The following is a 55,712-nucleotide window of genomic DNA, read 5'->3' as shown; positions in this document are numbered from 1 at the left end:
TCGAAGTCACCGCCGGGGGTGCGCATCGTGACGGTCAGCGGCCGGCCGTTGACCCGGATCTCCATCGGCTCCTCGGCGGCCAGCTTGTCCGGCCGTCGCGAGACGACGCCGTCGCGTACCCGCAGCACGGGCCGTCCCACTGTCACTCGTCCCATGTCAGCTCCTGTCGTGCGAGGTCGGGTCGTGCGGGGTCCTGGTGGGGGTGCCTCGCCGCGTGTACGGCGGCACCGATGAGCAGTATGAAACCGATCAGGGCCAGGCCCCCGAGCAGTTCAGGATAGGACGCGGACCTGGCCATGACCGCCAGCAGCAGCGGGGCGAGGAAGCCGCTGTGGGCCACACCCTGGAACAGCGCCGAGACCGTCGGCAGGGCGCCCGCCGGGGCCAGCCGGCCGATCTCGGCGAGCCCCGACTCCAGGGTCAGGCCGTAGCCGGCACCGAGGAAGACGGCCGCGGCCAGGACCAGCAGCGGCGAGACCTCCTCGATCGCCAGGGCACCGAGCAGGAGCCCGACGACCACGGTGCCCATGGCAACGAGGGTCGCGCGGGCGCTTCCGGGTCGGTCGATCCGGGCTGCCAGCGGCTGCACCGCCAGCCCGACCAGCAGCGTGACCGCCGCGACCAGGCCGCTGAACAGCGGCGCCTGGTCGCGGACGCGGTCGAGGACGAACGGCGGGAGCACGACGTAGGAGACGGTGACGGCCGCGAAGATCGCCGGGCTGGCCGGCAGCACGATCCCCACGAACCGTGGGTGGGTGATGGCCGACCAGCGATCGCCGGCGGGCGCCGTGGGCGATGACCCGGGGATGGCGCACATCTCCGGGATGCGGGCGGTGAGCGCGAGCACCAGCAGCGCGAAGCCGCTGTGCACCAGGCACGCCATCACCGACGGCGCCGGGAGCCAGGCGGCGAGCGTGCCCGCGAGGAGCGGCCCGAGGGCGAAGCCGGCGCCGGTGGCGTACACCGCGAACCGGGCGCCGCGGTCGGTGCCGGGCGAGAGCGAGCGCAGCCACGCGGCTCCGGCCGAGACGATCAGGCCCGCCGCGACCCCGGTCACCAACCGGCTCGTGAAGACGGCCTCGGCCGAGACCTCCGCCAGTGCCAGGAGGAGGCTTCCGGCGGCGGTGAGGGCCAGGGCGATGCGTACGACCCGGCGGTGGCCGAACCGGTCGGCGGTCCGGCAGCCGAGGAGCAGGGCCGGGACCAGGCCGGCCAGGTAGGTGGTGAACACCAGGACGACCGACATCGTCGACCAGCCCGCCTCGAGCCGATAGACCACCGAGAGCGGCGTGAACTGGTTGGCGCCCCAGCCCGCCGCCACCAGGGCCGCGGCGACCAGGACGCGGTGCGACCCGGCCAGGTTCTGCGGCGTCATCCGGGTCTCCTGCCGTCCTGCGCCTCCTGTCGATACCAGTCCGGCAGCTCGTCGGGTCGCAGCTCGGTGGCGTCGCCCGGGCGGCTCAAGGTCAGCACCGCCCGCTGGATCTCGGGATGCTCCTCGAGCGCGTCGGAGATGGCGGAGAGCCGCGTCGCGACCTGTGACTCCGGTGCGTCGCCGACCAGATCGATGGCGGCGACGAGGTAGATCCGGTCGGCGCCGACCCATTCGGTACGCAGGTAGCTCACGCTCTGCACGTCCGGATGGTCTCGCAGCCCCCGCAGGACACGGTTGCGGGCCAGCGGGGTGATCTCCTCACCGGTCAGGAAGTCCATGTTGCGACTGATCAGGAAGAGCGCGACCACGCCGAGAAGGATCCCGACGAGGATCGAGCCGACCGCGTCCCAGACCGCGTCGCCGGTCAGCTGGTGCAGGCCGAGGCCGGCCGCGGCGATGAGGATGCCGACGATCGCGGCCAGATCCTCGGCGAAGACGGCCCGCAGCATCGGGTTGGAGGTCAGGCGTACGTAGCGCAGCGGGTGCACCCGCCGGGTCCGGGCGCCGGCCCGGGTCTCGCGCCAGGCCTGTAGGAACGACGTGCCCTCCAGGACGAGGGAGATCGCCAGCACGACGTAGGCCCAGCGGTAGTCGGTGGCCTCCTCCCCCGTCTCCCCGAGCGACTGGATGCCGTGCCAGACCGAGACCGCGGCGCCGACGGTGAAGAGCCCGAACGCGGCGAACATCGACCAGACGTACGCCACCCGCCCGTAGCCCAGCGGATGCCGCTCGTCCGGCGCGACCCCGGCACGGCGCGCCCCGACGAGGAGGAAGACCTCGTTGCCGGTGTCGGCCCAGGAGTGCGCCGCCTCGGCGGCCATGGAGGCCGAGCCGGTCAGCGCGGCGGCCACCGTCTTCGCGACGGCGATGAGCAGGTTCGCGCTGAACGCGATGATCAGCGTCAGCGCGCTCTCGTTGCGGCTCGCGGCAGGCTCCGTCACGACCGGGGGACGCAACCTCTGCCGGCCGGCTCCTGGGACCGTGCCCGGACACCGGCGTCGCAGCAGAAGCCCCGGCCGCTGCGCTTCAGGCACAGCAGGCCGACGCACCGACCGTCCGCGACCACCGCGAGCCGCCGGACGCCGACACCGGTCATCCAGGTCCACGTCGACCACAGGTCCGCACCGGGTTCGACGGTCCGGCCCGACAGCGTCCCGAGGGCGCTCGCCGGTTCGTCCTCACGCGCCCCGACGAGATCGGCGCGCTCGACGACGGCGAGCAACCGGTCGCCGTCGCAGAGCAGCGCGGCGTGGACGTGGTCGTCGAGGAAGAGCTCGCGTACGTCGCGACCGGTCGCGGTTGCCGGGAGCAGCTTCGGCAGCCGGACCATGGCCTCGGCCACGGTCACCTCGCCCGGCGCGTACGCCAGCCGACCGCCGCCGAACTCGACCACGTCCGCGTCGCGGGAGGTCGACTCCTCGATCTGGGTGAAGGTCACCTGTCCTCGTCTCGTGCTCGCCGGGGAACCTGACGTGCACCACGGTACGCTGCGCGGGCCGCTTCGGCCGCTGCTGACCAGAGTCGGTGTCCGGTCCCACATCGACCGCTGTGGCGGGGGACGACGACAGGTAGCCTGCAGGCGTGAGTCGGACGAGTTCACACACGCCCCTCCCGTCGACCGCCGGCGTCCGGCTGGCCGGCTCGCTGCTGACCGGAGCCCTGGCAACAGCGGCCGGCGTACTCCTCGTCGACGCCCAGATCGGCACGCTTGTCGGGGTCGCTGCCGTCCACGCGGTGTTCGTCGCGTCCGGGTGGTTCGCGCTGTGGCCCCTGGACGCCGTCACGACCCGGGCCAACACCCGCCGCGAGGACTTCCGGCCGGCGGCCGAGGAGCTCGTCGTGGTCGCGATCTCGCTGTACGGGCTGCTCGGGATCGTGATGCTGCTGGTCGTCGGCGACTCGGCCCAGGGTCGCCTCGCCGCGGCGATCGCGCTCGTCGGCGTCTTCCTGGCCTGGGCCAGCCTGCACCTGATGTACGCCGCGCGCTATGCGCACCTCTACTACGCGGCCAGCGACGGCGGCATCGACTTCAACTCCGACGAGGCGCCGGCCTACCGCGACTTCTTCTACTTCAGCTACAACCTCGGGATGACCTACCAGGTCTCCGACACCTCGGTGACCAGCTCCGGGATCCGCGCGGTCGTGCTGAGGCACACCCTGCTCTCCTACATCTTCGGTGCGGTGGTGCTGGCGAGCACGATCAACCTGGTGGCCGGGATCGCAGCGGGCTGACGCCCGGCGGCTTCCGGGCGTGGGTCGCCCACAGCTCGGTCGCCGAGGCCACCCGCAGCGCGTAGGCGGCGGCCGCCAGCTCGGCGACGTCCATCGGCTCGGTCAGGGACCGACCGGTCAGCTCCTGGATCCGGCGCAGCCGGTTGCGCACCGTGTTGGGGTGGCAGTAGAGCAGCGTGGCGGCACGCTCGGCGGAGCCGGACTGCTCCAGATACATGTCGAGGGTCTCGAGCAGCAGCTCCCGGTCCTCGGCGGGCTGGCGCAGCACCTCCCCCAGCACGGTCTCCGCGAGCCGGCGGCCCTCGGCCGGCTCGTAGACGACCAGCGCGGCGAGCGGGCTGTGGTCGAAGGACCGCAGCCCGGCCTGCCCGGGCTCGAGGCCGGCCAGCGCCGCCCGCGCCAGCCGCAGGGCTCGAGGAGTCTCCGGCAGCGAGGCGTAGGGTGGGCTCACCCCGGTGCGGGCACCGGCGAAGCCGCGCAGCGTCTCCAGGACCTCCTCCTGGCGCTCCTGGGGGAAGGAGACGATGCCGAGCTGCTGCGCCGGGGTCAGCCGCCAGCCGGAGACGAAGCCTTTCTCGGCGAGGCGCTGCTCGACGTTGACCAGGCTCTCCTTGGCGAGCCCGTGGGTCTCGGCGGCGACCACGATCAGCAGCGCGTCGGCCGGGAAGCCCAGCAGTGCCGCGGCCTCCCAGGGACCCGACTCGGGGCCGGGGCGCCCGGTGAGGACCGCCTCGACGACCGCCGAGCGGCGCCGCTGCTCGGCGAGCATGAGCTCCGCCGTGGCCGCCCGGTAGGCCTCGGTCAGGACGACGGCGTGCTCGTCGGTGAAGCGCCAGATGACGCCGGCAGTGGCGATCAGCGCGTCGGTCAGCGCCGGCTGTCGGGTCTGCTGCACGTGCTCGACCAGCGCGTCCCAGAGCGCGGCGAAGCAGATCCGGTAGGCGCGCAGCACCTCCGGGAGGGGCACCCCCTGCTGCGCCCGGCGCCGGCCGGTGCGCTCGGAGGCCTCCAGGTCGAGCTGGGCGTGCGGGTCGCCGATCGCGGCGACCACCGACCGGAGGTTGTGGGCGAAGGACTGTCGCAGCTCGTCGAGGGAGACCAGCCCGTTGCCCTGGTCGCGGTAGTAGGTCGCGATCCGCTCGGCGACCTGGGCGCACGCCTCGTCGGCGAGCCGGGCGAGGTTCTTCTCCGCCCAAGCCGCGAGCCGGAGCCGTCCGTCCTGTCGTGTCACACGCCCTCCTTCGTCGATCCGGTGACCATCCTGTCATCAGCGGGTGCCATCAGTTGGGCCGTCGACTCGGCACGGCATCGCCGAGCCACGTACGATCTGCCTACCTACGACTGGTGCCGGAGGTTCCGTGAACGAAATCCAGCTCAGCGACCTGAGTCTGGGACGCCATATCGCCCAGGGCTCACAAGGCCGCATCATCGAGCTGGCCGACCACCCCGGGACGGTCGCGAAGCTCTACCGCACGCGGGAGCTGGGTCTCGTGGACGGCCGGGCCCTGGCGGAGCTGGTGCGCATTCGCGGGTTCGTCGTGAGCGAGGGTCTGCAGGTGGACCACTTCGCCGCCTGGCCGCACACGGTCGTGCTCGACGGACTGCGTACGGCGGGCTTCCTGATGCAGCGGGTCCACGAGCCGTTCCTGGCCGGGTTCGGGCCGACCACGGCGCTGGCCGAGCTGGGTCTGCTCGTGAACACGGGCGACGTACCGAGTCCCGGGGTCTATGAGCGGGTGCTGCTGATGCGCGCCCTGGCCGCGGTGATGGACGCCCTGCACCGGCAGGGGCTCGTGCTCGGCGACCTCTCGCCACGCAACATCGCCTGGTCGGTCTCGCCGGTCCCGCGGGTGATGCTGCTCGACTGCGACGGGATCCGTCCGGCGGGCGAGGACGGCGTGCTTCCGCCCGCCGACACCCGTGGCTGGGAGGACCCGAGCAACATCGGCCGGCCGCCGACCGCCGACAGCGACCGGTTCAAGCTGGCCCTGACGATCGCCCGGGTGCTCACCGGCGACCGCAACGCCGCCCCCGGCCACAGGCCCGACCTGACCTTCGCCGGCGAGGCCGGCATCCTGGTCGGCCCGCTGACCCGGCTGATGGACCAGGCCGCCGGTCCGCCCGGGCTCCGCCCGACCGCGTCGCAGTGGGCCACCGTCCTGGACGTACGCACCCCCTGGGCCGGGGCTGCTCCGCCGATGCCGCCGCAGATGCCTGCGCAGATGCCGCCACCGGTGCCCCCGGCGATGCGCTCGCGCGGGCCGTCGCCCAGCGGGGAGATCCTGCGGCCCTTCCGCCGTCAGTCGCGCTGAGCACTCGGGCTCAGGTCGCCGACCAGCCGGACCACCGCTTCACCTCGATGACGATGACCGGCCCGGCCGGCGGCCGCTCGCGATAGTCGGCGTACTTGGCGACCAGCGGAGCGAGGTCGTGGGTCGCGTGCACCCGCGCGACGCCGTCCGCTCGGGCCCACCACAGCTGCGACCAGTCGTCGTCGTAGGCGTCGACCAGCAGCGACACCGCCGGGTTGGCCGCGATGTCGTCGAGCCGGCGCAGCCGGGTGGTCGACTTGGGCTTGTGGTCGACCGCGGTGAGGATCTCCTCCCCTGCCAGGGCGAACACGATCGGTACGATCCTCGGCGCACCGTCGGCCGAGACCGTCGCCAGCCGCGCTACGCGGGTCTCCGCGAACCGTTCCCTGGCCCACTGCTCGTCGTGTCGCACCGGTCGAGCCTATCCACGCCGAGGCGGACGAGCCGGAGCCCGGCGGCTACCGTGTCCGCATGCGCTCCGACCTCCTCCCCCGTGCTGCCCGCTGAGGCCGAGCGGCTGCTCACTGTCGACCTGGTCGAGTGGCTGGCCGACCTGGTCGATCCGTCGCTGCTCCGCCGGGAGTCGCCGAAGGCGCAGCTGCAGGGGCTGCGCAGCGCGGTCGTCCACCGGGTCGGGGTCGACGAGGCCTCCGCGCTGCTGCACTTCCGCGACGGGCTCGAGCACAACCCGCTGCCCCTGCGCGACCAGGACGGGCTGCGGCTGGTCCTCGTCACCAGCCGCGGCGAGGATCTGGCCGTCGACGACGTCGAGTTCGCCGACTGGAGCCGCGACGACGACTGTCAACGGTGCCGCACCGCGCTGGAGAGCTGGGTGCCGCCGGCCTTCGACCGGGCCGCACGGATCACCTCCGTCGGCGGTCTCCACATCGCCTACGACCATGCTGATCGCGCCGGCATGGAGCCTCAGCAGCTGCTGGCGCGGCTCCGGCCGGCCGTCGCAGAGGCGAATGCGTCGCTCGGCTCCTGGGACGCCTCCACCGTCGGCGTCTACTGGTATCCCGCCACCGAGACCTGGGCGTACGTCATCCCGCTCGCGCTGGATCCCGACCGCGAGCCTGTGGCGGGCGTGCTCACCCGCCACCCGGACGGCTACCACCTCGTCACGATCCTGACGCGGCGTACGGCCTTCTGGAACGTCGCCAGTGTCGGCCGCGTTCCCCCGTCCTGGCTCGACGGCTCCCCTATCGACGGCTCCCCTATCGACAGCTCCCCCGCCGACAGCTCCCCGATCGCCGGCCCGCCGACCGCGCTGTGAGGCGGACCGACCGAAGGGTGCGCTCCACCGGCGCGAACGAATTTTCATTCGCCCCATCGGAGTGAATGAAAATTCATTCGCGCATCGAGGCCGGATGAAAATTCGTTCACCCGCAGGACTCGAACGAAAATTCATTCGACCCGTGGAGCCGAACGAATTTTCGTTCGCCGCGGAGGATCAGTCCTCCGGGTCGTAGCCCAGGTTCGGCGAGAGCCAGCGCTCGGCCTCGGCCATCGTCCAGCCCTTGCGCCGGGCGTAGTCGGCGACCTGGTCCTGACCGAGGCGGCCCACGACGAAGTACTGCGAGTCAGGGTGCCCGTAGTAGATCCCGGAGACCGACGCCCCCGGCCACATCGCCATCGACTCGGTGAGCTCGATGCCGGTGTTCTTCTCGACGTCGAGCAGCGACCAGATGGTCTGCTTCTCGGTGTGGTCGGGACAGGCCGGGTAGCCCGGAGCGGGGCGGATGCCGGCGTACTTCTCCGCGATCAGGTCCTCGTTGGGCAGCTTGCCGTCGCCGCCCTCGTCGGCGGCGTAGCCCCAGAACTCGGTGCGGACGCGCTGGTGGAGCCGCTCCGCGAACGCCTCGGCAAGCCGGTCGGCAAGCGCCTCCAGCATGATCGCCGAGTAGTCGTCGAGGTCGTCCTTGAACGCCTTGACCCGCTCGGGCAGACCGATGCCGGCGGTCACCGCGAAGGCGCCGACGTGGTCGCTGCCCTCGCCGACGGGCGCGACGTAGTCGGCCAGCGACTTGTTGGCGACGCCCTCCCGGTGCTGGCCCTGCTGCCGCAGCTGGAACAGCGTGGCTCGCTCCTCGGTGCGGGAGTCGTCGGTGTAGACGACCACGTCCTCACCGGTCGAGTTGGCCGGGAAGAGGCCGTAGACGCCGCGCGCCTCGAGCCAGTTCTCCTCGATGATCTTGTCGAGCATCTCCTGCGCGTCGTCGAAGAGCTTGCGCGCGGCCTCGCCGGTGGCGGGGTTGTTGAGGATGTCGGGGAAGCGTCCCTTCATCTCCCAGGCGTTGAAGAACGGCTGCCAGTCGATGTAGTCGCGCAGCTCGGCGATCGGGTATTCCAGAAGCGTGTGCACACCCGGCTGCGACGGCGCCACCGGCAGCGTCGAGAAGTCGACCTCCGGCTTGTTGGCCTTCGCCTGGACGTACGTCAGGGAGGCCCGCTCGCTCCGCTCGGCATGCCGCGCGCGCAGCGAGTCGTAGTCGACCTTGACCTCGGCCATCAGCTTCTCGCGCCGGCCGGCGTCGAGGAGGGCGGCCGCGGTGGGCACCGAGCGCGAGGCGTCCTTGACCCAGACGACCGGCCCGTCGTAGGCCTTGTCGATCTTGACCGCGGTGTGGGCACGCGAGGTGGTCGCGCCGCCGATGAGGAGCGGCAGGTCGAGCCCGACGCGCTGCATCTCGGTGGCGAAGCCGACCATCTCGTCCAGCGACGGGGTGATCAGGCCGGAGAGGCCGATGATGTCGGCGTCGTGCTCCTTGGCGGCGTCGAGGATCTTCTGCGCCGGCACCATCACGCCGAGGTCGATCACCTCGTAGTTGTTGCACTGCAGCACCACGCCGACGATGTTCTTGCCGATGTCGTGGACGTCGCCCTTGACCGTGGCCATCACGATCGTGCCGTTCTTGGTCTCGGCGTCACCGGGTCGCTTCTCGGCCTCGATGAACGGGATCAGGTAGGCGACCGCCTTCTTCATCACCCGGGCGCTCTTGACCACCTGCGGCAGGAACATCTTGCCGGCGCCGAACAGGTCGCCGACGACGTTCATGCCGTCCATCAGCGGGCCCTCGATGACCTCGATCGGACGGCCGCCGCGCGCCGAGATCTCGGCGCGGAGCTCCTCGGTGTCGGCCTCGACGTAGGCGTCCAGGCCCTTCACCAGGGCGTGGGTGATCCGCTCGCCGACCGGCATCTCGCGCCAGGCCTCGGCCTTGGCCTCCGCCTCGGGTGAGTCCTTGTTGTACTTCGAGGCGATCTCCAGCAGCCGCTCGGCGGCGTCGGCACGCCGGTTGAGCACGACGTCCTCGATCCGGTCCCGCAGCTCGGGGTCGACCTCGGAGTAGGGCACCAGCGCACCCGCGTTGACGATGCCCATGTCCAGGCCCGCCTCGATCGCGTGGTAGAGGAAGACCGCGTGGATCGCCTCGCGCACGGGGTTGTTGCCGCGGAAGGAGAAGCTCACGTTCGAGATGCCGCCGGAGACCTTCGCGCCCGGGAGGTTCTGCTTGATCCAGCGGACCGCCTCGATGAAGTCGACACCGTAGGTCGCGTGCTCCTCGATCCCGGTCGCGACCGCGAACACGTTGGGGTCGAAGATGATGTCCTCGGGGTCGAAACCGACCTCGTCGACGAGGATCCGGTAGGCCCGCTCGCAGACCGCGATCCGGCGCTCGTAGGAGTCGGCCTGGCCGTCCTCGTCGAAGGCCATCACGACGGCGGCCGCGCCGTAGCGCTTGCACAGCTCGGCGTGCTCGACGAAGGACTCGACGCCCTCCTTGAGCGAGATCGAGTTGACGATCGGCTTGCCCTGGACGAGCTTCAGACCGGCCTCGATGACCTCCCACTTGGAGGAGTCGATCATGATCGGCACCCTGGAGATGTCGGGCTCGGAGGCGATCAGCGTCAGGAACCGCGTCATCGCCGCGACCCCGTCGATCATGCCCTCGTCCATGTTGACGTCGATGACCTGGGCGCCGTTCTCGACCTGCTGGGCGGCCACCGAGAGAGCGGTGTCGTAGTCGCCGGCCTTGATCAGGTTGCGGAACTTGGCCGACCCGGTGATGTTGGTCCGCTCACCCACGTTGACGAAGAGGCTCTCCTCCGTCACGGAGAACGGCTCCAGACCGGAGAGCCGCAGCGCGGGCTCGACCTCGGGAACATCGCGGGGGGCGACCGCTTCGACCTGCTTGGCGATCTCGGCGATGTGGGCCGGGGTGGTGCCGCAGCAGCCGCCGACCAGGTTCACGAACCCGGCGGTGGCGAACTCGTGGATGTGGCCGGCCGTGTCGGAGGGACCCTCGTCGTACTCACCGAAGGCGTTCGGCAGCCCGGCGTTCGGGTAGCAGGAGACGAACGCGTCCGCCACCCGGGCGAGCTCGGCGATGTAGGGGCGCATCTCCTGGGCGCCGAGCGCGCAGTTGAGGCCGACGAGGAGCGGCTCGGCGTGGCGTACGGAATCCCAGAACGCCTCGGTGACCTGCCCGGACAGTGTGCGGCCGCTGGCGTCGGTGATCGTCCCGGAGATGACGACCGGCCAGCGGCGTCCGTACTCCTCGAAGACCTGCTGCACGCCGAAGATCGCGGCCTTGGCGTTGAGGGTGTCGAAGATGGTCTCGATGAAGATCAGGTCCGAGCCGCCCTCGAGGAGCGCGCGGGTCGCCTCGGCGTAGGCGTCGCGGAGCTGCTCGTAGGTGACGTTACGGGCGCCGGGGTCGTTCACGTCCGGGCTGATCGAGGCCGTACGCGACGTGGGGCCGAGCGCGCCGGCGACGTAGCGCGGCTTGTCGGAGGTGGAGTAGGCGTCCGCGGCGGCGCGGGCCAGGCGGGTGGCCTCGTAGTTGATCTCGTAGGCGAGGTCGACCATGTCGTAGTCGATCAGCGAGACCGCGTTGGCGTTGAACGTGTTGGTCTCGATGATGTCGGCGCCGGCCTCGAGGTATTCGCGGTGGATCCCCTCGATGATCTGCGGCTGGGTCAGGTTGAGCAGGTCGTTGTTGCCGATCAGGTCGACGTGCCAGTCCTTGAACCGCTCGCCCCGGTAGCCGGCCTCGTCGGGGCGGTCACGTTGGATCGCAGTGCCCATCGCACCGTCGAGCACCATGATCCGCTCCTTCAGGGTGGCGGTCAGGGTCTCGGTGACATCAGGGCGCAGACTCACTCTTGTTTCCTCTCCCGGGCGGGCACGGTGGTGTGCACGGCTTTGCCTGAAACACGCTACGGCGTAGGTGTGCGGGCCATGCCATTTCATTCCGAATCCTGACACTGGCAGTCCACCAGGTGGGAATTCATAAGGTGTACGCAGGATGAACGACACCGTCTCTCTGGTCCCGGTGACTAGGGTGGAGGTGTGATCGAGATCGAAGAGACCCGCGACCTGGTCGATCCTGTGGTGATCGCCGCGTTCGAGGGATGGAACGACGCGGCCGATGCCGCCTCCGGCACGGTTGACCATCTGATGGACGTCTGGCACGCGCGCGTCGTGGCCGAGATCGATCCCGAGGACTTCTACGACTACCAGGTGAACCGGCCGGTGACCGGCACCGACGAGAACGGCTTCCGCACGATCACCTGGCCCACCACCCAGGTCGCCGTCTGCTCCCCGCCCGACCTGGACCGCGACATCATCCTGGTGCGCGGCATCGAGCCCAACATGCGCTGGAAGCAGTTCGTGAGCGAGATCCTGGAGTGCGTCGACGACCTCGGCGGCCAGCTCGTGGTGACCCTGGGCGCGCTGCTCGCCGACGCGCCGCACACCCGTCCCATCCCGGTCTCCGGCACCGCCACCGAGCCCGACCTGGTCGACCGGCTCAAGCTCGACTCGCCGTCCTACGAGGGACCGACCGGCATCGTCGGCGTGATCCAGGAGGCCTGCGTCCAGAGCGACATCCCCGCGGTCTCCTACTGGGCCGCGGTCCCCCACTACGTCGCCGCCCCGCCCTGCCCCAAGGCCACCCTCGCGATCATCAACAAGCTCGAGGACCTGCTGCAGTGCTCGATCCCCCTCGGCGACCTCCCCGAGGACTCCCGAGCCTGGGAGCGCGGCGTCAACGACCTCGCCGAGGAGGACGAGGACGTCTCCGACTACGTACGCTCCCTGGAGGAGGCCCGCGACACCGCCGACCTCCCCGAGGCCTCCGGCGACGCGATCGCCCGGGAGTTCGAGCGCTACCTCAAGCGGCGCTCCGACGACTCCTGACCGCCGAAGCGTCGCCTACGTCGGCCGAGACGTCACGACCGTGACGTCTCGGCCGACGTATCTGACGTCTCGGCTCAGAGCTTGATGCCCAGCGCCGCGTCGACGAGCTTGGCGATGGTCTCGCCGGCGAGCGCGTCGGAGGTCTCCGCGAGACCACCCTCGCCGAGGGTCGCGGCGACCCAGGCGTCGACGGCCTGGACGGCACGCGGGGCGTCGAGGTCGTCGGCGAGGGCGCCCAGGACGGTCTCGACGACCGGCGCCGCGGGGGCGCCGCGGCCGAGGGCGACGGCCTTGCGCCACTCGGCGATCTGATCGACGGCGTCGAAGAGCTTGGCGTCGGTCCACTCCCAGTCGTCGCGGTAGTGGTGGCCCAGGAGCACCAGCCGGATCGCCATCGGGTCGATCTCGGAGTTGCGCAGGGCGGAGACGAAGACGAGGTTGCCGCGCGACTTGGACATCTTGTGGCCGTCGTAGGCCACCATCCCGCCGTGGGTGTAGATCTCGGCGAACTCCTTGCCCGCGGAGCGGGCGTGGGAGCCGGACATCTCGTGGTGCGGGAAGACCAGGTCGGAGCCGCCGGCCTGGACGGTGAACCCGGAGCCGAGGTGCTCGAGCGCGATCGCGGTGCACTCGATGTGCCAGCCGGGGCGGCCCGGGCCGTAGGGCGAGGGCCAGGCCGGCTCGCCGGGGCGCTCGGCGCGCCACAGCAGCGGGTCGAGGGGGTCCTTCTTGCCGGGCCGCTCGGGGTCACCGCCGCGCTCGCCGAAGAGCTCGAGCATCTCCTCACGAGACATCCGCGACTCCTCACCGAAGGCGTCGTCGACGGCGACCGAGGCGTAGACGTCCTCGTCGACCTTGTAGATTGCGCCGGCCTCCTCGAGCTCGGCGATCAGCGAGAGCACCAGCGGGATCGACTCGACGGCGCCGACGTAGTGCTGCGGCGGGACGACCCGCAGCGCCTCCATGTCCTGCCGGAAGAGCTCGGTCTCCCGCTCGGCGAGCGCCTCCCACTCGATCCCGACCTTGTCGGCACGCTCGAGCAGCGGGTCGTCGACGTCGGTGACGTTCTGGGTGTAGCCGACCTCGTAGCCGGCGTTGAGCCACGCCCGGTGGAGCAGGTCGAAGGCGACGTAGGTGTTGGCGTGACCCATGTGGGTCGCGTCGTAGGGCGTGATGCCACAGACGTACAGCGAACGGCGGCCCTGACCCTCGGTCGGGACGACGGCGTCCCGCTGATGGTCATAGACCTGCACCTCGGGCCCTTTGACGGACAGTTCTGGGACTTCGGGTGCAGACCATGCGCGCATGGGTGCAGCCTACTTGGCGAGGCCCACGTGTCTCAGAAAGGCGGCCACGGGATGACATGTCGGTCGTATCCCGGCCGCGGGAAGGACCCTTCGGCGAGCAGTACCTCGCACCGGTGACCGAGCGCGTCGACCTCCCGCCCCGTCAGGTACGCAGCCAGCCCCCGCCCCAGCGCACCGGAGAGCCCCGCACGGATCGTCCGGATACCGGCGAGCTCCTCGTCGGAGAAGCCCAGCCCGTGCCATCCCCACAGGATGGTGCGCAGCTTCGGCTCCTCGTGGAAGGTCAGCCCGTGGTCGCAGCCGTAGCGGTGCCCACCGGGGAGCGGCAGGACGTGACCGCCCTTGCGGTCGGCGTTGTTGGTGATCGCGTCGAAAACGGCCATCCGCCGCAGCTCGGGCGTGTCCTCGTGGACGAGGGTCACCACCCGGTCGCGCTCGTCGTAGCCGTCGAAGACCTTCAGGTAGCCGGGCGGCACCTCGCCCTCGGGCACGATCGTGACCGGCTCGACGCTCTCGTCGGCGTCGACCCAGCGCTGGATCATCCCGGGGCCGTGCGGCCCGTCGCCGAGCCAGGTCTCGGGGACCACCGACCAGCCCAGCGCCTCGGAGACCAGGTAGGAGGCGACCTCGCGATGCGCGAGGTTGCCGTCGGGGAAGTCCCACAGCGGCCGCTCCCCCGCGATCGGCTTGTAGACCACCTCGGACTCGCCGAGCGTGGCCAGGAAGGTCGCGTTGGAGGCTGTCGTCAGCCGTCCGACGAGCTCCAGAGCCCCGTCGCTCTCGGGGGCGCTGTGCTCCATCTCCGGGGCAGGCTCCACCGGATCAGACCGGGTCGCGCCGCTTGAACCCGTTCGCCCGGACGCACAGGTGCCCCTCGGGGTCGATCGGGTTGCCGCAGAACGGGCAGTTCGGACGTCCGGCGCCCAGCACCGCCTCGGCCCGCTTGACGAAGGCGCGGGCGTTGCGCGGGGCGATCCGGACCAGGAGCACCTCGTCGGGCTCCGGGTCGTCCAGCTCGATGGCCGCCACGGCGTCCTCGTCGACCAGCTGGCCGGTCTCGTCGACCTCGGCGATGATCTCGGTCTCGCTGATCGGGAAGACCTCGAGGACGACCTTGTCCTCGTCGGGATCCCAGGCCAGCGTCATCGTGCCCGCGCGGAACTCCTCCTCGATCGGCTGCTCCAGCGGGCCGTTGTCGTCGAGGTCGTAGGGAGCGATCGCAGGCACCACGGCGGGCGCCGACTTCATCACCTCGTCGAGGAGCTCGTCGAGCCGCTCGGCGAGCACGGTGACCTGCTGCTTCTCCAGGGCGACCGAGACGACCCGGGCTCCCTCACGCGCCTGGAGGAAGAACGTACGCGCCCCGGGCTCGCCGACGGTGCCGACGACGAATCGTTCGGGCGGGTCGAAGGCGTGCATCACAGGCATGCACAAACCTTATCCAGCAGAGTCCAAACCGTCGCCGGGACCCGCGCCACCGCCCACCACCGCGTCGTCGTTGCGGCGGCGCGACGGCTTGCGTCCCTTCTTGGCCGCCGGCTTCGGGGCCAGCCACGACAGGTCGCCGGCGTGGGTGTTGGTGGCCAGGACGGAGGGCCGGCCCTCGCCGTAGCGCACCACGGAGATCGAGGCCGGGTCGACGTGCAGCCGCTGGAAGAGGTCCAGGTGCATGCCGAGCGCGTCGGCCAGGATCGACTTGATCAGGTCTCCGTGGCTCACGCACAGCCAGACCGCCGAGTCCCCGTGGGCCGCGGTGACGGCGGCGTCGTGGCGGCGTACGGCCTCCACTGCCCGGGCCTGCATCGCGGGCATCGACTCCCCGCCGGGGAAGGTGACCGCCGAGGGCTGGGTCTGCACCGTCTTCCACAGCTTGCGGCGCGCCAGCGTGGTGATCTTCTCCCCCTGCCACTCGCCGTAGTCGCACTCGGAGACGCCGTCCTCCACGACGACGGCGGGCTGCTCGGCGCGCCCCTCCAGGATCACCGACAGCGTCTGCTGGCAGCGCTCCATCGGGCTGGTGACCGCCAGCGCGAGCGGAACGGGCGCGATCCGCTCGGCCGCCTTGGCGGCTTGCTCCAGGCCGCGCTCGTCCAGCCTCACGCCGGGAAGCCGTCCGGCCAGGGTGCCGGATGCGTTCGCCGTCGTACGGCCGTGTCTCACCAGGATCATCGTCGCCACGGTTGGCGACCCTATCCATCCCGCCGAAGCATGCCCACAGTGCCGGGCCCCATGCCTTAACCTGACAGCGTGATCGTCGACAGCGCTCTCTACCGCGCCGGTGAGCGTGACAAGACCGACTGCGCGCCCCACGACTACGCCACGCTGCGCAGCGGCGTGAAGGACGCGGGCGACTTCGTCTGGCTCGGGCTCTACCAGCCCAGCCAGTACGAGCTCGACGAGGTCGCCCAGGCCTTCGGCCTGCACCCGCTCGCCGTCGAGGACGCGCTCACCGCCCACCAGCGACCCAAGCTGGAGCGCTACGAGGGCGGGATGTTCCTGGTCGTCAAGACGCTCTGGTACGTCGATGCCGAGGACGCCGTCGAGACCGGTGAGGTCGCCTTCTTCATCGGCACCGACTACGTGATCACGGTCCGCCACGGTCGCGGCTCCCGGCTCGCGCCGGCGCGTGAGCTGCTGGAGACCAGCGACGAGCAGCTCCTCACCGAGGGCTCCTACTCCGCCGTCTACGCCGTGGTCGACTACATCGTCGACGGCTACGTCGACGTCGCCACCGAGCTCACCAAGGACGTCGACGAGGTCGAGACCTCCGTCTTCTCCGACGAGCGCACCCACGACTCCGCGCGGATCTACCGCCTGCGTCGCGAGCTCGCCGAGGTACGCCGCGCGGTGATGCCGCTGCGGGAGCCGGTGCGCCGCTTCGCCAACGGCGAGGGTGACATCGACCCCGACCTGCGCCCCTACTTCCGCGACGTCCTCGACCACCTCTCCTCCATCGTGGAGTCGATCGAGAACCTCGAGACGCTGCTCTCCTCCGCCTTCGAGGCCCACCTCGCCCAGCTCTCGCTGCAGCAGAACGACGACATGCGCAAGATCTCCGCGGGCGCGGCGATGATCGTCGTACCGACCCTCATCGCCGGGATCTACGGGATGAACTTCACCCACATGCCCGAGCTGTCCTGGACCTTCGGCTATCCGTTCGCGCTGCTGCTCATGGTCGCCGTCATGGCCGGGCTGTGGGTCTTCTTCCGGAAGTCGGGCTGGTTCTAGTCGAGCTGCTCGACCGGGCGGGCGTCGAGGTGCTCCTTGTCGCACCACAGCGACAGGTCGTCGGCGAACTCCGAATCGGCCTCGCCACCTTGTGCATCGAGCTGCTCGCCCTGGTACCACTCGGTGAGCTCCGCGGCGTCCTCGAACCCGGCCGGCATCCGCGGACCCCGGTAGCGGACCGCCACGACCTCGTCCTCGCGCAGCGAGATCATCCAGGCCCAGCCCACGTCGTCAGCCGTGGCGGGCTGCCAGGCGAAGACCAGCGGACCCCGCTGTCCCTTCGTGGTCACGCAGTGCGCGCGCAGCGCGGGCGCCGCGCAGGGTTCCCTGGTCATCCAGTCGGGCGTAGCCGGCGCGGCGAGGACGTCGATGTCGGCATCCGGCACGCCCGTGAACCCGGGTGAGGAACGCTGCAGCAGCCGCCCGCCGATGGCGTCGGGACCGAACTTCTCGCGCAGCGGCGAGCGGATGACGCCCTGGTAGTAGCCGTAGCCGCCCCGGCCGCCGACGTAGGCCTGGGCGATGCCGTGGTCGGTGTTGCGGACCAGCTCGTACGCGTCGGGGTCGGGCTCGCCGCCCTTCCAGTCGTCGAGCTCCTCACCGAGCGCGAGGGTCGAGGCGCTCGCCTGGTAGCGCAGGCGCGGGTCCTCGACGACGCCGACCAGCGTCTCGACACCGATCGGCATGTCGAGCCTGCGGGGGTCGCCGGTGATCGTGGGCCCGGAGTAGCCGATCGAGGCGGTCTCGCCGCCCTCGCGCAGCAGCACGATGTCGACGACTCCGGGGTCCTCCTCGGGCTCCTCCTCGGTCCAGCGCAGCTGCATCTCGGCGTTCTTCACCTCGGTCGGCAGGTCGACGCAGTGCTGTCCGAGGTCGCTCCGGCACCCCGCACTGCCCTCGGGCGGCTGGGCCGAGACGGCGACGCTGACCAGGTCGCCGTCGTACTCGCCGTCGGTGCCGTAGCGGAGGTCGACCGAGACCTGCTCGGGCGGCGTGGACTCATCGGTGTAGGAGGCAGCCCGGGTCGAGGTGTCAGTGGGCAGATGCTCGAGCGCTACCGCCGCGACGGCACGGTGGGTGATCCGGCCGGGGTCGCCGCCGGCGTCGACGGCCTGGCTGGAGCAGCCCGAGATGAGCCCGATGCCGACGGCGACCCCGACCGCGGCGACCTTGGCGGAGGCGATCATCAGTGCAGGAAGGTGAACAGCGGCGAGTCGGGCTCGATGCGCTCGATGAGCAGGTCGCTGGCACCCATCCGCTCCAGCAGCCCCTCGAGCCCGTCGGCGGAGTCGAGGTCGATGCCGATCAGCGCGGGGCCGTGCTCGCGGTTGGACTTCTTGACGTACTCGAAGACCACGATGTCCTCCCCGTCGGCGAGCACGTCGTCGAGGAAGCCGCGCAGCGCACCGGGCGCCTGCGGGAAGGAGACCAGGAAGTAGTGGCGCAGCCCCTGGTGGATCAGCGCCCGCTCGAGCACGTCGGCGTAGCGGGAGACGTCGTTGTTGCCACCGGAGAGGACGGCTCCGATCCGGGTGGCGCCACGCAGGTCGATCTGCCCCAGGGCGGCCACCGCGAGCGCGCCGGCGGGCTCGGCGATGATCCCCTCGGTCTGGTAGAGCTCGAGCATCTCCACGCAGATCGCGCCGACCGGCACGGAGACGAGATCGTCGACGTATTCCTTGACGATCGGGTACGTCACCGTCCCCGCGGTCGCGACCGCGGCCCCGTCGACGAAGGTGTCGAGCGTGTCCAGCCGCACCGGCCCACCGGCCTCGATCGCGGCGGCCATCGAGGCGGCACCCGCGGGCTCGACGCCGATGATCCGGGTCTGCGGCCAGACCTCGCGCACCCAGGTCGCGACGCCGGAGGCCAGCCCGCCGCCACCGACCGGCAGCAGCAGGACATCCAGGGGCGAGGTGATCTGCGAGGTCAGCTCGTAGCCGACCGTGCCCTGCCCGGCGATCGTGCGGGGGTCGTCGAAGGCGGAGACATAGGTGGCGCCGAGCCCGCGCCCGAGCTCGTAGGCATAGGCCGAGGCCTCGTCGTAGGTCGACCCGTGCAGCGTGAGCGTCACCTGCGAGCCGCCCAGAGCGGTGATGCGGTCGCGCTTCTGCTTGGGCGTGTTGGTCGGCACCACGATGTGGCCGGGCACGCCGAGGCGGGCGCACGAGATCGCCACGCCCTGGGCGTGGTTCCCGGCGGAGGCGCACACGACGCCGCGCTCGAGCTCCTCGGGCGTCAGCGAGCTCATCAGGTTGTAGGCGCCCCGGACCTTGTAGGAGCGCCCGAGCTGCAGGTCCTCGCGCTTGAGCAGGACCTCGGCGGCGTACCTCTCCGAGAGTCTGACAGACCGCTCGACCGCCGTGCGCGTGGCGATCGTGCGCGCGGCGGCTTCCTCGATCGCTGCGGGTGTTACGGCAGGCTTCTTGCCAGACTCAGACACATGCCTGAGTTTGTCACGATCACCACTCGGTGAGCACACCCACGCCGACGAGGACCAGAACCGCGACGCCGAGGACGACCCGGTAGATCACGAACGGCGTGTAGGTGTTGCGCGAGAGGTACTTCAGCAGCCACGCGATCACCGCGTAGCCGAGGACGAACGAGACGATCGTGGCCACGATCGTGGGGCCCCAGCCGTAGAGGTTGTCCTCGTGGGCGATGTCCTTCATCTCGAACAGGCCGGCCCCGAAGACCGCCGGGAGCGCCAGCAGGAAGGCGTACTCGGTCGCCGTGGCACGCTCGTAGCCGAGCGCCCGGCCCATCGAGATCGTCGCGCCCGAGCGGGAGACGCCCGGGATCAGCGCACAGGCCTGCGCGCAGCCCATCAGGATGGCGTCGCGCCAGGACAGGTCGTCGAAGCGCTTGCGGTTCTCGCCGATCCGGTCGGCGATACCGAGCACGATGCCCATCACGACGAGCATGGTGCCGACGACGTAGAGGCTGCGCAGGTCCTTCTCGATGATGTCCTGCAGCAGCAGCCCCATCACCACGATCGGGATCGAGCCGACGATGATGAACCAGCCCATCCGGGCGTCGGTGTGGCTGCGGAGCTCGGCGTTGAACAGGCTGCGGAACCAGGTGGAGATGATGCTCCAGATGTGCTTGCCCATGTAGGCGAGCACCGCCAGCTCGGTGCCGATCTGGATCACGGCCGTGAACGCCGCGCCGGGATCACCCCAGCCGAGCAGCTCGGGGAAGATGCGCAGGTGTGCGCTGGATGAGATGGGCAGGAACTCGGTGAGTGCCTGAAGGATGCCCAGTGCGATCGCCTGCAGATAATCCACGGGCGCAAACTCTAAAGGGCACGTACGCAGCGCCCGACCGCTGCCTCCCTCTCGTTGTGTCCGCCGTCACGCCAGCGTGTCCGGCCGGGGCCTCGCGGAGGGCACCGATAGATTGTCCCCATGCAGAGCCGACTCCTCGGAGCCACTGGGCTGCGAGTCTCGTCTCTCGCCCTGGGCACCATGACCTGGGGCAGCGTGACCGATGAGCACGAGGCCCGTGAGCAGCTTGCCGGCTTCGCCGAGGCCGGTGGCACGCTCGTCGACACCGCCGCCGGCTACGGCGACGGAGCCTCCGAGAAGCTCCTCGGCTCGCTCCTGGCCGAGAACGTGATGAGCCGCGACGACGTCGTCCTGGCGACGAAGGGCGGGATCACCTGGCGTGGCGGCAGCCGCGGGGTCGACACCTCCCGTGGTGCCCTGCTGACCAGCCTCGACGCCTCGCTCCGCCGGCTCGGTGTGGACCACGTCGACCTGTGGCAGGTGCACGTCTGGTCGCCCGAGGTGCCGCTCGAGGAGACCCTCTCGGCGCTCGACATGGCGCTGAGCAGCGGCCGGGCGGCCTACGTCGGCGTCTCCAACTACACCGGGTGGCAGACCGCCCAGGCCGCCACCTGGCAACGGGCGGTGCCGGGGCGGGCGACACTGGCCTCGACGCAGGTGGAGTACTCCCTGCTGGCCCGCGACGTCGAGTACGAGGTCGTGCCCGCGGCCGGCGCGATGGGGATGGGCGTGCTGGCCTGGTCGCCGCTCGCCGGTGGCGTGCTGACCGGGAAGTACCGCACCGGCATCCCGTCGAACTCCCGCGGCGCCGACCCGAACTTCTCCTCACGGGTGGACGTCTACGACGACGAGCGCTCGCGCGGCATCGTCACCGCCGTCGCCAAGGCCGCCGAGGGCCTGGAGTGGACGCCGCTGCAGGTCTCGCTGGCCTGGGTGCGCGACCGCCCGGGCGTGACCGCCCCGATCATGGGGGCGCGCACCGCGGCGCAGCTCAAGGAAGCCCTCCAGGTCGCCGACCTGACCCTGCCGCCCGAGATCGCGCTCGCCCTGGACGACGTCTCCGCGGTCTGACTGCCCGCTAACTGCCCGCACGGGAACATCTCTTCGGGCACACTGGTTCTCCTCGAGTAGTCCAGCAGAAGGAGTGCTGCCTTGGCCCGAGCCGAACGCCGTCCGCCCCGCCCCGGAGTGATGTGGGAGTACGACAAGGTGACCTTCTCGCGTGAGTTCTCCCGCAACATCGTGACCAAGCTCCTCGTCGAGCGCGCCGAGCACGGCGGCTGGGAGCTCGACCGGGTGCGGATCACCGCCGACGGCACCCGCCGGGTGACGCTCCGGCGCAAGATCATCCGCCAGCGCCTGACGGTCTGAGCGCGTCTCCACGGTCGTCGCCGGTCCAGAGATTAGGGTCCTGCGGGTGATCCACCTCGTACGCCACGGCGAAGCCGCCAGCGAGCGCATGGACCTGGCGGGGGCCGACCCTGGCCTCTCCGAGCTCGGCCGCCGCCAGGTCCACGCGCTCGCCCACCGACTCGCGTTCCGTCCCGTCCGTCAGGTGCTGCACGGGCCGAGCCGGCGTACGACCGAGACGGCCGTCATCCTCACCGAGAACCTCGGCGCCGGGTCGGTGCCCTCGGCCCTGCTCGCCGACCGCACCCCGGTGCCGTCGACCGAACGGAGCGGTGACTACCCGACCCACCGCTGGGAGTGGTTCCAGGACGTACCCGAGGCCGAGCGCGACGTCGACGGCGCCGACCTCACCGCCGCCTGGCACAAGCTCTGGTTCGAGCACCACGACGATGAGGTCGTGCTGGTGACGCACGCGTTCGTGGTCGCCTGGTTCGTACGCCAGGTCCTCAACGCCCCGCCCGCGACCTGGATGCGGATCGGCCCGATCGGCAACGCGACCCTGACCAGCATCGGGCCGAACATCGCCGGTGAGCCCGTGGTCGAGACGTTCAACGCCGAGGTCGTCCTGCCGATCTGAGTCGATCCGCGTCGATCCGAGTCGATCTGGACAAGCGGCGCCAACAAGGCGCCAACAACACGGATATCCGCCCGCGACACGGTGTCGTGAGTTGTGTCGCGCTGGCAGGATCCGCCCGTGATCTCGGCACTCGACACCCTGACCCCCGCCCAGCGTGACCTTCTCGACCAGTGGCTCCCCGGAGCCGAGCTGGTCCTCGACCGCAGCGATCTGCATCGCGCCGGCACCACCGCCCTCGTGCTCTCCGCCGGCGACGACCGGTTCCTGGTGAAGACCGCAGCAGAAGGCGTACGCCACATCGACCGCGAGCTCGCGGCCTTCCGCAGCTGGCTGGCCCCCTGGACCGAGACCGGGCACGCGCCCAGCCTCGTCGAGGCCGACCGGGAGGCCCGGATCATCGTGATGACCCATCTCGACGGCGAGCCGGCCAGCACCTCGGCCGCCATCCACGACCCCGAGATCTACCGCCAGGCCGGCGAGCTGCTGGCCGTCTTCCACGGCCAGGCGAGCGTCGAGGACGAGGACTACGAGCCCGAGCTCAACGAGCGCGCCCTCTCCTGGCTGGACGGCACCGGGCTGGGCGAGGATCTCGTCGCGCGTCTCCGCACGGAGATCACCTCGTGGCCCACGCCGACCACGGTCCTCGTGCCCACCCACGGCGACTGGCAGCCGACCAGCTGGGTCCTCGACGCCGGCACCGTGCGCGTCATCGACTCGGGCCGCTTCGGCTTCCGGCCGGCCCTCTACGACCTCTCCCGGCTCTCCGCCCAGGACTTCACCCGCAACGACACCTTCGAGAAGGCGTTCTGCGAGGGCTACGGCTCCGACCCGCGCGAGCCCGAGGCCTGGCACCGGCTGCAGGTCCGCGACGCCATCTCCGTCGCTGCCTGGGCTCACCGCGCCGGCCACGCCGAGGTCGCCGCCCTGAGCGAGGAGACGCTCACCGCCCTCGTCCCCTGACCGAGGCCTCGCCGAGTCGGCTCGTCATGACGAGCCGACTCGGCGTTCAGTCGTCAGACCTGGTCCAGGAACCGGTCCATGACGCGCGCCCCGAACTGGAGCGCGTCGACCGGCACCCGCTCGTCGACACCGTGGAACAGCGCGGTGAAGTCGAGGTCCTCGGGGAGCCGCAGCGGCGCGAAGCCGTACGTCCTCATCCCGAGCCGCTTGAAGTGCTTGGCGTCGGTGCCGGCGGACATCAGGTAGGGAGCGACGAGCGCGTCGGGGTCCTCGGCGACCAGCGAACGCTCCATGGCGGCGACGAGGGCGCCGTCGTAGGGGGTCTCCCACGGCATCTGGTTCTGGTCGAACTCGATGTCGATCCCCTCGCCGCACAGCGTGCGCAGCGTCTCGAAGAAGTCGTCCTCGAAGCCGGGCAGGAAGCGCCCGTCGACGTGGGCGGTGGCCTCGGTGGGGATCACGTTGACCTTGTAGCCCGCGCTGGTCATCGTCGGGTTGGTGACGTTGCGCAGGGTGGCGCCGATCATCCGGGCCGCCGGCCCGAACTCCTCGACGAGCCGCTCGGCGTTCTCCGGGGTCGGCTCCTCCCCCGCGATCTCGCCGACCGCGGCGAGCAGCGTCTGCATCGTCGGGGTCAGCTGCACCGGCCACTCGTGGGCGCCGATGCGGGCGATCGCACCGGAGAGACGGGTGATCGGGTTGTCGCGGTTGATCATCGAGCCGTGGCCGGCGGTGCCGCGGGCGGTCAGCTTCATCCAGGCCATGCCCTTCTCGGCCGCCTCGATGAGATAGAGACGGCGGCCCTTCACCGTGGTCGAGAAGCCGCCGACCTCGCCGACCGCCTCGGTGCAGTGGGCGAGCAGGTCGGGGTGGTCCTCGACGAGCACGTGGGCACCCTTCATCCCACCGGCCTCCTCATCGGCGGTGAAGGCCAGCGTGATCGGGCGCTCGGGGATCCGGCCGGTGCGCTGACGCTCGCGGACGACCGCAAGCAGCATCGCGTCGAAGTCCTTCATGTCGACGGCACCTCGGCCCCAGACGTACCCGTCCTGGATCTCGCCCGAGAAGGGGTCGACCTGCCAGTCCTCGGCCGCGGCCGGGACGACGTCGAGGTGGCCGTGGAGCAGGAGACCGTCCGTCCGCGCGGTGGTCGAGCCTGTCGAGGCCCCGCCCCACTGGGCGACGACCGAGGCCCGACCCGACTCGGACTCGTAGATCTCGGAGGCGATCCCGACCTCGTCGAGCTGAGCCGCGACGTACTCGGCCGCCTTCCGCTCCCCCGGTCCCGGGTCGTTGCCGTAGTTGCTGGTGTCGATGCGGATCAGGTCACGGCAGAGGTCGACGACCTCGGTCTCGGCGCTGGTCATACCGCCACCGTATCGACCGGTGACGACAAACAGCCGCCTGACGTCCACCTATGCGATGGCAAAGGATTTCGTTGTGGTCGGATGCGTGGGTTTCCATGGGCGCATGCAGAAGCGTGCCCTTCTCTCCGCTCACCGCGCCGCCGCGCGCCAGTCGGGGCACCGTGACAACTCCTGGGAGTCGCTTCAGGAGGCCGTCCGGATGGAGGTCGACTACGTCGAGTTCGACGTCCACCGCACCCGTGACGGCGAGTTCGTACTGCATCATGACGGCCACATCCGCGACCGCATCGGCCGCAAGGTGAGGATCGCGGACAGGACGTACGCCGCGCTCTCCAGGCTCGCGCCGTTCCGCCTCGTGCGCTACCGGGAGGCCCTCGAACTGCTCGCCGCCCACGGCAAGCACGCCCACATCGACCTCAAGTTCGCCTCGCCGTCGAACCACCTCGGGCTCCCGCACGAGGTCGACGCGGCCGAGATCGCCCTCGAGGTGATGAGGGAGAGCTTCATCGTCACCACGATGGTCGACGAGTCCGTACGCGTCCTGCGCGACTGGGCCGACCTGCGTGCCCCCGAGACCCTCGTCGGACTCTCCCTGGGCGGCGTCGACTTCCGCCACCACCCGCTCAAGCTCGTCCGCCTCAAGCTCTCGGAGTTCTTCCCCGAGGGCCGCATCCGGCGCTGCCGCTCCAACCTGGTCGTCGTCGAGCACCGCCTCGCCGACGTCTGGCTGCTCCGCTGGGCCCACCGCCGCAACATCAAGGTCCTCGTCTGGACCGTCGACAACCCCGGTCGGCTGCGTCGTTTCGTCTACGACAAGCGCGTCTGGATGGTCACCAGCAACCACCCCGCCCGCGCCCTCCTCCCGGCCTGACCTGCGCCTGTGCGCAGAGGGCCATCCCGATTCGGCACCGGGACGGGCTCCTGATAATGTTCTTCTTGTTGCGCGCGGGTGGCGGAATAGGCAGACGCGCTAGCTTGAGGTGCTAGTCCACGTATTAGTGGGTGGGGGTTCAAGTCCCCCCTCGCGCACAGAGAGAAACCCCAGGGTGACCTGGGGTTTCTCGCATTTCACGAGACCTCAGGATCGCCTAGTAGGGCAGCCGTAGGGCAGATCGGCGCACAGACCCGCTGTTGTGTTATCCCCCACAGCGTAACTTGCCCCCTCAGGAGCACTCGCCCAGACCGTGGTCGACGGCTCGTGTTGACCGATCACCCGACCCCCTCGCCCGCGGGGGCAGAGCGACGCATTCGACGTGGTGGGTCATCGGGGCGACCGGGATGCAGTGAGCGTGAATGCGAACCTTTGTGGTCGCCTGCCGTCTTGAGTCACAACTCCGCACGGACCTGCGGACACACAGTGGGGACTGCTGCACGGATAGGTGACATCTGATCTGTGCAGCGGTCCATGCCGGTCGAAATGAACATGCGGAGTCGGTCGGCTCTCGCACCTACCAGCAGCCACGTCGGCGAGGCGTGGGTTGGATCGCAGCTCCGTGCCCTCCCCCGTGCGCAGTCCCAACTGCGCTCGCCACGGCGCGCCGCTCGAGCCCGTGCCACCTGCCCGACGGCCGTACTTCGCCGAACTCCTCGCCTACCTCGCCCTTCACCCCGATGGCGTACGCACCGACGAGTTCCTCGATGCCATCGGAATCAGCCGCAGCCGCCTCACCATCGACCTGAGCGCGTCCTCGGGTGTCGGGGTGTTCGGGTCGTTGTCATCGGCCACGACCGTCTGCAGGAGCTCCCAGCTGCGCCCGGTGGCGGGTACGCGCCAGACAGTGATCCCAGCACCGCGGGCGTTGCGCTGGCGAGTGGTGCGAGAGCCGACGTATGCGACGAGGTCACGTGCCCCGCGGTGGGCCGGCATCGTGGCCGCAACCGCCGACGACACTCCGGCCGAAGCACCCATTGCCGTCGCAGGAGTCATGGAGGCCAGTCCGGCGCCGGCGGCACCGATCAGGACCGTGCGCCGGGTTGGATGTGAAGGAATCGACATGGCTTCTCCTGAGTGATGGCAGCGCCCACCGGTTCAGCTGGCGGACTCCGCAAGGATCCGCCGCAGGACGTAGGGCGTGATCCCGCCGTGGCGGTAGTAGGCGGCATCACGGTCGGTGTCGAGGCGCACCCGCACCTCGAAGGTGGCGGTCCCGGCGGTGACGACGACGGTCTCAGGGCGTGACGGGCCGTTGAGAGCGTCGAGCCCGAAGATCGCGTACGTCTCGGTGCCGGTCAGCCCCCAGGACTCCGCCGACTCCCCCGGCAGGAACTCCAGGGGCAGGATGCCCATGCCGATCAGGTTCGAGCGGTGGATCCGCTCGAACGACTCCGCTAAGACGGCCCGGACTCCCAAGAGCGCGGGGCCTTTTGCCGCCCAGTCGCGGGAGGATCCGCTGCCGTACTCCTTGCCTCCGATGACCACCAGCGGGACGCCGGCCTCCCGATATGCCATCGCCGCGTCATAGACGCTCTGGGTCTCGCCGGTCAGCAGGTTCAGCGTCGACCCGCCCTCGACCCCGGGCACGAGCTGATTGCGCAGGCGTACGTTGGCGAAGCAGCCGCGCATCATCACCTCATGGTTGCCGCGGCGTGAGGCGTAGGTGTTGAGCTGGAAGCGCTCGACCCCGAGCTCGGTCAGGTACTGCCCGGCCGGGGTGTGCACCGGGATCGCACCGGCGGGTGAGACGTGGTCAGTGGTGACGGAGTCGCCCAGCTTGACCAGCACGCGGGCGCCGGTGATATCCGCCACCGGACGTGGCTCGCGGGTCATCCCGTCCAGGTAGGGCGGGCGACGCAGGTAGGTCGAACCCTGGTCCCAGGCGAAGGTCTCCCCCGCCGGCACGTCCAGGCCCCGCCACCGCTCGTCACCAGTGAAGACGTCGGCGTACGCCTTGGCGAACATGCCCGCCTCCACCGTGCTGTCGATGACGTCCTGGATCTCCCGCGAGGTCGGCCAGAGGTCGGCCAGGTGGACCGGACGACCATCGAGGTCGTGACCGAGCGGGTCCCGGACAATGTCGGTGTCCATCGTCCCGGCGAGGGCGTACGCCACCACGAGCGGCGGCGAGGCGAGGTAGTTCATCCGTACGTAGGGGTTGATCCGGCCGTCGAAGTTACGGTTGCCCGAGAGCACCGAGACGACGCTGAGGTCGTGCTCGTGGACGGCGTCGGTGACCTCGGGGATCAGCGGCCCGGAGGCGCCGATGCACGTCATGCAGCCGTAACCGGTGAGGTGGAAGCCGAGCTTCTCCAGATAGGGCATGAGACCCGCGTCGGTGAGGTAGTCGGTCACCACCTTGGAGCCGGGCGACAGGCTGGTCTTCACCCACGGTTGGCTGAGCAGACCGCGCTCGACGGCGCGCTTGGCGAGCAGGCCCGCGGCGACCATGACCGACGGGTTGGACGTGTTCGTGCACGAGGTGATCGCGGCGATGGCCACCGCCCCGTGGTCGATCGCATGCCGCTCGCCGCCGAGTGTCACCTCGACCCCGCGGCCGGCGCCCGGCGCACCGCCGGCGTCGAGCCCGAGGATCTCGGGGAGCGAACGACGGAACGCCTCGTGCGCGTCGGCGAGCAGCACCCGGTCCTGGGGACGGCGCGGTCCGGCTATGGACGGTACGACGGTGGCCAGGTCGAGCTCGACCGTCTCGGAGTAGGTCGGCTCGTGGGCCGGGTCGAACCACAGCCGCTGGTGTCGTGCATAAGCCTCGACCAGGCGTACCTGCTCCTCGGGTCGCCCCGTGAAGCGGAGGTAGCGAACCGTCTCGTCGTCGATCGGGAAGTAGGCGCAGGTCGAGCCGAACTCAGGGCTCATGTTGGCGATGGTGAGCCGGTCCGGGAGCGTCGTCGCCGAGACACCAGGTCCGTAGAACTCCACGAACTTCCCGACGACACCGTGTCGCCGCAGCGTCTCGGTGATCGTGAGCACGAGGTCCGTCGCGGTGGCGCCCTCCGGAAGGTCCCCGTGCAGCCGGAAGCCGACGACACGCGGGAGTCGCATCGACAACGACTCGCCGAGCATCACGGCTTCGGCCTCGATGCCGCCGATACCCCACGCGAGCACGCCCATGCCGTTGACCATGGTCGTGTGGGAGTCGGTGCCCAGGCAGATGTCGGGGTAGGCCCAGCCCTCCTCGGCGGTCACGACACGGGAAAGATACTCGGCGTTGATCTGGTGCATGATCCCCGTGCCAGGAGGCACCACGGCGAAGTCCTCGAGGGCGTCCTTGCCCCACTTGAGGAAGCGGTAGCGCTCGGTGTTGCGGGCGTACTCGATCTCGACGTTGCGTTCGAACGCGTCGCTGCGACCGAACACGTCGGCGATGACCGAGTGGTCGATGACGAGCTCGGCCGGGATCTGCGGGTTGACCAGGGACGGGTCCTCCCCGAGGTCGACCATCGCGTCCCGCATCGCAGCGAGGTCCGCCAGGGTCGGTACGCCGTTGGTGTCGTGCAGGAAGGCGCGTGCGGGGCTCAGGTCGATAGCGCTGTCGTGGTCGGGACCGTCGGCCCATCGCAGCAGGAGCTCGACCTGATCGCTGCTGGACTGCTCGCCGTCCTCGTGCCGGAGCAGGTTCTCCAGCACCACCCGCAGGCTCCACGGTAGGGCGTCGATGTCGAGGCCGGCGAGGCTGTGGATCTCGTACGCCCTCCCGTCGACGTCGAGGGTGTCGCGGGTGCCGAACGAGTCGAGCGAGCGGATCTTGGTCGGGCGGGTCATGCGAGGTCCTCCGGGAACGCCGGCCTGGCGTACGTGTTGATGTGACCGCCATCGACCACGCACCGATCGGCCACCCCACGCCAGGCGGCGTAGTGCGGCGCTTCGCGGTGTGCGACGCGGAACGCATCCTCGTCGGTGTAGACCTCGTGCAGCACGAAGCGGTGCGGGTCGTCGAGGCGGCGGTGGACGTCGAAGCGCAGGCATCCGGGTTCGTCGTGCAGCGAAGCGCGGGAGTTCTCCCGGATGCCGTCGAGGAACTCCTCGATGCGGTCGGGACGGACGGTCAGGTCGACCAGGATGGTGAACATCAGCTGGCCACCTGCTGCAGCATCGAGTCGTCGAACGCCACGCCACACTCGGTGCCGAGACCGCGGAGGTCCGATACCGTCTTGTCGGGCAGCCGTACGCCGGTCAGGCGCCCCTGCACCTCGGCGCGGGCCTCGATCTCGCCGGGGTAGAAGATCTCATCGACACCGCTCGCGCGAGGCACCGCCTTGGTCGCCGCGATCAGGTCGTCGATCCGGTCCCCGAAGTCGCCGCTGGGGAGAACGGTGTCGACCTGGAGGGCGAGGACCAGGTGGCCACAGCCGCTGCGCCCGTCAGGGACGTAGGGCCCGACGACGCCGGCTCCATATCCGGAGCCGGTGAGCACGCCGGAGAGCACATCCATCACGAATGAGATGCCGTAGCCCTTGTGGCCGCCCATGGGCGCCAGCAACCCGTGCACCGCGACATGCGGGTCGGTCGTCGGTATGCCGTCGGCGGACAGGGCCCAGGTGTCGGGGATCCGGTCGCCGCGCTCGGCAGCGGCGTAGATCTTGCCGCGGGCCACACCGGTGTTGGCGATGTCGAGGACCACGGGTGGGTTGCTGCCGCCCGGCGTCGCCACAGACCACGGGTTGGCGCCGACGGTCTTCTCCGTGCCGCCCCAGGGCGCCATCGCTGGGCTGCCGTTGGTGGTGAGGATCCCGACGCAACCAGCCTCGGCCATCCGCCGGGTCCAGTAGGCAGCGGTGCCGAAGTGGTTGCTGTTGCGTACGGCCACGACGCCGATCCCGTGGACGGCGGCGCGTGCGACAGCCGCCTGGCAGGCGCGGTCGGCGACGATCTGGCCGATGCCCTCGCGACCGTCCATGACCGCCAGGACACCGGTATCGACGACGATCTCCTCGCGGGTGACCGCCTCCATCACGCCGGAGCGTAGCCGGGCGACGTACCAGGGCAGGCGCAGCATGCCGTGGGACGGGTGACCCCAGAGATCGGCGGTGACGAGGCTGTCGCTCACGAGCCGGGCATCATCCTCAGGGACGCCGAGCGAGACGAGCACCTCGGCGCCGAACTCGGCGAGCCGGTCGGGATCGGCGATGACGGTCATGCGGGGAACCTCCGGGTCAGGTCGGCGACCTGGTCGTCGGTCAGCGGTCGCGTGGCGTGGCTGCGGAGCAGCAGGAAGAGTCGGGCCGTCTCCTCGAGCTCCTCGGCAGCATCGGCCGCGGCGGACAGGTCGGAGCCGGCGACGACGGAGCCGTGGTTGGCGACGAGGAAACTGTGGTGATCGAGCGCCGTCGACTCGGCGAACTCCTCGAGCGAGGTGTCGCCGGGTGCGTGGTAGGGCAGTAGCGGGAGCCTGCCGACGCGCATCACGTAATAGGCGGTGAGCGGCGGCAGCACATCGGCGGGGTCGATGTCAGCAAGACAGGAGACCGCGACGGCGTGGGTGCTGTGCAGGTGCACGACGGCGCCGGCAGTTGGCCGCGACCGGTAGACGGCCGCATGCAGGAAGGCCTCCTTCGACGGCTTGGCACCGTCGACGTGGCGACCGTCGAGATCGATCACCGACAGCGCGGCCGGGTCCAGCGCGCCGAGGCTGACGCCGGTGGGCGTCAACAGGATGCGGTCCTCGGACACCTTCGCGCTGAGGTTGCCGGTGTGGCCGAAGGTCAGCGAGCGGCTGAAGAAGGAGGCACCCAGCTCGACGATCTGCTCAGCGATGTCGCTCATGCGTCAAGTCCCGCGGCACGGACCAGCAGGTCCTCGGAGCCGAAGTTGCCCGACTTGAGCAGCAGGGCGAGACCCTCGCCAGTGAGGCACCACGGCACGCCGCGGTCGGCCTCGTGGTCGACGAGGACACTGCGTACGCCGAGGGCCTGGACGACCGCGCCCGAGGTCTCGCCTCCGGCAACGACGATCCGCCGGGCTCCGCGTTCGGCGGCCGTACGCGCGAGGGTGCCAAGGGTCCGCTCGAGGATCGCCGATGTCTCCGGCCCCATGGCCGCCCGGGCTCGCTCGCGCTCGTCGGGTCCGGCCGAGGAGTAGACCAGGACCGGCGTCTGGCCGAGGTGGGCGGTCAGCCACTCGCCGGCGGCCGCGAGCATGTCGGCCGGGTCCGGGGTGCCGACGGGATCGAGCCGGTAGGACGGCATCACCTCGGCCGCCGCGGCGACCTGGCCTAGGGTGGCTGCCGAACACGAGCCGGCCAGGACGACCGACGGGCCGGAGGGAAGCACGCTCGCCGCCGTCGAGGTTCCCGACGTTCCCGCGATCACGGCGCCGACGGCGCCGGCCAGCCCGGCTCCCCCTGTCAGCAGGCGGAGATGCATGGCGCCCTCGGCGATCGCGCCCAGATCGGCGGCGGAGACCGCGTCGGCGACCACGTGACGTACGCCGGCTGCGGCGTACGCCTTCAGAGCCACCGCCACCGCACCGGACCCCTCGGCGACCGTCGCCAGTGGCAGCACCCCGACCGTGCCCGACGTCTGGCGCCGCAGCACCCGCACCAGGTCGGGATCGGTCATCGGGGTCAGTGGGTGATGCCGCATCGGCGACTCGCTGAGCAGCCGATCCGCCACGAACAGATGTCCGAGGTAGGTCGTCCGCCCGTGCTCCGGCGACGCCGGGCAGATCACCGTGGTCGATTCGCCGAGCGCCTCGAGGAGGGCGTCGGCGACCGGGCCGATGTTGCCCTCGTCGGTCGAGTCGAAGGTGGAGCAGTACTTGAAGTAGACCCGCTCGACGTCGCGCGTCCGCAGCCAATCAAGAGCGGCCAGCGACTCGGCGACGGCATCCTCGACCGGGACGGTCCGGGTCTTGAGGGCGATGACTATCGCGTCGACCTCTGGGATCACCGTGTTCCCGTCGGGTACGTCGAAAAGGAGCGCCACCGAGAGCCCCGAGCGGCGCAGCGCCGCGGCGACGTCGGAGCCACCAGTGAAATCGTCCGCGATGCAGCCGATCGCGATCACGAGTCACACTCCTTCAGCCCGGCGGCCAGGGACCCAGCGGCGAGGTGGGGTGCACTGAGCACGGGCACGTCCACAGCGGCCGCGATCCCGGCCAGCGCCGGAGCCAGGGAGTACTGCGCGAGCACGATCACCTCCGCCGTCTTCGCGACTGTCGCCGCCGAGACGGCCATGATCTGCGTCAGCTCCTCGACGTCTCCGGCCGAGACGGCATCGGCCGCCCCGGCCACGACGACGGACTCGATCGTGCTCGTCACCCCGGCCGCGGCGAGCCAGTCACCCAGGCGCTGGGCGCTGTCAGCGGCGGCTGCGCCCAGCGACGCGAGCACAGCGACCCGCCCCGGGCGGAGCACCACGACCTGGTCGAACATCGCCTGGTCCGAGGCCAGTACCGTGACCGGCTGCCGCGCCGCCACGTCGTAGGCGACCGGACCGTACATCGAGCAGGTGAGCTGCACGGAGTCGGCGCCGCCGTCGATGGCGTACTGGATCAGCGTGGCCATTCGGGCACGCAGGTCCTCGGTGAGGCCGCCCGCCGCGTCCGCGTCGGTGACGAGCCGGCTGTCGAGCAGATGCCAGAGGTCGGCCTCGGGGAACTCGTCGCCGAACGCGCCCTCGGCGGGGGCCAACGCGGCCTGGCTCGCGTGGATCAACGCGACGGTGGGCCTGGACATAGGTGGTGCTCCTCCTGGGATCGGGATGTACGTGCCGGGTGGTCGTCAGGCCGAGGCGATGCGGGCGACGACCGCGTCGGTGAACTCGCGCGTTCCGGCGCTGCCGCCGAGATCGCGGGTCGAGACGCCGGCCGCGACGGTGGCGGCGACCGCGTCGTCGAGCCGGCGCGCCGCGTCCGCGAGCCGAGGCTCGTCGTAACGGCCGCTGAGCCAGTCGAGCAGCATCGAGCCCGAGAGGTTCATCGCGATCGGGTTGGCGATGTCCCGTCCGGCGATGTCCGGCGCCGAACCATGCGACGCCTGGGCCATGGCGTGCGTGTCCGAGGTGTTGATCGACGGCGCGATGCCGAGCGACCCGGCGATCTCGCCGGCGAGGTCGGAGAGGATGTCGCCGAACATGTTCTCGGTGACGATCACGTCGAAGTCGTCGGCCCGACGCACCAGATGCACGGTCATCGCGTCGATGTGGAAGTCATCGACCTCGACCCCCGGGAAATCAGCGGCCACCTCACGGCACACGTCACGGAACAGGCCGGTCGTCATCTTGAGCACGTTGGCCTTGTGCACGATCGTCACCTTGTTGCGGCGACGGGTGGCGAGCTCGAAGGCTGAGCGGGCGATCCGCTCGGTGCCTGCGCGCGTGATGATGCCGTGCATGATCGCCACGTCGGGCGTCGGCATCATCTCGCCGGTGCCCTGGAAGGTGTTGCGGTCGGCGTAGAACCCCTCGGTGTTCTCCCGGGCGATGACCAGGTCGGTCCCGGGCACCACTGCGTTGCCGCCCTGGAACGCCTTGGCCGGCCGGATGTTGGCGTAGAGACCGAAGTGCTTGCGGATGGTGCCGCTCGGGTTGAGCTGGCTCCGGTACGGCTCGGGGTAGGCCGCGCTGTCGTGCGGTCCGAGGAGCCAGCCGTCGAGGTCCTCGAGGACCTTGAGCGTGCTCTCCGGAGTGTGGCTGCCGAGCTCCTCGATCGCCGAGGCGCCCAGCGGGAGCTCGTGCCAGTCGATCGGCTCGATCCCGGCCGCTGCGACGGCCGCATCGATCATCGCGACCGTGGAGGGGACGATCTCGGGACCGATGCCGTCACCGAGAAGGACGCCGAGTCGGTACGTACGGGTGAGCTGTGTGGTCACGTTCGTGGCCTTTCGATATGGGTGGAGGTAGGTGGGGCGGGAGGGAGTCAGGAGACCGTGAGCAGGTCCCGCTCCTCCTGGCTGAGCGCGACCTTCTCGGCGTAGAGGAGGGCGCTGCCGGGTTCGAAGACCAGCTGCACACGTCCGGTGAGGCCGGGGCTCTGGCTCTCGACCTGGACCACCTGGTTGCCCAGGCGTACGTCGTACTCGTAGTGGCTGCCGACATAGGAGGAGGTGAGGACCTCGGTGTCGAGCCGGTTGGCGCCGGGCGTCTCGGCACCGGCGGGTACGACCTCGAGCCGCTCGGGACGGATCGCGACCGTGATGCCCTGGCCGGTCGAGGTCTCCAGCTCGGCCTCGACCACGACGATGCCGTCGTTGGAATCGAGGCGGATGGTGTGGCGCGTTCCGCTGGACTCCTCGACCTTGCCCTGGAAGAAGTTGCACCGACCCACGAAGGCGGCGACCTCAGGGGTGGCGGGACGCTCGTAGATCGCGTGCGGATCGGCGACCTGGAGCATGTGGCCCCCGGACAACACCGCGATCCGGTCGCTGAGCGCGAGGGCCTCGTCCTGGTCGTGGGTGACGTAGACAGTCGTGATCCCGAGCTCCTCCTGGAGCCGCTTGAGCCAGGCCCTGGCCTGCTCACGCAGCTTGGCGTCGAGGTTCGAGAGCGGCTCGTCGAGCAGCAGCATCGTGGGCGAGTAGACGAGCGCCCGTGCCAGCGCCACCCGCTGCTGCTGGCCGCCGGAGAGCTGGTGCGGGTAGCGGTCGCTGAGGTCGGCGAGGCCGACCTTGTCGAGCGCATCGTGGATGAGCTCCTTCTGCCGGGCCCTGTCGACCTTGCGGATGTCGAGCGGGAGCGCGAGGTTCTTCGCAATCGTCATGTGCGGCCACAGGGCGTACGACTGGAACACCATGCCGAGGTTGCGCTCCTCGGGCGGGAGGAACCTGCCACGCTCTTGGTCGACGAACGTGGTGCCGTCGACCGTGATCGACCCTCCCGTCGGGCGGTCGAGGCCGGCGATGCAGTTGAGAGTGGTCGACTTCCCGCACCCGCTGGGCCCGAGGAGCGTGAAGAACTCACCGTCCTTGATCGTGAAGGTGTTGTCGTGCAGGACGGTGTTGTCACCGAACTGCTTCTTGAGGTTCTTGACGACGAGCTCAGGCATGGTGCTTTCCCTTCATCAGCAGGCCTGCGAGTGCCACGAAGGCGGCGGTGATGGCGATCTGGACGGTGGCGAGCGCGGCCACGGAGCCGGTGCGACCCTGGGCCCACAGCTCGAGCATGGTGGTGCCGAGGATGTTGCTGTCGGCGGAGCTGAGGAAGACGGCGGGCGAGTACTCCTTCAGCATGATCACGAAGGTGAGGACGAGCGCTCCTGCGAAGGCGGGCGTGATCAGCACGCGCAGGACCCGGAAGAAGGTCATCAGCCAGTCGGCTCCCGAGACGCGGGCGGCATTGTCCAGCTCGGCCCCGATCTGCATGATCGAAGGCGCCACCGACCCGAACGCGCTGGGCAGAGCGCGAAGGCCGAATGCGATGACCAACGCGCCGAGCGTTCCCTGGAGCAGGTTGCCCGCGCCGAACGGAGCGAAGGCGAAGGCCCAGAAGAACCCGATGCCGATGATGATCCCGGGGACCGACTGCGGGATGAGCGCGAGGTACTCGACGAGACGGCCGAAGCGGAAGGTGGACCTTCGCGCGACCATCACCGCCATCACGGCGAGGGCGCTCACCAGGACCGACCCGACGCCGGCGACGATGAGGCTGTTGATGATCGACTGCCGGTAGGACTCGAACTGGAAGACCGTCGCGTAGTTGTCCATGGTCAGGAAGTCGAATGGGTTGCGCAGTGGCGTGAAGATCAGGGTGAAGGACCGGAAGACCAGCCCCAGGATCGGGATCAGCGCACCGAACACGACGTAGAACGCGATGAAGGCGACGCTCACCCACTTGACCCAGCCCAGCTCGAGCTTGCGTGGCCGGGTGGCCTTCCCGCGCACCGAGACGAACCGCGCAGAGTCCTTGAGGAGCTTGGCCTGGAGCGCGACCAGGCTGATCGTGACCAGCAGGATCACAACGGATGCGGCACCGAGCACGGTGTAGTCGGGGTCGACCGCCTGGAGGCCGTTCTTGTAGAGGAACGTGGAGAAGACGCTGATGTTGACCGGCTGGCCGTAGAGCAGCGGGACGCTCAGCGTCTCGACGGACATCGAGAAGATCAGGATCGAGCTGTAGACCACCGGCGGCCGCAGCATCGGCACCACGACCTGAAACAGGATCCTCACCGGTCCCGCGCCGCACACCTGGGCCGCGGACTCGAGCGAGGCGTCCGACTGGCGCAGCGCGTTCGCGCAGAAGACGTACGCGATCGGTGCGAGCGCGACCGCCTCGGTGACGGCCATGCCGGGGATCGAGTAGAGGTTCCACGGCACGCCACCGAAGAGCTGCTCGACCTGCGTACTGACGAATCCGGCAGGGCCGTACATCAGGATCCAGCCGAAGCCGAGGATCAGCGAGGAGATGAAGAAGGGCCACTGCATCGCCAGGGCGATCAGGCGTCCCCCGGGAAGCCGAGTACGCACCACCACGACCGCCATCGGCACGGCGATCACGATGCTGAGTGCCGTGGTGAGGGCCGCGAAGATCAGGGTGTTGAGGATGACCTCGCCGAACCCGGAGTCGGTGAAGAGGGCTCGGTAGCCCTCGAGGGTGAGGACGCCACCGTCCTCGTAGAGAGGACGGTCGACGACGCTCTGCCAGAGCGTGGGAACGACCGGAGCGAGCACCAGGATCGCCAGCACTGCAAGCACGGCGCACATGGTGAGCTGGTCGCGACCGACGCCCATCGGCCTGCGGTAGTGCGGCGCCCTGAACTCTGGCGGCTGGTCCTGTGACGCCGGCGGCGGCGTGGTCATGGTTGCCATCTGGAGCTCACTCCTCCTCGGGGGCGGGCTCGACGTACCGGTAGAACTTGTCCAACCAGGAGTCGACCTCGTCCTTCGGCACGGTCGCGTACTCGGCGAAGAGCACGTTCTCCTCGCCGACCGCCTCGACGACCTCCTGGTAGGTGTGCAGGCCGGGGCCCTCGATGCCCTCGCGGTAGGAGGACAGTCCGCCCTCGGCGACCGCACGCTGGCCCTCATCGGAGAGCAGGAAGTCGACGAAGAGCTTCGAGGTGGCGGCATGGGGCGCGTCGGCAGCGATGCCGACGCCGCGGGGCAGGATCGTGGTGCCGTCCTCGGGATAGACCACGTCGACCAGGCCCTGGCTGTCGTCGACCACGGGGAAGGCGGGACCGCCGCTCACGAAGAACCCGGCGAGGTACTCCCCCGAGAGGATCTTCTCCATCTGGGTGCCGGAGGAGGTCTCGGCACGGGTGTACGGGAGCACCCGTTCCAGGTCGCTCCAGCCGTCGGGGTTGCCTTCGGTGAAGTTGCGGGTCACGGTGAACCCGAAGCTGCTCTCCGGGTCACGGACCGTGATCTTGTCCTGCAGGAGGTCCTTGTTCTCCTCCGCGATGTCGGCCAGGTCCGCGACACCGGTCGGGGCCTCCGGCATCAACTCGGTGTTGTAAGCGATGGTCTGTGGGTCGGTCGACATCGCGTAGACGTTGGGGAGCAGCTGGGCGAAGTCGGGGAGCTTGGCCAGCTCGGGCGACTCGTACTCCTGGAGGGTGCCTTCCCGCTCGGCGAAGTTTGCCCAGGCTGACGCCGCGTTGGAGACGACCAGGTCGACTGGCGAGGACCCGGTCGCCTGCTCAGCGAGCACGCGCTGGAACACCTCGTCGCTGTCCAGATCGTTGGCCGAAACCTTCTTGACCCATGGGAACTTCTTCTTGAAGTCCCGAAAGATCGGCGCCCAGTTCTCCTCGGAGGTGTTGGAGTAGATGGTCAGCTCGCCACCTTCCTCCTTCGACGCGGCCACGACGTCCTCGCCATAGCTGTCGGGGTAGTAGTCGGGCACCTCCTCGACCGAGATCTTGTTCTCCTTCGGCTCGTCGGCTGCCTCGCCGCTGCCACAGGCGACTAGCGACGCCATGGCGAACGCACCGGCGGCGGCCAGTGCCAGGTGCCTGCGGACGGGTGATCGGGTCCCGAGCCTGGACGTGGATGACTGCATGTGGCTCCGCTCCTCGATGAGGTTCTGAAGGTTTGTGACGAGCGCCACTCTGGTCGTTATAACCTGTAACCGTCAAGCATCGACACCGAGATCACCTCGGTTCGGAGGGCCTCCAACGACCATCAACGGACGCCTTAATCGCCTCTGACCTGCCCTTTTGTGGAAACGACCCGAATTCTTCATCCGATAGAAAAATTCCATAGGCGACGCGACAAGGATCGGATGCACGTGACACACAGGCATCAGATCGAGTACGTTTATATCGAGTTTCAGCCAAGGGAGACATGTTATGACGGAGCCCGCCGGGGTCTACGCCACCAAGAGCGACTACGCCTACACACGCCTACGCGACGGCATCCTGACCGGGGAATTCGAGCCCGGCACGGTCCTTCATCAGGCAACCCTGGCGAAGACGATCGGGATCAGCACCACGCCCCTGCGCGAGGCCATGCGCCGGCTGATGACCGAAGGGCTGGTGGAGCTGGATGCCCACCGTGACGCCCGCGTCTCGGCACTCACGGCCGAGGAGGCACGCGACCTCCTTGAGATCCGCCGCTCGCTCGACCCGCTCGCGGCCTCCTTGGCCGCCCAGCGGCGCACCAAGGAGGACATCCGGGCAATGCGCGAGGCCGCGGCATCTCTGCACGCGCTCCCCAACCATCCCAGCGTGGTCGACCTGGTCGCGCATCGCCGCTTCCACGCGGCGGTCTACACCGCCTCCCACAACGACCTGCTGATCTCCACGCTGGAAGGACTCTGGGACAAGGCGGACCGTTACCGCCACCTCGGCCTGCAGGTCGAGCGTGACCAGCAGGAGCGCGATATCAAGGACCGCGAGCACGCCGAACTCCTGGACGCTGTCATCCGCGGCGACAGCGACGGCGCCGCCGAGGTGATGCGTCAGCACATCGCGACCAGCCTCGGCGCCAAGGCGGCCAGCCGACTCGGCGCGGACGAAGAGCCGCCCCACCTGACCAGCCTCGTCTGACCAGCCCAACCGCGACCCCAGGAGATCCCGGATGCCCTCGACGAGCCCTCTCGCCGCCCTGATCGCCCCCACCGGCACGCTCCGCGTGGTCATCAACCTCGGCAACCCGGTACTGGCCCAGGGCACGTCCGTGGAGCCTCGCGGCGTGACCGTCGCCATCGCGCGGTCCGTCGCGCACTGGCTCGGCGTCCCGCTCGAGCTCCATTGCGTCGACGCGGCCCGCGACTCGTACGCGGCTATCACCGAGGGCCGGGTCGACGTCTGCTTCCTCGCCAACGAGCCGGCTCGGGAGGAGGGCGTCGTGTTCACCGCTCCCTACGTGCTCATCGAGGGCGTCTACGTCACCGACGCCGACTCACCGCTCACCGGGGCTGGCGAGGTCGACCACGACGGCGCACGGATCGGCGTCCGCAACGGCTCGGCCTACGACCTCTTCCTGACCCGCAGCCTCCAGCACGCGGAGGTGGTCCGCGCTGACGAGGCGACCGACGTCTTCGAGGAGCAGGGGCTGGACGCCGCCGCGGGCGTTCGCCAGCCGATGGAGGAGTACGTCGCCGCGACCGGCCGCCGGATCCTGGAGCCCGCGTTCATGGAGATCCGCCAGTCTGTCGGCCTTCCCCGCGGGCTCGACGCGGGGGCCGTGGCAGCGGTCGAGGCGCACGTCGAGGGGCTCAAGGCCTCGGGTTTCGTGCGGGACGAGCTGCTCGCCAGTGGCGTAGAGGCCACCGTGGCACCACCTGCAGCTCGGTGACGTGACGAACCATGCTGATGCCGGGTCACATGCTGCGCGGACCGGTGGCGTCGTCGCGCTCCTTCTCGGTCATGCTGCGCGACTTCAGCAGGCTCAAGATGGTGGTGATGGCCAAGATGCCGACGATCACGCTCAGGGAGACCTCGATGGAGACCTTCGGGGCCCACTCGACGTGGGGATCACCATTGATGAAGGGCAGCTCGCCTCGTGGAGCGCGTGGAAGACGAGCTTGGGGCCGATGAACCCGAGCAGGATCGCCAGACCAAGTTGTCGACGACAACGAGTACTCCGTCAACTAGCCCGCGAACAACTCGGTGCCGTACTTCGGACCGGAGAACACAAAGATCCGATGCCGAAGAGGATGGCCAGACCGATGTAGACGCTCAGCGCGACGATCAGCTCCCGACGTGAAGGCTCGTGCTGTCGCCGGCCGATGACGAGCACATCGAAGAGCAGCACGGCGCTGGCGATGCCGATGGTCAACCACCAGATGAGAGGGCACAACATGAGTAGAGGTGCACCGTCTCGAGTTGGACCTGCCGACCCGTCGACTCATCCCGCGACGGGACCTCGTGGGTGGTCCCGGCGTTCCGCCTCTCCTCCCGACACGACCGACCAGAGTCACCGAGGGCGCGCTTTCCTCTCTTGGGCGGCCATGACGCGGGCTACCTGGTCCACAATTGCCCGCGTCTCGCGTGGCCACACGAGCCAAGTGACGAGCTGAAGTTCCGTCCCAGCCAAGGGGAGCCAAGGCCAGTCGGGCAGTAGTCGTCGTGCCGAGTGCTCGATGAGGAGTACTGCGTCCGCTTCAACCGAATGTGCCGCAGCTAAGGCGTACTCCGAGAATTGGACGAACTGCCATAGGGGGACGGCACCCGAGTCATGGGCGGCAACCACGAGCTGGTCGTCAACGACGGGGACCTGCTGGCGACTGTGTGCCAGGACCCGCAGCCCGGACAAATCACCCATACAGCAGCTCGTCTGAACTGCCAGCGGGTGTTCAGGGCGGACCGCGACACCGAACGCCTGCGAGAAGAGCGGTTCGGCGTTGCCTGATTCAGGTGGTTCGCGGGTCATACACAGATCCAGCCGACCTTCGTGTAGCAGGCGCAGTTGCTCCCGACTACTTGCCTCGGTCAACGAGAGCGCTGCTCGAGGGACCGCCTGTCGTACGGTGTCAAGGAGCCGGATCAGTTGGTCCTGAGGAACTCCCGGCGGGACTCCAAGGTTGACCAGCTCCCGAGCGCGGACATCCTGGTCTCGCGCCATGTCAGGGATGGCATCCACCAGCCTCAGCAGGAGCTGCACGTGGCGATGCAGCGCCACCCCCGCCCCTGTGAGCGCCGTCCCGGTGTGTGTTCGCGCGAAGAGCGGACTGCCGATCTCGCGCTCAAGCTGCTTGAGCTGCCTGCTCAACGATGGCTGAGTGGTGTGGAGCCGATCGGCAGCCCGAGACATCGAGCCCTCATCAGCAACGGCAGCGAAGTAGCGCAGGTGACGTAGTTCCACGGACTTCCTCCAGGCCAGGCCATGCCCGCCAGGCATGCCCTTCCTCATCACTAGGTATTGGACGGGACCATCAATGAGCGCTTGTACTAGTGGCAACGCGGAATGTGATGGCCATCTCACTCCTGCTCATTCTGCCGGATCTGCCTCGCAGGCAGATCTCCCGCCTCCTCTGAAGGGTTCTCGACATGAGTCAATTCGTCGAATCCACAACCGAACGAAATGGATATCGCTGGGTCATCCTGATCCTGGCCTGGCTGGCGTTCACGATGACCGCAGTCGACCGGTCCACGTGGGGACCTGCCTCGGTTTCCGTGGCCGATCACTTGGGCGTCTCCCTCGGAGCTCTCGGAGTGTTCGCAACTGGGTACTACATCGGATACGTCATCTCTAATGCCGCAGGAGGCCTCCTCACCGACTGGCTGGGTCCGCGCGTCATGATGGGCTCCTCGCTGTTCTTGGCCGGCGGCTTCATGCTGCTCTTCGGACAAGCCGAGTCGGCCGCTGTCGGCATCGCGTTCCAGGCAGGTATCGGCATCTTTGCCGGGTGCGACTACTCAGCCGGCGTAAAGGCCATCACGCAGTGGTTTCCGGCGAGCGATCGAGGTTTCGCGATGGGCGTCTTCATGACTGCCACCTCACTTGGAGTGGTCATCGCGAACGCTGTCGTCCCCCGGCTCATCGAGGCGTCTGGCTGGCAGGCCTCCTACCGTTTCTTCGGAATGGCCTCGATGGTCGTGGCAGTCCTGTGCCTCGTCTTCATCCGCGAAGCCACCAACACAACCTCCACCCGCCGACAGGTCCCAGACCTGCGGCAACTCTCCAGCAATCGTGACCTATGGCTGCTGGGCCTGGGCGGGTTCTGCGCGCTGTGGGGAACGTACGGCTTCATCACCTGGTCGAACGCGCTGATGATCAAAGGCAGCGACATCTCACCTGTCAAGGCCGGGGGCGTCGTGGTCATCTTCGGCATCGCCGCGATCGCTGCGAAGCCTGTAGTCGGTGTCCTCTCCGACATCCTCGGCATGCAGCGCAAGACGCTAGCCACGATCATGCTGATCGCTTTCTCGGCCTCCTTGATCCTGTTCGGGCTCCAGGATGGCCTCACCGGTTTCTACTGGGTGGCCCCACTGCTAGGTGTCTTCGCGTACGCCTACAGCCCCCTGTTGGTGGCCCTCATTCCGCAGTTGGCCGGAGCCCGCCTAGCGGGCTCCGCCGCCGGCGCCACCAACGCTTTCTGGCAGCTGGGAAGCGCCGCCGTGCCCGTGGTCCTCGGGATGGTGTTCGCCCAGACCCAGTCATTCTTCTGGGCCTTCGCCACCCTGGCTGTCGGTCCGCTGCTCGGCGCCGTGCTCATCAGCCGCGTCCGCGAGACCGCCCCGAATCCGGGGACAGCCCTCACCGAGTCCACCGCCACCGCTGGAAGGAACTGAACAGATGAACTCCGACTTCGATGTCATTGTCGCCGGCGGCGGATCAGCCGGTATCGGAGCTGCCGTCGGAGCAGCACGGCGCGGAGCCCGCACTCTGCTCATCGAGCGAGGTCCAAGTCTCGGCGGCGCCGCGACCCTACGCAACGTCGTCGCCTACTGCGGCCTCTACACCCTGGAGTCACGCCAAGTGGTCTTCGGCGTAGCTGAGGAGATGCTTGCCGGGCTGCGTGACCTCGACGCGATAACCGGACCGCAGCAGTTCAAAGCAGTCGCCGCGGTCTTCGATCCCGAAGCGGTGAAGCGAGTCGCTGACGAGCTCTGCGAGCGAGCGGGCGTGACCGTCCTGCTCCACAGTCAGCTGTTCAACGCCCACCGCGACGGAAACTGCATCGCAAGTGTCCAGGTAAGCGACCACGCGGGAGTCCACGAACTCACCGCACGCGCCTACGTTGACGCAACAGGAGAAGCGGACCTGGCACATCGTGCCGGCGCCGAAGTCCGCTACGGAAACGACGGTTGGGTGCTCAATGGCACCCTCGGGGTCCGGTTCGGCGGGATTCCTGCCGACGTCGAGCTCACCCGGGAACAGATCGCCGAGGCAGTCCGGCAAGCAAAGCGCGCCGGCGTAGAGGGCCTGACCGGCGACACAGGGCTCACAGCCCGGATGCCGATCTCGCACGACCTCATCACGTACCTGGCTGACGAAGCCTATGACGCCCGGGACGCCGCAGACACCAGTCGTGCCGAGCGCTCCGCCCGACGCCAAGCCCAGGCATACCTGCGCGTCATCCGGACCATGCCCGGATGCGATGGCGCGTACATCGCCAGCACCGGCCCCGAGCTCGGGACCCGGGAGTCGCGCCACGTTGTGGGGCGGGTACAGCTCACCGAGAAGCACGTCTTGAACCCGGGACCGACCGACGACGCCGTCGCGCTCGGCGCGTGGCCGATCGAGTCTCACCCCGGGCCGGGGCTGCCGCTGGAGTGGAAGTACATCGGAGAGCCCGGCTACTACGGGATCCCGCTCGACGTACTCCGTAGCCGAAACACCGACAACCTCTTCGCCGCTGGACGCGCGGTCGACGGCGACCGCGGCGCAGGTGCCTCAATGCGAGTCATGGGGACCGCGTTCGCCACCGGCCAAGCAGCAGGCGTGGCCGCAGCTGCGGTCGCCTCGGGCAAAGAGCCCACGACTCCCCTCGTCCGTGAAGAGCTCAACAAACAAAACGCGCGCCTGCCCTGAACACCCGGCCCCTACACATCATCAAGGAGTTCGCATGCTGTCCAAGATCGCGCTCGAGGAACACTTCGGAGCCGTCGACCCCAACATCGTGGAGCAGTCCGCAACCCACTTCACCCCGGACGCGTGGCCTGCGCACCGCGCCAGGCTGCTGGACCTCCACGAGGAGCGCCTCCACACCATGGACCAGTGCGGAATCGAGAAGGCGGTCCTCTCCCTTCTCTCCCCCGGCATCCAGTCGCTGCACAACCCAGCCCAAGCCATCGACTGGGCCCTACGCCTGAACGACTACGCCGCAACCCAGGTCGCCCAACGTCCAGACAGGTTCGAGTCGTTCGCAGCACTGCCGATGCAGGACCCCGAGGCCGCAACCGCCGAACTGCGACGAGCGGTCGTCGAACTCGGTCTCGTAGGCGCTCTGATCAACGGCTTCTCCCAGGTAGGAGACGAGCAGACCGTCGTGTACCTCGACGACCCTCGCTACGACGCCTTTTGGGCAACCGTGGCTGAACTCGGCGTCCCGGTCTACCTCCACCCCCGCGATCCCCTGGAGTCGACCAGCCCGCAATACTCCGGCCACCCCTGGCTCTACGGCTCAGCCTGGGCGTTCTCCGTGGAGACCGCCACCCACGCTCTTCGACTGATGGGAAGCGGAGTCTTTGACCGCCACCCCGGGATCCAGATCATCCTCGGCCACCTCGGAGAACTGCTCCCGTTCAACATCTGGCGCACCGATCATCGACTAGCGGTCGCTCCCCGCGGCCTGAACGTCCAGCACACGTTTGGCCACTACCTGCGAAACAACTTCTATGTCACCACCAGCGGGAACTTCCGCACACCAGCGCTGCTCAACGCAATCCAGGAAGTCGGGTCTGATCGAATCCTGTTCTCCGCGGACTATCCGTTCGAGGACATGAGGGAAGCCGCCACATGGTTCGATGCCGTCGAACTGAACGAAACCGACCTCGTGAAGATCGCCAACGGAAACGCCCGCAAACTCTTTCACATCTAGGGTGACCGGCCCACCGAGCTAGCGGCACACGTGGCCCCATCTCACGTCTATACCCGGACGAATCTGTAATCCCCGAGTTTGACTCCCAGGAGGGGCTGGCACCGAGCCAGCCCCTCCTGTTTTTCCTCGCCAGAGCGGCGGTTCACTTAACGCTTTCCCAGTTCGTTCATGGGCATTGGAATCTCGCGCTTCCTTCGCTCCGTCCCTACCTGAAGCGCAGCCGGTTTCAGCGGGGAGACGTCCACGAAGGGACTCCTTAGATCGGTGAAGGACTACTGGACTTCGGTCAGCGCTTCGAAGTCGTACAACGTCTCCGGGTTGTCCACGACGATCTGCCGGATGGTCTTCCGATCTCCGGCCCAGCCCGCGAAGAGGTTGAAGAGGTCCGCATCGTTCGGCATGGGTACCTCGCCGCGGGACGCGGTGGTGTGCGGCCAGTCGGTCCCCCACACCATCCGTTCTGGCGCGGCACGCACGAAGGCCTTCGCGATCGCGCTGCGATCGGCGTACCTCGGCGGCCCGTCGGACGACTCGAGATAGACGCCTGACACCTTCACCCAAGTACGTCCGGCGTCGATGAGGTTCCGAATGGCGCCGAATGCCGGGTGGGCCGGTCCCGCTTCCCCCGGAATGCGCCCCATGTGATCGATCACCAGTTCCGTGGGAAGGTCGGTCAGCAGAGGCAGGTTCTCGATGATGCCATCGGCAGTCATGTGGATCTGTACGTGCCAGCCGAGTGGTGCGATCCGCTCCGACAGCGGCCGGATCAGATCGGCGCCCGCGCCACCCGACCGCGTCAGGTTGAACCGAATCCCGCGAATGCCTCCAGCGTGGAGCACGCGGAGTTCAGCGTCAGTGGTGTCCGCACCGATCACCGCGATGCCTCGTGCATTGCGCTGCCCCAGCTGGGCGATGGCGTCGAGTGTGCACCGGTTGTCGGTGGCATAGTTCGACGGGGTCACCACCACCGCTCTCGTCGTACGCAGCCGTCGACGAAGGAGCTGGTAGTCATCCACCGACGCTCGCGGCGGAGGCGTGCTGGTCGGGTTCGGATACGGGAACCGCACCGGCTCGAGAATGTGGATATGGCAGTCGACGGCACCGTACGGCACGGGGAAGCCCGGCCGATTGACTCCGGCCGAGAACGGCACCGGTGGCGGCGCTGCGGCGGCGGGGTCAGCGGCGATCGCGAGCGCACTCGCCGCCGCTCCGGCAGCTCCGACGAATGCTCGGCGTGAGAGGTGGGTCATTGCCTTCTCCGTTCCTTGGCTCGGCCTGGTCCAGGCCTCAGTTGGTGGTGGTGGTGGTGAGCGCCTCGACCACCGAGCGCGCGAACTCGCCGGTCGTGGCGGTGCCGCCGAGGTCACGCGTGCGCAGCTCCGGCTTGGCAAGTACGTCGTTGACGGCTGACTCGATGGCGGCGCTGGCCTCGCGGAACGTCGCGGCCTCGTCGCGTCGGCCGAGCCAGTCGAGGAGCATGGCGGCCGACAGGATCAAGGAGGTGGGGTTCGCGACTCCCTGACCGGCGATGTCCGGCGCCGAGCCGTGCTGTGCCTGCGCCACGCAGACCTGCTCGCCTGCGTTGATCGCACCGCCGAGCCCCAGGCTTCCGCAGAGCTCGGACGCCTCGTCCGAGATGATGTCGCCGAACATGTTCGTCGTCACCAGCACGTCGAAGGTGTGCGGACGCCGCACCAGGAGCGCGGCGGTCGCGTCGACGATCAACTCCTCGAGCTCGACATCGGGGTACTCCGCGGCGACTTTGCGCACCTCGCGCAGGAAGAGGCCATCGGTGGTCTTCAAGACGTTCGCCTTGTGGACGGCCGTGACCTTCTTGCGACGGGCACTGGCGATGTCGAACGCCGTGCGTGCGACGGCCTGGCAGGCGCGTGCGGTGATCTTGCGTACCGACAGCGCAGTGTCCTCATCCGGCATGAACTCAGGCACGCCCAGGTGCATGTTCCTGTCGGCGTAGAAGCCTTCGGTGTTCTCGCGGATGATCACGATGTCCATCGGGTTCCGCAGCACCGTGAGGTCCTGGACCGACCGGCTCGGACGGATGTTGGAGTACAGCTTGAACCGGGTCCGCAGCTCGGCGGACGGGTTGATGCCGCCCTCGGCCCTCGGCGGGTAGTCGTAGTGCGACACCGGACCGAGCAGGACCCCGTCGACCTCCGGGATGCGCGTGAGGATCTCAGGACGCAGCGTCGTACCGTGTGCGGCCAGCGAGGCGAGGCCGATGTCCTGCTGCTCGATCTCGAGCCCGAGGGAGAACTCACGATCAGCTACTTCAAGGACCTCCAACGTTGCCGTGGTGATCTCTGGCCCGATGCCGTCTCCCGGCAGGACAAGGATGTTGGTGCTCATCAGGTGTGACCTCTTCAGCTAGTTGAAAGTGTGTACGGGTAGGGACGTGCTCGTCTGCGACGCGAGCTCGGCGAGACTCGTCCAGGTGTTCGGGGGCAGCGGAATGCCACGCGTCGCGCGGTTCTCGGCGGCGCGGTCCTCGAGCTCCCCCGGAAAGAAGATCTCGGCGCTTCCATCGGCCTTCTCCGCAGCCTTCGTCTGCTCGATGAACGTCTCCATACGGCAGGTGAACTCACCGGCATCCGTCAGCGAGGCGACGTCCATGGTCAGAGCCAGGTGGCCGCAGCCGCTGTGACCCGTCGGCTCGTACGGGCCGACGACGTCGGCACCGAAGGCGCTTCCGGTCAGTACGCCTGCGAGTGCATCCATCATGAAGGCGATGACGTATCCCTTGGGACCGGCCATGGGGAGGATCAGGCCTTCGATTCCGACCGAGGGATCGGAGGTCGGTACGCCGCTCGCGTCGGCGGCCCAACCGTTCGGGATCTGTTCGCCCCGCTCGGCCGCGAGGTAGAGCTTGCCGCGAGCGACAGCGGTGTTGGCCAGGTCGATCACCGCGACGCCGTACCTGCCGGCCGGCACTGCGATCGACCACGGGTTCGTGCCGATCGTCTTCTCTCGGCCACCCCAGGGCGCCATCGCCGGACTGGCGTTGGTGAACAGCAGCGAGACGCACCCCACGGTGGCAGCCTTGCGCGTGTAGTAGGCAGCCATCCCGAAGTGGTTGCTGTTGCGTACGGCCACGCCGCTGATGCCGTGTGACCGTGCGCGCCGCACGCTCTCGCTCACGGCGCGGTCCGTCAGCACCTGGCCGATCCCATCTCGCCCATCCAGAAGGAGCAGGCTCCCGGTGTCGTTGAGCACCGCCGGATCGGTGACCGCACTCATGGCCCCGCTCCGCAGCCGGTCGACGTACCACGGAAGACGCAGCATGCCGTGTGAGGAGTGACCCCAGAGCTCGGCCTGTGCCAAGCTGTCGGCAACCAGGTGTGCGTCGGCGTCCGGGACTCCGTGTACCTGGAGGATCTGTTGTCCGAAGGCAACGAGGTCTTCAGCCCGGACGGTACGAGCCGGTACGTCGGTCGCGCTCATGCCTTCACCCCCAAGACGTCGCAGTGCGCCTCCAGGAGGATTCGCTGGGCGATGCTGCCGAGCAGGAACTTGCCGACGGCGGAGCGCCGGCGCAACCCGATGACGATCAGCTCGGCGTCTACCTCATCAGCCGTCGCAACGACCTCCTCGCCACCGTCACGACCTCGCATGGGCTGCCGGATCTCGAAGGAGACTCCCTCGTCCTGCAACTGTCGCTCGAGATCGCCGAGCTCGTCACTGGTGGCGAAGGACGGGTCGGAGTAGCGGTCGCCCGGCGTGGCGTTCACCACGACCAGGTGGGCCGAGCGGTTGTGCGCGATCTCGATCGCCCTGACCAGGGCCGCACGAGAATGTGGCGCTGGCGTGTAGCCGAGAACGATGGTCGCGTAGGCGGCGATCACTGGCGGGTCTCCTGTCGTTCGAACTCCTCGAGCACACCGACCTCCTCGGCTGTGCGCCGCTCCCACCGCCGCAGCAGACGGGGCACGATCAGCACCAGCGCGAGCACCACGTAGGCGCAGATCGAGAAGGGGGTGGAGATCAGCGCCGTCGGGTCTCCGTCGGAGATGGCCATGGCACGGCGCAGCTGGGTCTCGGCGATCGGGCCGAGGATCGCGCCGATGATCAGCGGCGCGATCGGGTAGCCGTACTGGCGCAGGAAGTAGCCGAGGACGCCGACGCCCAGGAGCAGGAAGATGTCGAACGTCGACGCGTTCAGGCTGTAGGCACCGAGCAACGAGAACACCGTGATCCCGGCATAGAGGTAAGGGGTCGGGATCTTGAGAACCTTCGCCCATATCCCGACCAGCGGCAGGTTGAGGAGCAGCAGCATGGTGTTGCCGATGAGCAGGGCGGCCACCAGGCCCCAGACCAGTTCCGGCTCCTTCTCGAGCAGCAGGGGTCCGGGCTGGATGCCGTACTGCTGGAAGGCGACGAGCATGACGGCCGCGGTCGCGGAGGTGGGCAGGCCAAGGGTCAGCAGCGGCATCAAGGAGCCGGCGGCGTTGGCGTTGTTGGCCGCCTCGGGACCGGCGACGCCCTCGATGGCGCCGTGGCCGAACTCCTCAGGGTGCTTGGCGAGCTTCCGCTCTGTGGCGTACGAGAGGAATGTCGGCACCTCGGACCCGCCGACGGGCACCGCGCCCAGCGGCCACCCGATGAGAGTGCCGCGCAGCCAGGCGGGCCACGACCGGCGCCAGTCCTCGCGGGTCATCCACACTCGGCCACTGAGGGTCAGCGGCTTGGGCTTGACGGGGCTCATCTTGGCCGCGAGGTAGACCGCCTCGCTCATCGCGAAGAGTGCGACGATGATGAGGACCGTGTCGATCCCGTCGAGCAAGCGCGGGAGGCCGAAGACGAAACGCTGGGCGCCGCTCTGCCCGTCGATCCCGATCAGACCGATCGCCATGCCGAGCGCAACGCTCACCATTCCCCTGGCCACGGAGCTGCCGATCATGGCTCCGACGGTCATGAAGGCCACCACGATCAGTGCCAGATAGTCGGCCTCGCCGAGGCCGATCGCGATGTCGACGACGTACGGAGCCAGGAACGCGAGCGCGAGCGTCGCAATCGTGCCGGCGACGAAGGAGCCGATGGCAGCAGTAGCAAGGGCGGAGGCGGCCCTGCCGGCATGTGCCATCTTGTTGCCCTCGATCGCGGTCATCATCGCTCCGGACTCACCGGGCGTGTTGAGCAGGATCGACGTGGTGGAGCCGCCGTACATCGCGCCGTAGTAGATGCCGGCGAACATGATGAAAGCTCCCTGGGGCTCGACCGTGTAGGTGATCGGGAGCAGCAGGGCGATGGTCAGTGCCGGGCCGATGCCGGGCAGAACGCCGACAAGCGTTCCGGCCAGGACGCCGACCAAGGCGAAGAGCAGGTTCTCGGGAGTCGCAGCGGTCGCGAATCCCTCAGCTAGCGCGTTGAGTCCGTCCATCGGAGCTCACAGGATCCCTTCGAAGATGCCCGGCGGCAGGTAGATGCCGAGCAGCCGGGTGAATGCCAGATAGATCACGACCGAGAGCACCAGGGAGCCGACGGCGAGGCGTACGAAGTGCCGCGACCCGAGCGTCACCGAGACGGCGAAGAACGCCAGGGCGGTCGTCAGCAGATAGCCGAGCGGCTCCAGGATGAGCGCGTAGCCGACGATCGTCGCCACGAACGAGCCGACCCGGCGGACGTTGACCGGGAGGTTCGGGTCGACCAGCTCCGCCTCGTCGGGCTGGGCCTGGCCGCCGCGCAGCACATTGATCACGACAGCCAGGGCCGCGATCGTGAGCAGTCCTCCGACCAGGTACGGCACGGGGCGGGGACCGACGTTGCTGGCCGCCTCCGGGACATCGATCGTCGCTGTGTAGGCGAGGATGAAGATCCCGAGAGCGAGGAGGAGCCCGGCGAACCCGAGCTCCCCCTTGCTCTTGACGCCCTTCATGACATGGGCAGTCATGCCAGACCCAGCTCCTTGAGCTGGGTCTCGGCCTCGGCCTCGTCCTTCTCGAGCTGCGCCTCGAACTCGTCGGTGCCGAGGTACTCGTCGGTCCAGCCGTTGGTCTCGCGCACCTCGGCCCAGGCTTCGCTGTCGTTCATGGTCTTGAACGCCTCGTCGAGAGCCTTGCGGTCGCTCTCGCTGATACCCGGAGGGGCGAAGATGCCGCGCCAGTTGACGAAGACCGCGTCCGGGTAACCGGCGTCGGTGATTGTCGGGATGTCCGGGTTCACCTCGAGCGGCGTGTCAGAGGAAGACGCGAGCACCTTGAGCTTGCCGGCCTCGACCTGCTCGGCGAACTCCGCGTAGCCCGAGATGCCTGCAGCCACACGTCCGCCCAGCAGCGCGGTGGTGACCTCGGCGCCCCCGTCGTACGTCACGAAGTTGACGTCGGCGGGCTTCACCCCGACCTCCTGCGCGAGGATGCCGCCCCACTGGTGGTCGACGCCGCCCTGGTTGCCGATGGCGATGGGGTTCTTGCCCGGGTCCGCCTCGAGTGCGGTCAGAAAGTCCTCCAGGGTCTCGAACCCCGAGTCTGCGGGGACGACGACGACCTCGTACTCGCCGATCAGCCGGGCGATGGGGGTCGCCTCGCTGAGCTTGTTGTCGGCCTTGTTCGTGAGGACCGCGCCCACGAGGGCCTTACCGGCGACCATTAGGTCTCTGGCGTCGCTGCCCTGGACGTACTGCGACAGCGCGACCGTCCCGCCGGCCCCCGGGATGTTGGTCACCTGGACCCGCTTGGCAAGGTCCTCGTCGACGAGGACCTTCTCCATGGCCCGGGCGGTCTGGTCGTAGCCACCCCCGGGATCGGAGGGGACGACGATGCTGGCTCCCTTGGCGAGAGGGCCGGCGGCCGGCTTGGCGGTGCCGGCAGTGCCGCAGGCCGTCAACGCGGTGGCGCCGATCAGTGCCGCCGCGAGCAATGTCGCGGACTTGGTCTTGGACAACGTCCTCATGTCTCTACTCCCTGCCCCTCGTTGGGCTCTCGTAGTCGTGTGACGCCGGACACTACTCGTCTGCGCACATGTATACAAGTATGAAAGAAGACGGATCTCTGGTAAGTTTTCGCCATGGCGCCGAAGACCCATACCCGGATGTCCGGAGCCCACCTCGTCTACCTCGAGCTGAAGCGACGGATCCTCGAACTGGAGCTCGCTCCCGGAGAGCGGCTCTTCGAGCCCGCCCTCTCTGCGGAGCTGAAGGTCAGCCGTACGCCGGTCCGCGAGGCGGTGAGGCGCCTGATCGCCGAGAACCTTCTGGAGCAGCAGCCCACCGGCGGCGTCGTGATCCCCGACCGCGGCGAGCACGAAGTGGCCGAGCTCTACGACGTGCGCGCGAGCCTCGAGGCCCTGATGGCGGCCACTGCGGCCCGAAGAGCGACCGAGCTCGACAAGGCTCAGCTCGTGAGCCTTGTCGAGCGCAACGCCGCCTTGGTCGGCTTCGCGGACGACGCGATGTCGACCGGCAAAGCGATCCACTCCGAGATCGCGCGGATCGCCGACAACGGCTGGGCGCTGCGGCTGCACGAGCAGGTCGCCAATCAGCTCCAGCGCTACCGGATGTACACCAACCACACCCAACGGCGTCGCGGCGAGGCCCTCGCCGAGCACCAGGAGCTCGTGGACGCTGTCACCGAGGGTGACGCCGAGCGTGCCAGCCGGCTCGCGTTCGCCCATGTGAACCACGCGCGCGACGAGGCGCTCCGCGCGATCGGCGCTCGTGGCTGACCCGGCCCGCGCCCGACTCTGGGCCGCACCGTTCTTCGCTCACACGGTCCTGATCCAGGCGGTCACCTTCATCCTGCGACCTGCGGCCGTCTACCGCGCCCTCGAGCTCGACGTCCCGTCCTACTGGCTGGGAGCTCTCGGAGCCACGTTCGCGATCGTGCCCCTGATTCTGGCCGTCCCGGCTGGGATGCTGTCGGACAGATATGGCGAGCGGCCGGTGATGGTGGCCGGTGGGCTGGTCACCATCTGTTCGGCTGCTGGCTTCCTATTCGTGGGACACAGCGTCGCAGGCGTGGTCGCTGCGACCGTGCTCCTGGGCGTCGGCCACCTGCTCTCGGTCGTCGCCCAGCAGGCCATGGTGGCCAACCGGACCCCGTGCGACCGCTACGACTCCGCCTTCGGTCACTACACCTTTGCGGCCTCAGCGGGGCAGGCGGTCGGACCGGGGCTCATCATCCTCTTCGGAGGGTCCCGTGCGATCCCCGACACCGAGGCCATCTTCACGGCCACGCTCGCTCTGAGCACCGCGCTCCTCGTGGCCGCGCTCGCGACGCCGTCCACCCACGATCGCCACGGAGATCGCGGCCCGGTCGACGGCTCGATCCGCGACCTCGTACGCCGCAAGGGTCTCCTCCGCGCGTTGACCGTCAGCTGCGTCGTACTCGCCGCGGTGGACATCAGCCTGGTCTACCTGCCGCTGCTCGGGGCCGAGCGCGACATCGCGTCGGGCACGATCGGGCTGCTTCTCACCCTCCGCGCAGGCTCCTCGATGATCTCTCGCCTCATGCTCGGCAGACTGACCGAGCGGCTCGGCCGTCCCCTGGTCCTCACCGGAAGCGTTACCTTCGCTGCGGTGGCGATGGGGCTGGCGCCCATCCCGATGCCAGTGGTCCTGCTGGGCCTGGTCGTCCTCGTGATGGGCCTCTCCCTAGGCGCCGGGCAGCCGTTGACGATGTCGTGGCTGGCTGAGGCGACTCCCCCAGGGCTGCGCGGTCGAGCCATGTCGCTCCGCCTGACCGGCAACCGGCTGGGGCAGGTCGTCGTCCCGTCGCTGGCCGGATTGGTGGCCGTCGGGGCAGGGGCATCGGGCGTTCTGTGGGTCACGGCCGCGGCGCTCGGTGTCGTCGCCGCGGCCTCCAGGTCGATTCCGAGGTCCGACCCGACCCCTTAGCCACAGCCTCACTCGATGAGGCGGACTCCTCGTGCTCCGTCCAGCGCAGCGATCTTCTCGATGATCTCGTCGGCGGGGCGCTCCGCGAGGTCGGTGAGCCCGTAGCCCAGATGGTCGCGTGTGGCCAGCACCTGAGCACTGACATTCAGCCCGGCGCTCAGCAGCAGCTGGGTCATGCCGGCGAGCACGCCGGGGATGTTGTCGTGAAGAACCGCCAGGCGGAATCCGTCGCTTCGCGCGGCCTGGGCGTTGGGGAGGTTGACGCACAGCCCGGTGTTGCCGTCGGTGACGAAGCCCGTCAGTTTGCCGGCCACGAACTCGCCGATCTCCTCCTGCGCCTCCTGCGTCGAGGCTCCGACATGCGGGGTCAGGATGACGTTGTCGAGGCCGCGCAACGCGGAGACGAACTCGTCGCCCTGGGCCTTGGGCTCGACCGGGAAGACGTCGAGCGCGGCGCCGGCGAGATGGCCCGACTGCAGGTGCGCGCGAAGGGCGACATCGTCGACGACCATCCCTCGCGAGGCGTTGATGAAGACCGCGCCGTCGCGCATCTGCCGGAACTCCGCGTCGCCGAACATCCCGGCGTTTCCAGGGCGTCCGTCGACATGGATGCTGACCACGTCGGCGACGTTCAACAGCTCCTCCAGCGTCGCAAGGCGGCGTACCATGCCGTGGGCCGGTCGGTCTGCCACGTCGAAGAAGACCACCCTCATGCCGAGGCTCTCGGCGACATTGCCCAGCTGCGTACCGATATTGCCGTAGCCGACGATCCCCAGGGTCCGGCCGCGGACCTCGTGGCTGCCCTTGGCCGACTTGTCCCAGATGCCCTCATGCATCCGCTGGGTCTTCTCGGTCAGACGGCGGGCCAGCGCGATGATCTCGCCGATGACGAGCTCGACCACGCTGCGGGAGTTGGAGTAGGGAGCGTTGAACACGGGGACACCCGCGGCCGCGGCGGCCGCGAGGTCGACCTGGTTGGTGCCGATGCAGAAGCAGCCGAGCGCCTGCAGATCGGGCGCCGCCTCGATCACCTTGGCGCTCACGGTGGTGTTCGAGCGGATCCCCAGGAGCGTGACGCCCGGGAGCGCCGCGATGAGTTCGGGCTCGGACATCGACGCAGGATGCTGCCGGACGTCGTAGCCGGCCCGCTCGAGTGCCTCGACGGCGCTGGGGTGGATGTTCTCCAGGAGGAGGGCGCTTCCTGCGGCACCCACCGCCGCGCTCATGCGCCGACCCAGTAGGTCCGCATGTTGGTGAACTCGCGCATCCCGACCCCGGCCAGCTCGCGGCCGTAGCCGCTCTTCTTGGTGCCACCGAAGGGCACCCGTGGGTCGGAGGCGACGATGGCGTTGATGAACGCAGCACCGGAGGTGATGCGCCTCGCGACGTCGACGCCACGCCCGATGTCCGTTGTCCACACACTCAGCCCCAGGCCGAACTCGGTCTGATTGGCGAGGGCGATCGCCTCCTCGTCGTCGGCAGCCACACTGATCGCGGCCACTGGCCCGAAGGTCTCCTCGTCGAAGACGGGCATGCCCGGACGTACGTCAGCCAACACGGTCGGCTCGAAGAAGTAGCCGGGGTGCCCTGTGGCGCCGCCGCCGGCCAGGAGCTTCGCTCCCGAGGCAATCGACTCCTCGACCTGGCGAGCCAGGCCGGCACGCAGGTCGTCGCGCGCCATCGGCCCGATGTCGACGCCCTCCACCGCGGGGTCTCCCATCCGAAGC

Annotated in this window: 54 protein-coding genes and 1 tRNA gene (2 of these 55 only partly in view); 18 read left to right on the top strand and 37 right to left on the bottom strand. The window is 69.0% G+C overall.

Features of this window, described 5'->3' with window-relative positions; genetic code table 11:
- The 4 genes in view from fdhD to ACWZJV_RS27450 are tightly spaced (each overlapping or abutting the next) and all read right to left on the bottom strand, a layout consistent with a single transcriptional unit that may run on beyond the window.
- Window positions 1–155, bottom strand: the beginning of a protein-coding gene (fdhD, locus tag ACWZJV_RS27465) for a formate dehydrogenase accessory sulfurtransferase FdhD (protein WP_457179638.1). The gene continues 682 nt to the left of window position 1, outside the view; only the first 155 of its 837 coding nucleotides appear in the window; it begins with the start codon at window positions 153–155; the stop codon falls past the left edge of the window.
- Window positions 143–1,375, bottom strand: coding sequence for an MFS transporter (locus tag ACWZJV_RS27460; protein ID WP_457179637.1), 1,233 nt, complete (start codon window positions 1,373–1,375; stop codon window positions 143–145). Before ACWZJV_RS27460 ends, fdhD begins: the two co-directional genes overlap by 13 nt.
- Window positions 1,372–2,376: a cation diffusion facilitator family transporter gene (locus tag ACWZJV_RS27455; protein ID WP_457179636.1), complete on the bottom strand. Its 1,005-nt coding sequence runs from the start codon at window positions 2,374–2,376 to the stop codon at window positions 1,372–1,374. The genes ACWZJV_RS27460 and ACWZJV_RS27455 overlap by 4 nt, the downstream gene beginning before the upstream one ends.
- Complete coding sequence (locus ACWZJV_RS27450; RefSeq protein ID WP_457179635.1) at window positions 2,373–2,873, bottom strand: hypothetical protein; 501 nt, start codon at window positions 2,871–2,873, stop codon at window positions 2,373–2,375. The genes ACWZJV_RS27455 and ACWZJV_RS27450 overlap by 4 nt, the downstream gene beginning before the upstream one ends.
- Window positions 2,874–3,016: 143 nt before the next feature.
- Here ACWZJV_RS27450 and ACWZJV_RS27445 point away from each other — a divergent pair, with 143 nt between their 5' ends.
- The gene (locus tag ACWZJV_RS27445) at window positions 3,017–3,667 is read left to right on the top strand and encodes a DUF1345 domain-containing protein (RefSeq protein WP_457179634.1); all 651 of its coding nucleotides are present in this window, start codon (window positions 3,017–3,019) and stop codon (window positions 3,665–3,667) included.
- On the opposite strand, the gene ACWZJV_RS27440 is transcribed toward ACWZJV_RS27445, so the two are convergent.
- Window positions 3,636–4,898, bottom strand: coding sequence for a PucR family transcriptional regulator (locus tag ACWZJV_RS27440; protein ID WP_457179633.1), 1,263 nt, complete (start codon window positions 4,896–4,898; stop codon window positions 3,636–3,638). The genes ACWZJV_RS27445 and ACWZJV_RS27440 overlap by 32 nt on opposite strands.
- Window positions 4,899–5,025: 127 nt before the next feature.
- Here ACWZJV_RS27440 and ACWZJV_RS27435 point away from each other — a divergent pair, with 127 nt between their 5' ends.
- On the top strand, window positions 5,026–5,979 hold the full coding sequence (locus tag ACWZJV_RS27435) for a protein kinase family protein (protein WP_050800921.1): 954 nt from the start codon (window positions 5,026–5,028) through the stop codon (window positions 5,977–5,979).
- A gap of 10 nt (window positions 5,980–5,989) precedes the next feature.
- Here ACWZJV_RS27435 and ACWZJV_RS27430 read toward each other — a convergent pair whose 3' ends face one another.
- Window positions 5,990–6,391 carry a TIGR03668 family PPOX class F420-dependent oxidoreductase gene (locus ACWZJV_RS27430; RefSeq protein WP_196874287.1) on the bottom strand — a complete coding sequence of 134 codons (402 nt, stop codon included), beginning with the start codon at window positions 6,389–6,391 and terminating at the stop codon, window positions 5,990–5,992.
- Window positions 6,392–6,442: 51 nt separating this feature from the next.
- On the opposite strand from ACWZJV_RS27430, the gene ACWZJV_RS27425 reads away from it, so the two are divergent.
- Complete coding sequence (locus tag ACWZJV_RS27425) at window positions 6,443–7,255, top strand: hypothetical protein (protein WP_457179632.1); 813 nt, start codon at window positions 6,443–6,445, stop codon at window positions 7,253–7,255.
- Window positions 7,256–7,432: 177 nt separating this feature from the next.
- On the opposite strand, the gene metH is transcribed toward ACWZJV_RS27425, so the two are convergent.
- Entirely contained in the window at window positions 7,433–11,146 is a 3,714-nt protein-coding gene (metH, locus tag ACWZJV_RS27420) for a methionine synthase (protein WP_457179631.1), read from the bottom strand.
- A 189-nt stretch (window positions 11,147–11,335) separates the two neighbouring features.
- Between metH and ACWZJV_RS27415 the strand changes: the two genes are divergently transcribed.
- Window positions 11,336–12,184 carry a PAC2 family protein gene (locus tag ACWZJV_RS27415; RefSeq protein WP_008361272.1) on the top strand — a complete coding sequence of 283 codons (849 nt, stop codon included), beginning with the start codon at window positions 11,336–11,338 and terminating at the stop codon, window positions 12,182–12,184.
- Window positions 12,185–12,258: 74 nt separating this feature from the next.
- On the opposite strand, the gene mshC is transcribed toward ACWZJV_RS27415, so the two are convergent.
- The 4 genes from mshC to ACWZJV_RS27395 are packed head-to-tail and all read right to left on the bottom strand — an operon-like array spanning window position 12,259 to window position 15,669.
- Complete coding sequence (gene mshC / locus ACWZJV_RS27410; RefSeq protein ID WP_457179630.1) at window positions 12,259–13,491, bottom strand: cysteine--1-D-myo-inosityl 2-amino-2-deoxy-alpha-D-glucopyranoside ligase; 1,233 nt, start codon at window positions 13,489–13,491, stop codon at window positions 12,259–12,261.
- Window positions 13,492–13,523: 32 nt separating this feature from the next.
- On the bottom strand, window positions 13,524–14,291 hold the full coding sequence (locus ACWZJV_RS27405; RefSeq protein ID WP_457179629.1) for an SCO1664 family protein: 768 nt from the start codon (window positions 14,289–14,291) through the stop codon (window positions 13,524–13,526).
- A 22-nt stretch (window positions 14,292–14,313) separates the two neighbouring features.
- Window positions 14,314–14,919, bottom strand: coding sequence for a DUF3090 domain-containing protein (locus ACWZJV_RS27400; RefSeq protein ID WP_196874292.1), 606 nt, complete (start codon window positions 14,917–14,919; stop codon window positions 14,314–14,316).
- 9 nt (window positions 14,920–14,928) lie between these two features.
- Window positions 14,929–15,669 carry a histidine phosphatase family protein gene (locus ACWZJV_RS27395; protein ID WP_008361280.1) on the bottom strand — a complete coding sequence of 247 codons (741 nt, stop codon included), beginning with the start codon at window positions 15,667–15,669 and terminating at the stop codon, window positions 14,929–14,931.
- A gap of 69 nt (window positions 15,670–15,738) precedes the next feature.
- Here ACWZJV_RS27395 and corA point away from each other — a divergent pair, with 69 nt between their 5' ends.
- Window positions 15,739–16,719 carry a magnesium/cobalt transporter CorA gene (corA, locus tag ACWZJV_RS27390; RefSeq protein WP_196874294.1) on the top strand — a complete coding sequence of 327 codons (981 nt, stop codon included), beginning with the start codon at window positions 15,739–15,741 and terminating at the stop codon, window positions 16,717–16,719.
- Here the strand turns inward: corA and ACWZJV_RS27385 are convergent.
- The 3 genes from ACWZJV_RS27385 to ACWZJV_RS27375 are packed head-to-tail and all read right to left on the bottom strand — an operon-like array spanning window position 16,716 to window position 20,006.
- A complete protein-coding gene (locus ACWZJV_RS27385; RefSeq protein WP_457179628.1) occupies window positions 16,716–17,906 on the bottom strand; it encodes a hypothetical protein in 1,191 nt (396 codons plus the stop codon). The genes corA and ACWZJV_RS27385 overlap by 4 nt on opposite strands.
- Window positions 17,906–19,162 (bottom strand): threonine ammonia-lyase IlvA, encoded by a 1,257-nt coding sequence (gene ilvA / locus ACWZJV_RS27380; RefSeq protein WP_457179627.1) that lies wholly within the window; start codon window positions 19,160–19,162, stop codon window positions 17,906–17,908. Before ilvA ends, ACWZJV_RS27385 begins: the two co-directional genes overlap by 1 nt.
- Window positions 19,163–19,181: 19 nt before the next feature.
- Window positions 19,182–20,006, bottom strand: coding sequence for an undecaprenyl-diphosphate phosphatase (locus tag ACWZJV_RS27375; RefSeq protein ID WP_008361287.1), 825 nt, complete (start codon window positions 20,004–20,006; stop codon window positions 19,182–19,184).
- A 120-nt stretch (window positions 20,007–20,126) separates the two neighbouring features.
- Between ACWZJV_RS27375 and ACWZJV_RS27370 the strand changes: the two genes are divergently transcribed.
- The 4 genes from ACWZJV_RS27370 (at window position 20,127) to ACWZJV_RS27355 (ending at window position 22,953) form a co-directional block, all read left to right on the top strand.
- Window positions 20,127–21,077 carry an aldo/keto reductase gene (locus tag ACWZJV_RS27370; RefSeq protein WP_196874298.1) on the top strand — a complete coding sequence of 317 codons (951 nt, stop codon included), beginning with the start codon at window positions 20,127–20,129 and terminating at the stop codon, window positions 21,075–21,077.
- Window positions 21,078–21,197: 120 nt separating this feature from the next.
- Entirely contained in the window at window positions 21,198–21,377 is a 180-nt protein-coding gene (locus tag ACWZJV_RS27365; protein ID WP_040756208.1) for a DUF5703 family protein, read from the top strand.
- A gap of 46 nt (window positions 21,378–21,423) precedes the next feature.
- The gene (locus ACWZJV_RS27360; protein ID WP_457179626.1) at window positions 21,424–21,993 is read left to right on the top strand and encodes a histidine phosphatase family protein; all 570 of its coding nucleotides are present in this window, start codon (window positions 21,424–21,426) and stop codon (window positions 21,991–21,993) included.
- 117 nt (window positions 21,994–22,110) lie between these two features.
- Window positions 22,111–22,953 carry a phosphotransferase family protein gene (locus ACWZJV_RS27355; protein ID WP_457179625.1) on the top strand — a complete coding sequence of 281 codons (843 nt, stop codon included), beginning with the start codon at window positions 22,111–22,113 and terminating at the stop codon, window positions 22,951–22,953.
- Between the two features lie 53 nt (window positions 22,954–23,006).
- Here the strand turns inward: ACWZJV_RS27355 and ACWZJV_RS27350 are convergent, their stop codons facing one another.
- Window positions 23,007–24,320, bottom strand: coding sequence for a M20/M25/M40 family metallo-hydrolase (locus tag ACWZJV_RS27350; protein WP_008361295.1), 1,314 nt, complete (start codon window positions 24,318–24,320; stop codon window positions 23,007–23,009).
- A gap of 103 nt (window positions 24,321–24,423) precedes the next feature.
- On the opposite strand from ACWZJV_RS27350, the gene ACWZJV_RS27345 reads away from it, so the two are divergent.
- Together ACWZJV_RS27345 and ACWZJV_RS27340 are read left to right on the top strand one after the other, a co-directional pair.
- Complete coding sequence (locus tag ACWZJV_RS27345; protein ID WP_196874302.1) at window positions 24,424–25,191, top strand: glycerophosphodiester phosphodiesterase; 768 nt, start codon at window positions 24,424–24,426, stop codon at window positions 25,189–25,191.
- Window positions 25,192–25,263: 72 nt separating this feature from the next.
- Window positions 25,264–25,349: transfer RNA gene (locus ACWZJV_RS27340), tRNA-Leu, on the top strand.
- Window positions 25,350–25,923: 574 nt separating this feature from the next.
- Here ACWZJV_RS27340 and ACWZJV_RS27335 read toward each other — a convergent pair.
- Genes ACWZJV_RS27335 through ACWZJV_RS27285 form a run of 11 tightly spaced genes read right to left on the bottom strand, consistent with a single transcriptional unit; the run spans window position 25,924 to window position 38,210 of the window.
- Window positions 25,924–26,316: a hypothetical protein gene (locus ACWZJV_RS27335; protein WP_457179624.1), complete on the bottom strand. Its 393-nt coding sequence runs from the start codon at window positions 26,314–26,316 to the stop codon at window positions 25,924–25,926.
- A 33-nt stretch (window positions 26,317–26,349) separates the two neighbouring features.
- Window positions 26,350–29,037 (bottom strand): aconitate hydratase AcnA, encoded by a 2,688-nt coding sequence (gene acnA / locus ACWZJV_RS27330; protein ID WP_457179623.1) that lies wholly within the window; start codon window positions 29,035–29,037, stop codon window positions 26,350–26,352.
- Window positions 29,034–29,345: a putative quinol monooxygenase gene (locus tag ACWZJV_RS27325; protein ID WP_457179622.1), complete on the bottom strand. Its 312-nt coding sequence runs from the start codon at window positions 29,343–29,345 to the stop codon at window positions 29,034–29,036. The genes acnA and ACWZJV_RS27325 overlap by 4 nt, the downstream gene beginning before the upstream one ends.
- Window positions 29,345–30,412 carry an Ldh family oxidoreductase gene (locus ACWZJV_RS27320; RefSeq protein ID WP_457179621.1) on the bottom strand — a complete coding sequence of 356 codons (1,068 nt, stop codon included), beginning with the start codon at window positions 30,410–30,412 and terminating at the stop codon, window positions 29,345–29,347. The genes ACWZJV_RS27325 and ACWZJV_RS27320 overlap by 1 nt, the downstream gene beginning before the upstream one ends.
- Complete coding sequence (otnC, locus tag ACWZJV_RS27315; RefSeq protein WP_457179620.1) at window positions 30,409–31,038, bottom strand: 3-oxo-tetronate 4-phosphate decarboxylase; 630 nt, start codon at window positions 31,036–31,038, stop codon at window positions 30,409–30,411. Before otnC ends, ACWZJV_RS27320 begins: the two co-directional genes overlap by 4 nt.
- A complete protein-coding gene (gene otnK / locus ACWZJV_RS27310) occupies window positions 31,035–32,279 on the bottom strand; it encodes a 3-oxo-tetronate kinase (RefSeq protein ID WP_457179619.1) in 1,245 nt (414 codons plus the stop codon). Before otnK ends, otnC begins: the two co-directional genes overlap by 4 nt.
- A complete protein-coding gene (locus ACWZJV_RS27305) occupies window positions 32,276–32,950 on the bottom strand; it encodes a hypothetical protein (protein ID WP_457179618.1) in 675 nt (224 codons plus the stop codon). Before ACWZJV_RS27305 ends, otnK begins: the two co-directional genes overlap by 4 nt.
- Window positions 32,951–32,995: 45 nt before the next feature.
- Window positions 32,996–34,084 (bottom strand): isocitrate/isopropylmalate dehydrogenase family protein, encoded by a 1,089-nt coding sequence (locus tag ACWZJV_RS27300; protein ID WP_457179617.1) that lies wholly within the window; start codon window positions 34,082–34,084, stop codon window positions 32,996–32,998.
- Window positions 34,085–34,131: 47 nt separating this feature from the next.
- Window positions 34,132–35,256 carry an ABC transporter ATP-binding protein gene (locus ACWZJV_RS27295; RefSeq protein WP_457179616.1) on the bottom strand — a complete coding sequence of 375 codons (1,125 nt, stop codon included), beginning with the start codon at window positions 35,254–35,256 and terminating at the stop codon, window positions 34,132–34,134.
- Window positions 35,249–37,015 carry an ABC transporter permease gene (locus ACWZJV_RS27290; protein WP_457179615.1) on the bottom strand — a complete coding sequence of 589 codons (1,767 nt, stop codon included), beginning with the start codon at window positions 37,013–37,015 and terminating at the stop codon, window positions 35,249–35,251. The genes ACWZJV_RS27295 and ACWZJV_RS27290 overlap by 8 nt, the downstream gene beginning before the upstream one ends.
- A 7-nt stretch (window positions 37,016–37,022) precedes the next feature.
- Window positions 37,023–38,210 (bottom strand): ABC transporter substrate-binding protein, encoded by a 1,188-nt coding sequence (locus ACWZJV_RS27285; RefSeq protein WP_457179614.1) that lies wholly within the window; start codon window positions 38,208–38,210, stop codon window positions 37,023–37,025.
- Window positions 38,211–38,499: 289 nt separating this feature from the next.
- On the opposite strand from ACWZJV_RS27285, the gene ACWZJV_RS27280 reads away from it, so the two are divergent.
- On the top strand, window positions 38,500–39,198 hold the full coding sequence (locus ACWZJV_RS27280; protein ID WP_457179613.1) for a GntR family transcriptional regulator: 699 nt from the start codon (window positions 38,500–38,502) through the stop codon (window positions 39,196–39,198).
- A gap of 31 nt (window positions 39,199–39,229) precedes the next feature.
- The gene (locus ACWZJV_RS27275; RefSeq protein ID WP_457179612.1) at window positions 39,230–39,949 is read left to right on the top strand and encodes a transporter substrate-binding domain-containing protein; all 720 of its coding nucleotides are present in this window, start codon (window positions 39,230–39,232) and stop codon (window positions 39,947–39,949) included.
- A 291-nt stretch (window positions 39,950–40,240) separates the two neighbouring features.
- On the opposite strand, the gene ACWZJV_RS27270 is transcribed toward ACWZJV_RS27275, so the two are convergent.
- Complete coding sequence (locus ACWZJV_RS27270; RefSeq protein WP_457179611.1) at window positions 40,241–40,432, bottom strand: hypothetical protein; 192 nt, start codon at window positions 40,430–40,432, stop codon at window positions 40,241–40,243.
- A gap of 138 nt (window positions 40,433–40,570) precedes the next feature.
- The gene (locus ACWZJV_RS27265) at window positions 40,571–41,494 is read right to left on the bottom strand and encodes a LysR family transcriptional regulator (RefSeq protein ID WP_457182003.1); all 924 of its coding nucleotides are present in this window, start codon (window positions 41,492–41,494) and stop codon (window positions 40,571–40,573) included.
- A gap of 149 nt (window positions 41,495–41,643) precedes the next feature.
- Between ACWZJV_RS27265 and ACWZJV_RS27260 the strand changes: the two genes are divergently transcribed.
- From ACWZJV_RS27260 to ACWZJV_RS27250, 3 genes are read left to right on the top strand one after another with little or no spacing between them, the layout of a single operon-like run.
- Window positions 41,644–42,888: an MFS transporter gene (locus ACWZJV_RS27260; RefSeq protein ID WP_457179610.1), complete on the top strand. Its 1,245-nt coding sequence runs from the start codon at window positions 41,644–41,646 to the stop codon at window positions 42,886–42,888.
- Between the two features lie 4 nt (window positions 42,889–42,892).
- On the top strand, window positions 42,893–44,131 hold the full coding sequence (locus ACWZJV_RS27255; protein ID WP_457179609.1) for an FAD-dependent oxidoreductase: 1,239 nt from the start codon (window positions 42,893–42,895) through the stop codon (window positions 44,129–44,131).
- Window positions 44,132–44,165: 34 nt separating this feature from the next.
- Window positions 44,166–45,140, top strand: coding sequence for an amidohydrolase family protein (locus tag ACWZJV_RS27250; RefSeq protein WP_457179608.1), 975 nt, complete (start codon window positions 44,166–44,168; stop codon window positions 45,138–45,140).
- 272 nt (window positions 45,141–45,412) lie between these two features.
- Here ACWZJV_RS27250 and ACWZJV_RS27245 read toward each other — a convergent pair whose 3' ends face one another.
- From ACWZJV_RS27245 to ACWZJV_RS27215, 7 genes are read right to left on the bottom strand one after another with little or no spacing between them, the layout of a single operon-like run.
- The gene (locus tag ACWZJV_RS27245; protein WP_457179607.1) at window positions 45,413–46,390 is read right to left on the bottom strand and encodes an amidohydrolase family protein; all 978 of its coding nucleotides are present in this window, start codon (window positions 46,388–46,390) and stop codon (window positions 45,413–45,415) included.
- A 37-nt stretch (window positions 46,391–46,427) separates the two neighbouring features.
- Entirely contained in the window at window positions 46,428–47,507 is a 1,080-nt protein-coding gene (locus ACWZJV_RS27240; RefSeq protein ID WP_457179606.1) for an isocitrate/isopropylmalate dehydrogenase family protein, read from the bottom strand.
- A gap of 18 nt (window positions 47,508–47,525) precedes the next feature.
- Window positions 47,526–48,599, bottom strand: coding sequence for an Ldh family oxidoreductase (locus ACWZJV_RS27235; RefSeq protein WP_457179605.1), 1,074 nt, complete (start codon window positions 48,597–48,599; stop codon window positions 47,526–47,528).
- Complete coding sequence (locus ACWZJV_RS27230) at window positions 48,596–49,000, bottom strand: universal stress protein (protein ID WP_457179604.1); 405 nt, start codon at window positions 48,998–49,000, stop codon at window positions 48,596–48,598. The genes ACWZJV_RS27235 and ACWZJV_RS27230 overlap by 4 nt, the downstream gene beginning before the upstream one ends.
- On the bottom strand, window positions 48,997–50,535 hold the full coding sequence (locus tag ACWZJV_RS27225; protein WP_457179603.1) for a tripartite tricarboxylate transporter permease: 1,539 nt from the start codon (window positions 50,533–50,535) through the stop codon (window positions 48,997–48,999). The genes ACWZJV_RS27230 and ACWZJV_RS27225 overlap by 4 nt, the downstream gene beginning before the upstream one ends.
- Window positions 50,536–50,541: 6 nt before the next feature.
- Window positions 50,542–51,045 (bottom strand): tripartite tricarboxylate transporter TctB family protein, encoded by a 504-nt coding sequence (locus ACWZJV_RS27220; RefSeq protein WP_457179602.1) that lies wholly within the window; start codon window positions 51,043–51,045, stop codon window positions 50,542–50,544.
- Complete coding sequence (locus ACWZJV_RS27215; RefSeq protein ID WP_457179601.1) at window positions 51,042–52,043, bottom strand: Bug family tripartite tricarboxylate transporter substrate binding protein; 1,002 nt, start codon at window positions 52,041–52,043, stop codon at window positions 51,042–51,044. Before ACWZJV_RS27215 ends, ACWZJV_RS27220 begins: the two co-directional genes overlap by 4 nt.
- Before the next feature lie 114 nt (window positions 52,044–52,157).
- On the opposite strand from ACWZJV_RS27215, the gene ACWZJV_RS27210 reads away from it, so the two are divergent.
- Window positions 52,158–52,814, top strand: a complete 657-nt coding sequence (locus ACWZJV_RS27210; protein WP_457179600.1) for a GntR family transcriptional regulator — start codon at window positions 52,158–52,160, stop codon at window positions 52,812–52,814.
- Window positions 52,807–53,985, top strand: a complete 1,179-nt coding sequence (locus ACWZJV_RS27205) for an MFS transporter (protein WP_457179599.1) — start codon at window positions 52,807–52,809, stop codon at window positions 53,983–53,985. The genes ACWZJV_RS27210 and ACWZJV_RS27205 overlap by 8 nt, the downstream gene beginning before the upstream one ends.
- Before the next feature lie 8 nt (window positions 53,986–53,993).
- Here the strand turns inward: ACWZJV_RS27205 and serA are convergent, their stop codons facing one another.
- A complete protein-coding gene (gene serA, locus ACWZJV_RS27200) occupies window positions 53,994–55,211 on the bottom strand; it encodes a phosphoglycerate dehydrogenase (protein WP_457179598.1) in 1,218 nt (405 codons plus the stop codon).
- On the bottom strand, window positions 55,208–55,712 hold the final stretch of the coding sequence (locus tag ACWZJV_RS27195) for an aldehyde dehydrogenase family protein (RefSeq protein WP_457179597.1). The gene runs 890 nt beyond the window's last position; the window shows 505 of its 1,395 coding nt (coding positions 891–1,395); the start codon falls outside the window, past its right edge — the gene reads right to left on this strand; it ends in the stop codon at window positions 55,208–55,210. The genes serA and ACWZJV_RS27195 overlap by 4 nt, the downstream gene beginning before the upstream one ends.

The sequence above is a fragment of the Nocardioides sp. WG-D5 genome, assembly GCF_054031175.1.
The sequence above is the reverse complement of the archived record's forward strand: the minus strand, read 5'-3'. Positions and strand labels throughout refer to the sequence as shown.

What these genes read in the sequence shown, in the direction of transcription:
- ACWZJV_RS27215 (WP_457179601.1), bottom strand. Translation starts at nt 52,043, where the DNA reads ATGAGGACGTTGTCCAAGACCAAGTCCGCGACATTGCTCGCGGCGGCA.
- ACWZJV_RS27225 (WP_457179603.1), bottom strand. Translation starts at nt 50,535, where the DNA reads ATGGACGGACTCAACGCGCTAGCTGAGGGATTCGCGACCGCTGCGACT.
- ACWZJV_RS27275 (WP_457179612.1), top strand. Translation starts at nt 39,230, where the DNA reads ATGCCCTCGACGAGCCCTCTCGCCGCCCTGATCGCCCCCACCGGCACG.
- ACWZJV_RS27345 (WP_196874302.1), top strand. Translation starts at nt 24,424, where the DNA reads ATGCAGAAGCGTGCCCTTCTCTCCGCTCACCGCGCCGCCGCGCGCCAG.
- ACWZJV_RS27385 (WP_457179628.1), bottom strand. Translation starts at nt 17,906, where the DNA reads ATGATCGCCTCCGCCAAGGTCGCCGCGGTCGGGGTCGCCGTCGGCATC.
- ACWZJV_RS27210 (WP_457179600.1), top strand. Translation starts at nt 52,158, where the DNA reads ATGGCGCCGAAGACCCATACCCGGATGTCCGGAGCCCACCTCGTCTAC.
- ACWZJV_RS27245 (WP_457179607.1), bottom strand. Translation starts at nt 46,390, where the DNA reads ATGACCCACCTCTCACGCCGAGCATTCGTCGGAGCTGCCGGAGCGGCG.
- ACWZJV_RS27460 (WP_457179637.1), bottom strand. Translation starts at nt 1,375, where the DNA reads ATGACGCCGCAGAACCTGGCCGGGTCGCACCGCGTCCTGGTCGCCGCG.
- mshC (WP_457179630.1), bottom strand. Translation starts at nt 13,491, where the DNA reads ATGCGCGCATGGTCTGCACCCGAAGTCCCAGAACTGTCCGTCAAAGGG.
- acnA (WP_457179623.1), bottom strand. Translation starts at nt 29,037, where the DNA reads ATGACCCGCCCGACCAAGATCCGCTCGCTCGACTCGTTCGGCACCCGC.
- ACWZJV_RS27295 (WP_457179616.1), bottom strand. Translation starts at nt 35,256, where the DNA reads ATGCCTGAGCTCGTCGTCAAGAACCTCAAGAAGCAGTTCGGTGACAAC.
- ACWZJV_RS27335 (WP_457179624.1), bottom strand. Translation starts at nt 26,316, where the DNA reads ATGTCGATTCCTTCACATCCAACCCGGCGCACGGTCCTGATCGGTGCC.
- ACWZJV_RS27265 (WP_457182003.1), bottom strand. Translation starts at nt 41,494, where the DNA reads ATGCCTGGCGGGCATGGCCTGGCCTGGAGGAAGTCCGTGGAACTACGT.
- ACWZJV_RS27235 (WP_457179605.1), bottom strand. Translation starts at nt 48,599, where the DNA reads ATGAGCGCGACCGACGTACCGGCTCGTACCGTCCGGGCTGAAGACCTC.
- ACWZJV_RS27400 (WP_196874292.1), bottom strand. Translation starts at nt 14,919, where the DNA reads ATGCCTGTGATGCACGCCTTCGACCCGCCCGAACGATTCGTCGTCGGC.
- ACWZJV_RS27285 (WP_457179614.1), bottom strand. Translation starts at nt 38,210, where the DNA reads ATGCAGTCATCCACGTCCAGGCTCGGGACCCGATCACCCGTCCGCAGG.
- ACWZJV_RS27255 (WP_457179609.1), top strand. Translation starts at nt 42,893, where the DNA reads ATGAACTCCGACTTCGATGTCATTGTCGCCGGCGGCGGATCAGCCGGT.
- ACWZJV_RS27220 (WP_457179602.1), bottom strand. Translation starts at nt 51,045, where the DNA reads ATGACTGCCCATGTCATGAAGGGCGTCAAGAGCAAGGGGGAGCTCGGG.
- ACWZJV_RS27365 (WP_040756208.1), top strand. Translation starts at nt 21,198, where the DNA reads ATGTGGGAGTACGACAAGGTGACCTTCTCGCGTGAGTTCTCCCGCAAC.
- ACWZJV_RS27405 (WP_457179629.1), bottom strand. Translation starts at nt 14,291, where the DNA reads ATGGAGCACAGCGCCCCCGAGAGCGACGGGGCTCTGGAGCTCGTCGGA.
- otnC (WP_457179620.1), bottom strand. Translation starts at nt 31,038, where the DNA reads ATGAGCGACATCGCTGAGCAGATCGTCGAGCTGGGTGCCTCCTTCTTC.
- ACWZJV_RS27280 (WP_457179613.1), top strand. Translation starts at nt 38,500, where the DNA reads ATGACGGAGCCCGCCGGGGTCTACGCCACCAAGAGCGACTACGCCTAC.
- ACWZJV_RS27250 (WP_457179608.1), top strand. Translation starts at nt 44,166, where the DNA reads ATGCTGTCCAAGATCGCGCTCGAGGAACACTTCGGAGCCGTCGACCCC.
- ACWZJV_RS27240 (WP_457179606.1), bottom strand. Translation starts at nt 47,507, where the DNA reads ATGAGCACCAACATCCTTGTCCTGCCGGGAGACGGCATCGGGCCAGAG.
- ACWZJV_RS27370 (WP_196874298.1), top strand. Translation starts at nt 20,127, where the DNA reads ATGCAGAGCCGACTCCTCGGAGCCACTGGGCTGCGAGTCTCGTCTCTC.
- ACWZJV_RS27325 (WP_457179622.1), bottom strand. Translation starts at nt 29,345, where the DNA reads ATGTTCACCATCCTGGTCGACCTGACCGTCCGTCCCGACCGCATCGAG.
- ACWZJV_RS27260 (WP_457179610.1), top strand. Translation starts at nt 41,644, where the DNA reads ATGAGTCAATTCGTCGAATCCACAACCGAACGAAATGGATATCGCTGG.
- ACWZJV_RS27305 (WP_457179618.1), bottom strand. Translation starts at nt 32,950, where the DNA reads ATGTCCAGGCCCACCGTCGCGTTGATCCACGCGAGCCAGGCCGCGTTG.
- serA (WP_457179598.1), bottom strand. Translation starts at nt 55,211, where the DNA reads ATGAGCGCGGCGGTGGGTGCCGCAGGAAGCGCCCTCCTCCTGGAGAAC.
- ACWZJV_RS27320 (WP_457179621.1), bottom strand. Translation starts at nt 30,412, where the DNA reads ATGACCGTCATCGCCGATCCCGACCGGCTCGCCGAGTTCGGCGCCGAG.
- ACWZJV_RS27350 (WP_008361295.1), bottom strand. Translation starts at nt 24,320, where the DNA reads ATGACCAGCGCCGAGACCGAGGTCGTCGACCTCTGCCGTGACCTGATC.
- ACWZJV_RS27290 (WP_457179615.1), bottom strand. Translation starts at nt 37,015, where the DNA reads ATGGCAACCATGACCACGCCGCCGCCGGCGTCACAGGACCAGCCGCCA.